This window comes from Paenibacillus etheri, from assembly GCF_001012825.1.
In the GTDB taxonomy this organism is placed as follows: Bacteria; Bacillota; Bacilli; order Paenibacillales; family Paenibacillaceae; genus Paenibacillus_AQ; species Paenibacillus_AQ etheri.
The window spans coordinates 625,098-682,768 of record NZ_LCZJ02000019.1 but is presented as its reverse complement, the minus strand read 5'-3'; the positions used below and the strand labels follow the sequence as shown (position 1 = coordinate 682,768).

The 57,671-nt window shown below is 40.5% G+C and carries 54 protein-coding genes, 1 tRNA gene and 2 pseudogenes (2 of these 57 cut by a window edge); 50 read left to right on the top strand and 7 right to left on the bottom strand.

Annotated elements, in window-relative coordinates; genetic code table 11:
- From UQ64_RS12490 to UQ64_RS12405, 18 genes and pseudogenes are all read left to right on the top strand, one after another.
- Positions 1-106, top strand: the end of a protein-coding gene (locus tag UQ64_RS12490; RefSeq protein ID WP_209445776.1) for an ABC transporter ATP-binding protein. It extends 1,598 nt beyond the left edge of the window; the window shows 106 of its 1,704 coding nt (coding positions 1,599-1,704); its start codon lies off the left edge, out of view; the stop codon is at positions 104-106.
- A 44-nt stretch (positions 107-150) separates the two neighbouring features.
- Complete coding sequence (locus UQ64_RS12485) at positions 151-1,863, top strand: ABC transporter ATP-binding protein (RefSeq protein ID WP_209445775.1); 1,713 nt, start codon at positions 151-153, stop codon at positions 1,861-1,863.
- A gap of 150 nt (positions 1,864-2,013) precedes the next feature.
- On the top strand, positions 2,014-2,415 hold the full coding sequence (locus UQ64_RS12480; protein ID WP_060623768.1) for an NUDIX hydrolase: 402 nt from the start codon (positions 2,014-2,016) through the stop codon (positions 2,413-2,415).
- Between the two features lie 187 nt (positions 2,416-2,602).
- Complete coding sequence (locus tag UQ64_RS12475; RefSeq protein ID WP_060623767.1) at positions 2,603-3,028, top strand: DMT family transporter; 426 nt, start codon at positions 2,603-2,605, stop codon at positions 3,026-3,028.
- Between the two features lie 38 nt (positions 3,029-3,066).
- A complete protein-coding gene (locus UQ64_RS12470; RefSeq protein WP_060623766.1) occupies positions 3,067-3,525 on the top strand; it encodes a DMT family transporter in 459 nt (152 codons plus the stop codon).
- A 191-nt stretch (positions 3,526-3,716) separates the two neighbouring features.
- Positions 3,717-4,211 (top strand): annotated as a pseudogene (locus UQ64_RS32100) (thiamine pyrophosphate-binding protein); the annotation flags it as partial.
- Positions 4,212-4,251: 40 nt separating this feature from the next.
- Positions 4,252-4,851 (top strand): annotated as a pseudogene (locus tag UQ64_RS32095) (thiamine pyrophosphate-dependent enzyme); the annotation flags it as partial.
- A gap of 15 nt (positions 4,852-4,866) precedes the next feature.
- Complete coding sequence (locus UQ64_RS12455) at positions 4,867-5,184, top strand: iron-sulfur cluster biosynthesis family protein (RefSeq protein ID WP_060623763.1); 318 nt, start codon at positions 4,867-4,869, stop codon at positions 5,182-5,184.
- A 163-nt stretch (positions 5,185-5,347) separates the two neighbouring features.
- Positions 5,348-5,695, top strand: coding sequence for a PadR family transcriptional regulator (locus UQ64_RS12450; RefSeq protein ID WP_425339591.1), 348 nt, complete (start codon positions 5,348-5,350; stop codon positions 5,693-5,695).
- Complete coding sequence (locus UQ64_RS12445) at positions 5,676-6,887, top strand: DUF2812 domain-containing protein (RefSeq protein WP_060623761.1); 1,212 nt, start codon at positions 5,676-5,678, stop codon at positions 6,885-6,887. The genes UQ64_RS12450 and UQ64_RS12445 overlap by 20 nt, the downstream gene beginning before the upstream one ends.
- 14 nt (positions 6,888-6,901) lie before the next feature.
- Complete coding sequence (locus UQ64_RS12440) at positions 6,902-7,648, top strand: class I SAM-dependent methyltransferase (RefSeq protein WP_245237937.1); 747 nt, start codon at positions 6,902-6,904, stop codon at positions 7,646-7,648.
- Between the two features lie 95 nt (positions 7,649-7,743).
- Positions 7,744-8,544 carry a GNAT family N-acetyltransferase gene (locus UQ64_RS12435; RefSeq protein WP_060623759.1) on the top strand — a complete coding sequence of 267 codons (801 nt, stop codon included), beginning with the start codon at positions 7,744-7,746 and terminating at the stop codon, positions 8,542-8,544.
- Positions 8,545-8,711: 167 nt separating this feature from the next.
- Positions 8,712-9,395 (top strand): response regulator transcription factor, encoded by a 684-nt coding sequence (locus UQ64_RS12430; protein ID WP_060623758.1) that lies wholly within the window; start codon positions 8,712-8,714, stop codon positions 9,393-9,395.
- 1 nt (position 9,396) lies between these two features.
- Positions 9,397-10,398: a sensor histidine kinase gene (locus tag UQ64_RS12425; protein ID WP_060623757.1), complete on the top strand. Its 1,002-nt coding sequence runs from the start codon at positions 9,397-9,399 to the stop codon at positions 10,396-10,398.
- Positions 10,399-10,493: 95 nt separating this feature from the next.
- Positions 10,494-11,177 carry an ABC transporter ATP-binding protein gene (locus tag UQ64_RS12420; RefSeq protein WP_060623756.1) on the top strand — a complete coding sequence of 228 codons (684 nt, stop codon included), beginning with the start codon at positions 10,494-10,496 and terminating at the stop codon, positions 11,175-11,177.
- Positions 11,174-13,777: an ABC transporter permease gene (locus UQ64_RS12415; RefSeq protein ID WP_060623755.1), complete on the top strand. Its 2,604-nt coding sequence runs from the start codon at positions 11,174-11,176 to the stop codon at positions 13,775-13,777. The genes UQ64_RS12420 and UQ64_RS12415 overlap by 4 nt, the downstream gene beginning before the upstream one ends.
- A gap of 159 nt (positions 13,778-13,936) precedes the next feature.
- Positions 13,937-15,331, top strand: a complete 1,395-nt coding sequence (locus UQ64_RS12410) for a protoporphyrinogen oxidase (RefSeq protein WP_060623754.1) — start codon at positions 13,937-13,939, stop codon at positions 15,329-15,331.
- 189 nt (positions 15,332-15,520) lie between these two features.
- Positions 15,521-15,787 (top strand): CD3324 family protein, encoded by a 267-nt coding sequence (locus tag UQ64_RS12405; RefSeq protein WP_060623753.1) that lies wholly within the window; start codon positions 15,521-15,523, stop codon positions 15,785-15,787.
- A 61-nt stretch (positions 15,788-15,848) separates the two neighbouring features.
- Here the strand turns inward: UQ64_RS12405 and UQ64_RS12400 are convergent, their stop codons facing one another.
- Positions 15,849-16,646, bottom strand: a complete 798-nt coding sequence (locus tag UQ64_RS12400) for a hypothetical protein (protein WP_060623752.1) — start codon at positions 16,644-16,646, stop codon at positions 15,849-15,851.
- Between the two features lie 232 nt (positions 16,647-16,878).
- The gene (locus tag UQ64_RS12395) at positions 16,879-17,682 is read right to left on the bottom strand and encodes a DUF2935 domain-containing protein (RefSeq protein WP_060623751.1); all 804 of its coding nucleotides are present in this window, start codon (positions 17,680-17,682) and stop codon (positions 16,879-16,881) included.
- A gap of 287 nt (positions 17,683-17,969) precedes the next feature.
- On the opposite strand from UQ64_RS12395, the gene UQ64_RS12390 reads away from it, so the two are divergent.
- The 10 genes from UQ64_RS12390 to rsiV all read left to right on the top strand — a co-directional run bounded on the left by UQ64_RS12390 (position 17,970) and on the right by rsiV (position 26,209).
- Complete coding sequence (locus tag UQ64_RS12390; protein WP_245237936.1) at positions 17,970-18,473, top strand: GNAT family N-acetyltransferase; 504 nt, start codon at positions 17,970-17,972, stop codon at positions 18,471-18,473.
- On the top strand, positions 18,470-19,003 hold the full coding sequence (locus tag UQ64_RS12385) for a GNAT family N-acetyltransferase (protein ID WP_060623749.1): 534 nt from the start codon (positions 18,470-18,472) through the stop codon (positions 19,001-19,003). Before UQ64_RS12390 ends, UQ64_RS12385 begins: the two co-directional genes overlap by 4 nt.
- Positions 19,002-19,067 (top strand) — tRNA-Phe (locus UQ64_RS30820). Before UQ64_RS12385 ends, UQ64_RS30820 begins: the two co-directional genes overlap by 2 nt.
- 180 nt (positions 19,068-19,247) lie before the next feature.
- A complete protein-coding gene (locus UQ64_RS12380) occupies positions 19,248-19,799 on the top strand; it encodes a YdhK family protein (protein WP_060623748.1) in 552 nt (183 codons plus the stop codon).
- A gap of 203 nt (positions 19,800-20,002) precedes the next feature.
- Positions 20,003-20,989: a phosphotransferase enzyme family protein gene (locus UQ64_RS12375; RefSeq protein ID WP_060623747.1), complete on the top strand. Its 987-nt coding sequence runs from the start codon at positions 20,003-20,005 to the stop codon at positions 20,987-20,989.
- A gap of 17 nt (positions 20,990-21,006) precedes the next feature.
- Entirely contained in the window at positions 21,007-21,468 is a 462-nt protein-coding gene (locus UQ64_RS12370; RefSeq protein WP_060623746.1) for an NUDIX hydrolase, read from the top strand.
- Positions 21,469-21,540: 72 nt separating this feature from the next.
- Positions 21,541-22,614 (top strand): stalk domain-containing protein, encoded by a 1,074-nt coding sequence (locus UQ64_RS12365; protein ID WP_060623745.1) that lies wholly within the window; start codon positions 21,541-21,543, stop codon positions 22,612-22,614.
- A gap of 215 nt (positions 22,615-22,829) precedes the next feature.
- Positions 22,830-24,722 (top strand): acyltransferase family protein, encoded by a 1,893-nt coding sequence (locus UQ64_RS12360; RefSeq protein ID WP_425339590.1) that lies wholly within the window; start codon positions 22,830-22,832, stop codon positions 24,720-24,722.
- 91 nt (positions 24,723-24,813) lie between these two features.
- On the top strand, positions 24,814-25,320 hold the full coding sequence (locus UQ64_RS12355) for an RNA polymerase sigma factor SigV (RefSeq protein WP_060623744.1): 507 nt from the start codon (positions 24,814-24,816) through the stop codon (positions 25,318-25,320).
- 1 nt (position 25,321) lies between these two features.
- Complete coding sequence (gene rsiV, locus UQ64_RS12350) at positions 25,322-26,209, top strand: anti-sigma-V factor RsiV (RefSeq protein WP_060623743.1); 888 nt, start codon at positions 25,322-25,324, stop codon at positions 26,207-26,209.
- An 83-nt stretch (positions 26,210-26,292) separates the two neighbouring features.
- On the opposite strand, the gene UQ64_RS12345 is transcribed toward rsiV, so the two are convergent.
- The gene (locus UQ64_RS12345; protein WP_060623742.1) at positions 26,293-26,877 is read right to left on the bottom strand and encodes a P-loop nucleotide/nucleoside kinase family protein; all 585 of its coding nucleotides are present in this window, start codon (positions 26,875-26,877) and stop codon (positions 26,293-26,295) included.
- A gap of 231 nt (positions 26,878-27,108) precedes the next feature.
- On the opposite strand from UQ64_RS12345, the gene UQ64_RS12340 reads away from it, so the two are divergent.
- Entirely contained in the window at positions 27,109-28,665 is a 1,557-nt protein-coding gene (locus tag UQ64_RS12340) for an ABC-F family ATP-binding cassette domain-containing protein (RefSeq protein ID WP_060623741.1), read from the top strand.
- Between the two features lie 134 nt (positions 28,666-28,799).
- On the opposite strand, the gene UQ64_RS12335 is transcribed toward UQ64_RS12340, so the two are convergent.
- Positions 28,800-29,666, bottom strand: coding sequence for a helix-turn-helix domain-containing protein (locus UQ64_RS12335; protein WP_060623740.1), 867 nt, complete (start codon positions 29,664-29,666; stop codon positions 28,800-28,802).
- 236 nt (positions 29,667-29,902) lie between these two features.
- A complete protein-coding gene (locus UQ64_RS12330; RefSeq protein ID WP_425339589.1) occupies positions 29,903-31,570 on the bottom strand; it encodes a ribonuclease J in 1,668 nt (555 codons plus the stop codon).
- Positions 31,571-31,694: 124 nt separating this feature from the next.
- Here UQ64_RS12330 and UQ64_RS12325 point away from each other — a divergent pair, with 124 nt between their 5' ends.
- The 7 genes from UQ64_RS12325 (at position 31,695) to UQ64_RS12295 (ending at position 38,892) form a co-directional block, all read left to right on the top strand.
- Positions 31,695-32,174, top strand: a complete 480-nt coding sequence (locus UQ64_RS12325) for a GNAT family N-acetyltransferase (RefSeq protein ID WP_060623739.1) — start codon at positions 31,695-31,697, stop codon at positions 32,172-32,174.
- A gap of 109 nt (positions 32,175-32,283) precedes the next feature.
- The gene (locus tag UQ64_RS12320; protein WP_082651101.1) at positions 32,284-32,817 is read left to right on the top strand and encodes a TetR/AcrR family transcriptional regulator; all 534 of its coding nucleotides are present in this window, start codon (positions 32,284-32,286) and stop codon (positions 32,815-32,817) included.
- A 13-nt stretch (positions 32,818-32,830) separates the two neighbouring features.
- On the top strand, positions 32,831-33,157 hold the full coding sequence (locus tag UQ64_RS12315; RefSeq protein ID WP_060623738.1) for a DMT family transporter: 327 nt from the start codon (positions 32,831-32,833) through the stop codon (positions 33,155-33,157).
- Positions 33,158-33,174: 17 nt separating this feature from the next.
- Positions 33,175-33,522 (top strand): DMT family transporter, encoded by a 348-nt coding sequence (locus UQ64_RS12310; protein WP_060623737.1) that lies wholly within the window; start codon positions 33,175-33,177, stop codon positions 33,520-33,522.
- Between the two features lie 268 nt (positions 33,523-33,790).
- Positions 33,791-37,690 carry a discoidin domain-containing protein gene (locus UQ64_RS12305; RefSeq protein WP_060623736.1) on the top strand — a complete coding sequence of 1,300 codons (3,900 nt, stop codon included), beginning with the start codon at positions 33,791-33,793 and terminating at the stop codon, positions 37,688-37,690.
- Positions 37,691-37,859: 169 nt separating this feature from the next.
- A complete protein-coding gene (locus UQ64_RS12300) occupies positions 37,860-38,201 on the top strand; it encodes a DUF1801 domain-containing protein (RefSeq protein WP_060623735.1) in 342 nt (113 codons plus the stop codon).
- Between the two features lie 175 nt (positions 38,202-38,376).
- The gene (locus UQ64_RS12295) at positions 38,377-38,892 is read left to right on the top strand and encodes a hypothetical protein (protein WP_209445774.1); all 516 of its coding nucleotides are present in this window, start codon (positions 38,377-38,379) and stop codon (positions 38,890-38,892) included.
- Positions 38,893-39,078: 186 nt separating this feature from the next.
- Here the strand turns inward: UQ64_RS12295 and UQ64_RS12290 are convergent, their stop codons facing one another.
- Positions 39,079-40,164, bottom strand: coding sequence for a helix-turn-helix transcriptional regulator (locus UQ64_RS12290; protein ID WP_060623733.1), 1,086 nt, complete (start codon positions 40,162-40,164; stop codon positions 39,079-39,081).
- Between the two features lie 129 nt (positions 40,165-40,293).
- Here UQ64_RS12290 and UQ64_RS12285 point away from each other — a divergent pair, with 129 nt between their 5' ends.
- The 5 genes from UQ64_RS12285 (at position 40,294) to UQ64_RS12265 (ending at position 46,245) form a co-directional block, all read left to right on the top strand.
- Entirely contained in the window at positions 40,294-41,397 is a 1,104-nt protein-coding gene (locus UQ64_RS12285; protein WP_060623732.1) for a saccharopine dehydrogenase family protein, read from the top strand.
- A gap of 167 nt (positions 41,398-41,564) precedes the next feature.
- Complete coding sequence (locus UQ64_RS12280) at positions 41,565-43,949, top strand: polyprenyl synthetase family protein (RefSeq protein WP_060623731.1); 2,385 nt, start codon at positions 41,565-41,567, stop codon at positions 43,947-43,949.
- A gap of 145 nt (positions 43,950-44,094) precedes the next feature.
- Positions 44,095-44,910, top strand: a complete 816-nt coding sequence (locus UQ64_RS12275; protein WP_060623730.1) for a sugar phosphate isomerase/epimerase family protein — start codon at positions 44,095-44,097, stop codon at positions 44,908-44,910.
- Positions 44,911-44,927: 17 nt separating this feature from the next.
- Complete coding sequence (locus UQ64_RS12270) at positions 44,928-46,001, top strand: Gfo/Idh/MocA family protein (RefSeq protein WP_245237935.1); 1,074 nt, start codon at positions 44,928-44,930, stop codon at positions 45,999-46,001.
- Between the two features lie 13 nt (positions 46,002-46,014).
- Entirely contained in the window at positions 46,015-46,245 is a 231-nt protein-coding gene (locus UQ64_RS12265) for an alpha/beta fold hydrolase (protein WP_060623728.1), read from the top strand.
- A 273-nt stretch (positions 46,246-46,518) separates the two neighbouring features.
- Here UQ64_RS12265 and UQ64_RS12260 read toward each other — a convergent pair whose 3' ends face one another.
- Positions 46,519-47,274: a DeoR/GlpR family DNA-binding transcription regulator gene (locus tag UQ64_RS12260; RefSeq protein WP_060623727.1), complete on the bottom strand. Its 756-nt coding sequence runs from the start codon at positions 47,272-47,274 to the stop codon at positions 46,519-46,521.
- Between the two features lie 183 nt (positions 47,275-47,457).
- On the opposite strand from UQ64_RS12260, the gene UQ64_RS12255 reads away from it, so the two are divergent.
- The 9 genes from UQ64_RS12255 to nhaC all read left to right on the top strand — a co-directional run.
- Positions 47,458-47,952: an RNA polymerase sigma factor gene (locus UQ64_RS12255; protein WP_060623726.1), complete on the top strand. Its 495-nt coding sequence runs from the start codon at positions 47,458-47,460 to the stop codon at positions 47,950-47,952.
- 20 nt (positions 47,953-47,972) lie between these two features.
- The gene (locus UQ64_RS12250; protein WP_060623725.1) at positions 47,973-49,448 is read left to right on the top strand and encodes a DUF4179 domain-containing protein; all 1,476 of its coding nucleotides are present in this window, start codon (positions 47,973-47,975) and stop codon (positions 49,446-49,448) included.
- Positions 49,449-49,603: 155 nt separating this feature from the next.
- On the top strand, positions 49,604-50,506 hold the full coding sequence (locus tag UQ64_RS12245; protein ID WP_425339588.1) for a carbohydrate ABC transporter permease: 903 nt from the start codon (positions 49,604-49,606) through the stop codon (positions 50,504-50,506).
- Between the two features lie 58 nt (positions 50,507-50,564).
- The gene (locus tag UQ64_RS12240) at positions 50,565-51,398 is read left to right on the top strand and encodes a carbohydrate ABC transporter permease (protein WP_167348481.1); all 834 of its coding nucleotides are present in this window, start codon (positions 50,565-50,567) and stop codon (positions 51,396-51,398) included.
- Between the two features lie 20 nt (positions 51,399-51,418).
- Positions 51,419-52,579, top strand: coding sequence for an efflux RND transporter periplasmic adaptor subunit (locus tag UQ64_RS12235; protein WP_060623723.1), 1,161 nt, complete (start codon positions 51,419-51,421; stop codon positions 52,577-52,579).
- A 38-nt stretch (positions 52,580-52,617) separates the two neighbouring features.
- A complete protein-coding gene (locus tag UQ64_RS12230) occupies positions 52,618-53,958 on the top strand; it encodes an ABC transporter substrate-binding protein (protein WP_060623722.1) in 1,341 nt (446 codons plus the stop codon).
- A 37-nt stretch (positions 53,959-53,995) separates the two neighbouring features.
- On the top strand, positions 53,996-56,512 hold the full coding sequence (locus tag UQ64_RS12225; RefSeq protein WP_060623721.1) for a hypothetical protein: 2,517 nt from the start codon (positions 53,996-53,998) through the stop codon (positions 56,510-56,512).
- Positions 56,513-56,573: 61 nt separating this feature from the next.
- A complete protein-coding gene (locus UQ64_RS31655) occupies positions 56,574-56,762 on the top strand; it encodes a hypothetical protein (protein ID WP_209445772.1) in 189 nt (62 codons plus the stop codon).
- Positions 56,746-57,671 carry the 5' portion of a Na+/H+ antiporter NhaC gene (gene nhaC, locus UQ64_RS12220; protein ID WP_060623720.1) on the top strand. Its footprint extends 448 nt past the window's final position, so only the first 926 of its 1,374 coding nucleotides appear in the window; it begins with the start codon at positions 56,746-56,748; its stop codon lies beyond the right edge, outside the window. Before UQ64_RS31655 ends, nhaC begins: the two co-directional genes overlap by 17 nt.

Sequence of the window (57,671 nt, the reverse complement as noted above, 5' to 3'; positions counted from 1 at the left end):
ATTTGAGGATGGAGAAATCGTTGAAAGTGGAACGCATGAAGAATTAATGAGGGTGGATGGTAAATACAAAAAGATGTTTAATCGCCAGTCCTCTTTATATGTATGAGGAAGGAGGGATTCGTACTGAAGTCTGACATCTCTAATATTGTAATGATACTAGTGAGAATGGTTAGAAAAAGTCCGGTGATCTCGACAATCACTATCATAGTTCCTATAATCAGTGGACTATTAACTTTTTATTCTTACGCTGTCCAAGTGAATATCATTAACGGTGTGGCTCGCGGTGTTATAACCCTGCTCCCTATTCTATGGTTTGTTGTGATTCATGGCGTACAAGCTTGTTCATTAAGCATAACCAACCTGATGAAGAATCGAATGAATGCGGAACTAACCCTCGCTTTTCAATCCGAACTGATAGATATTGCAAACCGGGTTGATTTTGAGGATTTTGATGATGAAGAGTTTGGAAATAAGCTGCAAAGAGCTAAAAAGGTAGTTGGAGAAGATTTAGAGGGGATTACAGGTTTTTTGGTATCGAGTGTAGGGATTATCTCAGGACTACTAAGCATCATCTGGTTGTCGGCTACAAGTGGGTATCTCTTGGTCACATTCGTGGTAACAATAATGATCGTGACTACCTTATCCATTCGATTATTTACGGAAATTAAAGTGAGAAGAACAGGAAGAGAGCTCACCTTTGATGGAAGAATGGGGGACTATCTTGCTAACACTTTGGAAGACCCTAATGCGATTCGAGAAATGCGAATTTATAACTCCATCTCTTATTTTACAAATCTCTGGGCAATGATTATGAAGAAGCAGCATAATAAAAGATTTAGCGCCAGAAAATTCGAGATCAAAACAGGGATGGTTGTGGCTATGGTTCAGACAAGTGCAATCTTCATTGTTCTTGTTTATCTGTTAAGTCGGATGGGGGAGTCCAATACAGTTACTGTTGGTACAATCTCGGTGTTATTTCTAGCTTTGTTATCGAGTGGCGGTAAAATTATGAGTTTGACCTGGCCATTAAGCAAGCTTTACATCAGCAGTAGCAAATTATATGACTTAAATGAAGTACTTACATATAAGAACAGGGATTTTCGCAAAAATGACATCAATAATTCGACTGATTCTATGCTTCCTATTACCGTTTCAAATGTCTATTTTAAATACGCCAAATCGAACAAGAATGTCTTATCTAACATCAATATGACCATAAAGCCGGGTGAGAAAATAGCCATCGTCGGAGAGAATGGAGCAGGAAAATCAACGTTGATTAAAATATTATTAGGTCAATATAGACCAAGCTCCGGAACGATTTGCTGGAAGGATCATTTAGAACCTCACGGTAAGGTGTCCGTCGTATTTCAGAATGCTGTAAAGTTTGAACTGACACTTAGAGAAAATATCCTATTGGGCGATGCGAATACACCTTCAGACGATGCTAAAATACTCAGGGTTCTAGAACAATGTGAGCTGATAGATTTGCTTCATGAATTAGGCGGATTAGATGTGAATTTGGGTCAATTAGTAGTAGGAAGCAGGCAGCTATCAGGCGGACAGTGGCAAAAGCTGGCGATTGCGCGCGCGTTATACAATGATGCGGAGCTTATAGTATTCGATGAACCTACTTCTGCGATTGATCCGAATGCTGAGATGGAAATCTATACGAAATTATTAGAAATCTGCCAAGATAAAGCAGCTATTTTTATTTCACATCGATTGGGTTGGGCGAAGAATGTTGATACGATCTACGTTATGAATAATGGAGGTATAGCTGAAGTAGGAAACCATCAAGACTTAGTACATCATAAAGGGATTTATTCGAACATGTACGCTTTACAATCATCTTGGTATAAGTAGGTTATTCGCAGCGATATCCTTTAAGGACTATTTGCTTCATCACCTACCTCAATCTAAGCTTCGCATTCAAAAAGCTAAAGCTGACGTGCATAAATGTATGCGTTCAGCTGTATGATATAATTGTTGAAAAAAAGGCATGGGGAGAACAATATGACTACAATCATTGATAAAATCGCCTGGATTCATATCGCGAATGAACAAGTTTTATGTGCGCGTTCAAAAGGGAAAGACATGTATTATTTACCTGGAGGAAAAAGAGAAGCCGGAGAAACAGACGAAGAGACGCTCGTGCGCGAAATAGAGGAAGAGATTTCTGTTCAAATCAAGACAGATTCCATCTCTTATTTTGGGACGTTTGAGGCAGAAGCTCATGGGAAAGCAGAAGGGGTTACAGTCAAAATGACCTGTTATATTGCGGATTATAAAGGGACATTAACGCCAGCATCCGAAATCGAGGAATTATCTTGGTTAAGCTATAAGGATCGGGATCGCGTGTCTGTTGTTACCCAAATTATTTTTGATCAATTGCGTGAGAAGAATTTGCTCTCATAAATCATATACAGTATTTGAAGTCCGTTTTAAGCCAGCAAGTTGGCTTGAGACGGTCTTTTTATTTCTACGAGTAACGCTCGTTCGTTGGACAATAGCAACGTTTCTTCTCATTAAGGACAGATGTCCTTTTTTAAACCCTTAAATTACTATTTAATATGTAAGAGATCGAAGTTGAGGAGAGAGAGAAATGAGAGGAATTATATTTGCGTTTTTAGCGGGGGCTTGTATTACACTACAGGGCGTGTCAAATGCTCGAATTAGTCAGGATATCGGGACTTGGCAAGCCGCGACAATTACTCAGTTAACAGGGTTCATCATGTCCTTCCTAATTCTTTTGTTCGTTAGAGATGGGAAATGGGGCGGATTAAAGCAAGTAAAACCCTTATATTTGATCGGCGGCGCTTTTGCAGCTGTAATTATTTTCAGTGAAGTAACGGCCATTCAGCAAATCGGTGTTACGTTTACAATATCCTCGTTATTGATTGCTCAACTATGTCTGACGTTCTTAATTGATATTAATGGCTGGTTTGGAATGGAAAAGCGAAAGATGAGACTTCCGCAGTTCATTGGTATCGGGTTGATGATTGTTGGCGTAGTGATACTGAAATTCTAACAACCTAATGTATAGTTGATAATTGGAGGAATTAAATTATGGTTATTGGTTTGATATTAGCGCTTATCGCAGGATCACTCGTGAGTCTGCAAAATATATTTAATACAAAAGTTAACGAAAAGGTCGGATCTTGGGCAACGACAACTTTAGTGTTAGGGATGGGATTCCTAGCTTCATTTATCATGAGTCTTATCGTTGAAGGAAACCGAATCTTTACTTTGAGAAGTATGGAGCCTTGGTATTGGATCAGTGGTTTGATCGGGGTTGGAGTAGTAATTTGCCTCGTGCAAGGTACTAAACGGCTGGGCCCAACGTATGCGATCTCGATCGTATTAATCTCTCAGCTTGGGTTCGCACTACTCTGGGATTCACTAGGCTGGTTAGGGTTGGAGAAGGTTCCTTTTACTTGGAAGCAGTTGGTCGGTGTGCTGGTTATTGTGGGGGGGATTCTCGTGTTTAAGCTAGGTGGTGAACGGGAGACGCAGAAGGCTGCTTAGACTAGTTACTTAATGAAATATTTAAGCGTGAGCCTTTAAGGTTCATGCTTTTTTTGTATTGTATAACATTCACTCTGTCTCATGACTGTCATATTAGAAGTGATGGCAGTCACACGAGAAGTGAAGCAAATCAATTTATAATTTGCCAAAGTAATAAATCTGGATCGTAAAAGAAAAGGAGAGATTACCGTATGACAGGAGCTGAATTGTTAGTAGAGTTGTTATTGAAGAAAGGTGTTACTACGGTTTTCGGTTACCCTGGGGGTGCAGTACTGCCTGTATATGATGCGTTGTACGATTGCGGGGGTCTAGAGCATGTCCTAGTTCGACATGAACAAGCTGCTGTACATGCTGCGGATGGTTACGCAAGAGCCACGGGAGGTGTTGGTGTTTCGCTCGTAACCAGTGGTTCTGGCGCTACTAATGCTATAACTGGTATAGCTACAGCATTTATGGACTCCGTTCCATTGATTGTATTAACCGGTCAAGTTTCAACGGACATGATCGGTCTAGACAGCTTTCAGGAAGTTGATATTTATGGCATGACCATGTCCATTACGAAGCATAATTACATAGTAATGAAGAAGAGTGATCTCCCGCGAATCATTGATGAGGCTTTCTACCTGGCAACTACAGGTCGCCCCGGTCCTGTACTAATTGATCTGCCTAAAAACGTCATGATGGACACAACTCCGATAAAATGCGAAATATCCGAGCAACAAATAAGAACTCCCATTCGTGGTTATTCGGTTCATCGATCAGGCTACAGCATCCAATGCTATCATTTCAACGGATGTAGGACAACATCAGATTTGGACAGCGCATCAATATAATTTTAACGAACCACGTACTTTTCTTACCTCTGGAGGATTGGGTACTATGGGTTACGGTTTCCCAGCTGCCATCGGAGCAGCGGTAGCTTTTCCTGAACGGCAGATTGTATGTATTAGTGGGGATGGAAGTTTTCAGATGAATATGCAGGAGATCATGACAGCCGTTGATTTGCAGCTCAATGTAAAAGTGTTCATTCTAAAGAATGGTTATTTAGGAATGGTGCGTCAATGGCAGGAATTATTCTTGAATAAAAGATACTCAGCCGTTCAGATTAGTTCACCGGACTTTGCCGCGCTAGCTAAATCTTTTGGCGCACAAGGTTATCGAGCTAATACAAAAGATGAAGCAACAGCAGTTATCAAACGTGCTCTAAATACCGAAGGCCCTGCTATAATGGAATTTGATATCGTTGAAGAAACTAATGTTTATCCAATAGTTCCACCCGGGGCTAGTAATGATGAATCGATTGAGGGTAGCCCAATTATAAATTAAAGGAGTAGAACATCAATGCATATACAATTAAACTCGCTAACTACTGAAAAGTTAAAAGAAAGTCTCGGGGAACGTCCGGGAGATTTTAAATTGTTCTTCGATACGGAAGGTTGCGGTTGTAATGGCGTGATCGTAATTCAGATCATTAGTGAACCCCATGCTACAGATATTGAAGTGCAGAAAGAGCCCTTTACTTTTTTTGTAGACCGTCAACAGGAGTCTTTATTTGATGAACAGATGAGACTTGAAGCAGATGAGAATTACCCGTCATTCAGATTAAGTAGTGATTCAAGTCTGTTAGGAAATAATATTCGAGTAAAAGATATTCGTTAAGCAGGTCGGAGCAGTTGAATGTAGAGTGTGTAGAATGGCTGATGAAGCGACTCTACACACTTTTTTTATTTTTTCGAGTATTAATATTGAAGACTATGTCACGACGTGATATAGTCACGTTAAGACATATCTAAATTCGACGTATAAATAAAGGGAGCTGGGCATGTTGAACCCCGAGAAAGTGTTGAAGAAATATGTACCCATGACTGAGACCGCGTTCTATATTCTTTTATCTTTAGATGAACCACGTCATGGTTATGGAATAGTGAAGCATGTGGAGAAAATTACGAAAGCGCGCCTTTTGTTAGGTTCAGGTACAGTTTATGGCACGTTAACGAAGATGCAAAAAGATGGGATGATTACTGTTTTTGCTGATGAAGAGAGAAAAACGGTTTACGAAAGAACAGACATAGGGATGCTAATTCTTGCTACAGAGATTAATAGGCTTAAAGAGCTACATGAGAATGCTACAAAATATGGGGGTGATGTAAATGATCATCAAAAGATTTAGACCCTTTTGGAGTTATGATGTTCAGAAAACTGAAGAATGGTTAACTTCTATGGCGCAAAAAGGCTATGAACTTATCCGAATCAACCGTTTAACTAGATATTTTTATTTTCAGCAGGGTGAACCGAAAGCAGTAACCTATCGGATCGTATTCGATAAAGTTCCAAAGCAATCCCTTTCTAAAGGGTTATTGAATTTTGGATGGACGAAGGTATTACAGAGCGGCAAATGGGTTGTGACAATGAATAGGCTGTCTTTAGAACAGATTAGAACTTTTCCTGATCGAGAAGGGATCGTAAAGCATAACAAGAAGATCATGTATATTTTTATGGGGATATTGATTTATTTAATGGTTGCATTACTCAATGTAATTTTAATAAGTACGATAGCAATGAGTGTTTCCAAGTTTGGTCATTTTAATGTCTTCAACGGACCGTATGGTTTTATTCCCGCTACTATATTAGGGCTTAGCATGATCTTATGTATTTTTACCGTATATTCGCTGATCACATTAAGCAAGACGAACCAAAGATTAACAGGAGAATTCATACAACCAAACAAGCAAAATGGTCAAGGGACATCCTTTCTGAAAGACAGGCTAAGTAAGAATGAAGAGAAAAGTCTCAAAAGTTCAGGTCAACTTGATATGAAGTGGAAGCTTGGATGGATGTATGCGCCGGATCGGCTTGAAGAGTGGCTAGAGGGAATGGAAGAAAAAGGATACAATCTGTACAGAGTTGGCAAAACAGGAACTGCCTTTTATTTCAAAAAAGGGAAGCCTCGTAAGGTGTGTTATTGTGCGGACTTACAGAATACTGCAGATAGCAATTACTTCAACATTCACACGGATTCTGGGTGGGTATGTCTGTATCATTCGAGTTCATGGAGTCAGAAATGGGTCTTATGGGGTCAAGAATATGTACCAGGTGAAGCCAAACCGCAAATATACAGCGATAAGTTAAATCAATTGAAACTAGCTAGACGTATAGCCTTAACGTATTCCGCCATGTTCTTGCCTCTTATAATCTTATATACGTATAACTTAGCAATAAATATTAAATTATCGGTTTACTCGAATTTGGATCGATTGCAGACCATAAATTTGATCTTGTTCGCCATCTTAATTCTAATGTTTGGCTCATATGTTAGTCGAACCTGGCTATATTACAACCGACTTCGTAAAGATCATCAATAATATCGTGGAGGTGTATGATGCAACAGAACATTTATGACAACCCTGAGTTTTTTCAAATGTATAAGAACTTAAGGGAATCAAGAATTACATATAATGACTTTATTGAACAACCTGTAATAAGAGGTTTACTTCCAGCTCTACAGGATTTAAATGTTCTCGACCTTGGTTGTGGTTTTGGAGACATGGCGAACTATATGATTGATAACAATGCATCACAGGTAACAGGCGTAGATATATCAGAGAAGATGTTAGCTATGGCAAGAAAACGACCTGAAATCCGTTATGTCCAGGGCTCCATGGAGGAAATCGATTTTAATAGTAAAGAATTTGATTTGGTAGTAAGTTCGTTAGCTTTTCATTATGTTGAGGATTATAAAACACTCATTAGTAGGATTTCAAAATGGATTAAACCGAATGGTTACTTAGTATTTTCAACAGAGCATCCGGTCGTTTTATCGAATAAGAGCCAAAGTGGATGGGTTAAAGATTCCGATCAAAATATTCTCCATTGGCCCATTGATAATTATGGTGAAGAAGGTCTCAGAAATCAGTTTTGGGGAATTGATGGCGTCATAAAATACCATAGAAAACTATCAACATTACTTAATACTTTGATCCAAAATGGACTCGCTATTGAAGAAATTGTTGAACCTGAATCCAACCTTGAGGGTCTTGAGAAGATGCCGAAATTAATAAATGAAAGAAGGAGACCTTCATTCATATTAATTAAGGCTAGGAAAACGTCTATTCATGGACAGTAATCTTCAGTTATGAATGAACTTTACCAACCGATTAAGGACGATTACATTATACTTATGAATACAGCATCTACAAGGAAAATAAGGGGAGTGTTTGTATGCATGAAATACCTCATGAGGATTACTATAAAGTGAAACCACTACTTCAAGGAGAGCATATTCATCCCGAAATTCTCTCTTTGATTGAAGGCAATAATCCAGGTTGGATCTTTGTCGATCAACTTACAGCACCAAAGAGTGCGTTAGTGTGGAGTCAGGGAATTGAAGGGTTTTACCTTATCGGCGATCATACCAATCAAGCCTTTATCCATGCATTGGACAGTTATGTAACTAGTCAGATTGTCCCGAGAATGAAGGAGCTTGGGATGGAACATTTCGAAGTTTCTGGTCAGCATGATGAATGGAATCTGGAGGTGATGTTTCCTTCTAGGAAGCTATACCCTTTTGAACAGATGGTGTTTAAGCTACTTCACAAGCCACCTATAGCGTTGACTAATGGGATTAGAACTATAAATCTTAAAACGCTGGATTGGGAGAACTTAGATCTAAAGAATATAGAATTTGTACATGAAAATATTGATTTATTCTGGTCATCGAAAGAAGACTTTGCCGAAAAAGGCTTTGGATATGCTGCTGTTGAAGGATCTGAAATTATGGGAGTGTGTTATTCTAGTTTTGTGACACAGGATACACACGCAATCGGGATTGAAACCCTTCCTAAATATCAGAAACAAGGAGTGGGGACACATTTAGCAACGCTAGTAGTTGAAGATGTGCTTGCCAATGGCTTTATTCCTTACTGGGATTGTTCACTAGATAATGAAGCTTCGAAAAAATCGGCACTTCGACTAGGGTTTCAGCAGATACATCAATATAAGTGTGGTGCTTTTGCAATATGACCCTTTTAGAGACGTCTATTCCATGGAGTAGACGTTTTTATTATTTACCGTGGAGTTGTAAATACTTTAATATGAATTGTAATTTGGTATAACTCTATAATTATGAGAGAATGATCAACGGAACGAATGGAACGATTGAATACATTATAAGGTTAGGATGATCATCCATGAAAATTTTACTTGTCGAGGACGATAGAACGATAGCATCAGGACTGGAATATTCATTACAGCAGGATCATTTTGAAACTCTTCTTTGTTATGACGCCACTTCAGCCAAAGCGGCGTTATCTGAGCAGTTATCAGAGCTCACCTTATGCATCTTTGACCTCTCACTTCCGGATGGCAGCGGTTATGAATTGTGTAAGATCGTAAAAGCGCAAAGTGATATACCGGTAATCTTTTTAACGGCGATTGATGATGAGGTCAATGTGGTGATGGGACTCGATATGGGGGCAGATGATTACATAACCAAGCCTTTTCGGATTCGTGAGCTACTATCCCGTATTAAATCCGTCTTAAGGAGATATAACAAGCCGGCACAAACCCAATCCATTATTGAACTAGACAATATACGTATTAACACACTGGAAGGAAAGGTTTATAAGAACGGCGATGAAGTGCTACTGACCGCATTAGAATATCGATTATTACTGATCTTTGCTAATCATGTTGGGCAAGTTCTCTCGCGAAATCAATTGCTAGAGCGGATTTGGGATGTGGCTGGAGAATTCGTGAACGATAATACATTGTCAGTTTATATAAAAAGACTAAGGGAAAAGTTAGAAGATAACCCCCAAGAACCTACGCTGATTAAAACAGTGCGTGGGTTGGGTTACAAGGTTGGTGATTAGGATGCTTCGTAATAGAGAATTTAGATGGTTATTGTTTACGATGTGCTTAATCAGTCTTGTGGCTGCAGCGGTGGCGACATTTATATCGTTAGAGGCGGTAGGGCTCATAGCTGGGACTTCAGCTTTGCTTATAGCTTGCAGTGTATTGTTTACCCGCTGGAGATATGGTGAAATTGAAAAGCTCTCAGGGTATCTACGCCAAATCAGTAGTGGGAATTATTCGCTCGATGTTCGTGATAATCAGGAAGGTGAGCTTAGTATCCTGAAGAATGATATCTATAAAGTGACGCTAATGTTATCCGAGCAGAGTTCTTTATTGCAAGAAGATAAAATGAAGCTTACCAATGCGATTTCGGATATCTCTCATCAGCTCAAAACCCCGCTTACCTCCATGACCGTGATGGCAGATTTATTAAGTGACCCAGAGCTGCATGTGGAGAAGAGAATGGAATTCACACGAAAGATTACTGTTCAACTCGAACGAATTGGATGGTTAGTTTCTTCATTATTAAAGTTCTCAAAGATCGATGCTGGGACTATTTTTTTTAAAAAAGATCAGGTTCAGGTGAGCAAGCTAGTTCGAAAATCCTTGGAGCCCATGTTAATTCCAATGGATATTAAAGAACAACGGATCTTGATTGATGGAGAAGATACCACCACATTTGCGGGCGATCTCAATTGGACAACTGAGGCGATCATTAACATTCTAAAAAACTGTGTAGAGCACACACCTGTTGGGGGAGAAATTTCGATTTCTTTTGCAGAAAATGCACTGTTTACGGAAATTATCATTACAGATAACGGCAAAGGAATCCCAAAGGCAGAGATCGCTTATATTTTCAAACGATTCTATAAAGGTAAGAATGCAAGCGAAGATAGTGTAGGGATTGGACTTGCCTTGGCACAAAGTATTATTACTGGACAAAATGGAACAATCGATGTGAAGAGTGAAGTGGGAAAGGGTACACAATTTCAGATTAAATTTTATAAACAAGTGATTTAGCACTTATGGCTTAGTGACTAGAATGTCACTTTAGAGTCACTGGATAGTCATTGTAGACAGATATACTGATCTCATCAACAAATGGAGGTCTAACAATGGACATTTTAAAGATTGAACATCTGTCTAAAACATATGGAAAAGGCGAAACAGCGGTAAAGGCACTGGATGATGTATCTTTTTCGATTAAAAAAGGGGAATTCGTAGCGATTATCGGGCCATCTGGATCCGGGAAATCGACCATTCTGCACTTATTAGGTGGGGTGGATAGACCGACAAGCGGAAAAGTGTTCGTAGATAACACGGATATTTATGAATTGAATGAAACACAGCTGGCGATCTTTAGACGCAGACAAATTGGGCTAATTTATCAATTCTATAATCTTATACCGGTACTTACGGTCGAAGAGAACATCACACTCCCTTTACTGCTTGATCAGCACAAGGTAGATAAGAAACAATTTGCGGATACCGTAAAGGCCTTAAATTTGGAGAATCGCTTAAATCATCTCCCGAATCAGCTCTCAGGCGGGCAACAACAGCGGGTTTCGATTGGCAGAGCGTTAATTAGTAATCCTGCAATCATGCTGGCAGATGAGCCAACCGGTAATCTGGATAGTAAGAACAGTAGTGAAATTATTGATTTATTAAAGATGTTTAATAAAACGTATAATCAAACGCTGATTGTCATTACTCATGATGAACGGATTGCACTGCAAGCGGATCGAGTCATTACCATTGAAGATGGAAGGATCGCCAAAGATGAGGTGATTCGTCCGTGAATATCGTAAATAAATTAACGCTTAGACATTTGAAACAAAATAAACGAAGAACCATGGTTACTATCATTGGAGTTATCATTTCTGTGGCTATGGTGACGGCTGTGGCAACGCTTGGTTATTCTTTTATGGAATTAATGAAGAAGCAGAGTATCTCGACAAATGGAGAATGGCATGTCCAATACAGAAATGTTACTAAAGCTCAGCTTGAAGCGATAGAAGCGGATGATGCAACGAAAGCACTTGTTATCTCAAATGATCGTGGCTATGCTCCTTTAGTGGGGGGACAGAATGAGAACAAGCCCTATTGGTATATCAAGGAATATAATGCAGCTGGTTTTAAACAATTTCCGATTGAACTTCTGGAAGGAAGACTCCCGAAGACTAACTATGAAGTAGTCATTTCTGAGGAAATTGCAAAGAATGCTAAAGTAACCTACAAGATTGGTGAAACGTTAACTCTCGATGTCGGAGAGCGAGTCACTAGGGATGATAAAAATAGTGGTCAACCCTTATCTCAGAACGAACGATTACGGACTGAAGATGATGCCCTGAATGAAGAGATCATTCATAAAAAACCAATGAACTACACGATTGTAGGAGTGATAAAGCGCCCTACTTGGGAACCAACATGGTCCCCGGGTTATACTGCTCTAAGTTATGTGGATGAAAGTTTGATTGGAGCAGCTGAAAAAACTACAGCGACGGTTGTATTAAATAAGGTGGATAGCACCATATACAAGCATGCAGAGGAATTGGCACAAGAAAACAATATCGAGTCGATCTCTTATAATAATAGTCTGCTCCGCTATTATGGTGTGACGAATAACGATGGCTTGCGTAACACACTTCTTTCATTGTCAGTCATCGTTATGACTGTGATTATCATTGGCTCTGTTTCTTTAATCTATAATGCTTTCGCGATTTCTGTCTCGGAACGTGCACGTCATTTAGGAATGCTCTCCAGCGTAGGTGCTACAAAGAGGCAGAAGCAGAATTCGGTGTTTTTTGAAGGAATGATCATCGGTTTAATTAGTATCCCTATTGGGATCATTTGCGGAATTACAGGAATCGGGATCACTTTTATGTTTATCAATTCGATGATTCAAGATGTATTAGGGATAACAGAGAAATTAACGTTGGTTGTTACACCTCTATCCCTTCTAACCGCTTGTGTGGTTTCAATTATGACGATTTTTATATCCACCTATCTTCCAGCCCGAAAAGCTTCAAAGATATCGGCAATTGATGCGATCAGACAAACAACCGATGTTAAGCTCTCTGGTAAAGCGGTGAAAACATCCAAGTTCGTTCGCAAGTTGTTTGGAATTGAAGCAGAGATTGGTTTGAAGAATTTAAAGAGAAATAAACGCAGGTACCAAGCGACTGTATTCTCACTTGTCATTAGTATCGTTTTGTTTTTATCCGTATCTTCGTTCACTACGAATATGAGAAAGTCGGTAGAACTCTCACAGGATGGTTTGAACTATGATATCCAAGTCTATATGGGGACTGAGGACGCTCAAAAAGTAGCTCGGCTGACGAAATCGATATCTGCCTTACCTAATATAACGGAATATAATGTGGTCAGGGAACTAAGTTTGAGTTCATGGATTGATGAAAAAGATATAACAAAAGAATTGCAAGAGACCGTGGAGAAGGATAGCAGTATTTTAAAGAACGGGAAATATCCTTACTACATTCAGATCCATGCACTAAATGAACAGAGCTTGAGAACCTATGCAGAATCGGTCGGTGTAAGTTATGAACAATTAACAGATCTCAATCAGATGTCTGCTATTGTGAATGATACGGTCACCTTTGAGGATGAGAACGCCAAAAAGATTATTGAGACCAAAGCTCTTCATTCAGAAATCGGCCAGAAGCTTGATTTAATTTATACGGATTGGGATACAGAAAAAGAGACGAAATTACCACCAGTAGAAATCGTCGCATTAACTGATAAGCGTCCTATGGGTGTTCATTCAGCATTGGTGGGTGGATTAAACATCATCGTCTCGGAACAAGTCTTCGATCAATTAACAAATGATACGATGCGTAAAGATATTCAAAGCCGACTTAACCTGAACAGCTCAGATCCATTAGCGACACAACAGGCCATCGAGGAAATGAAAGAGCGGAATGTTTATGTTCAAAATGTGTATCAGAATAGACAAAATAGTGAGCAGATGATCATGTTAATGTCTATTTTCACCTATGGTTTTATTGCTTTGATTACATTAATATCGATTGCGAATATTTTCAATACGATTTCAACTAGCATATCACTTCGTAAAAGAGAGTTTGCGATGCTGAAGTCCGTAGGGATGACTCCAAATGGTTTTAATAAAATGATTAATTATGAAAGTATCTTCTATGGGATAAAATCATTACTTTACGGGCTTCCGATAAGCATAGTCCTGATGTACTTGATCTATAGATCCATGATGAGTAGTTTCTCCTATGGATTCGCACTTCCATGGATGAGTATCTTGTATGTCATAGTCGCAGTCTTTATCATCGTTAGCTCTGCTATGCTGTACTCCAGTTCAAAAGTGAAGAAGGAGAATATTATTGATGCTTTAAAACAAGAGAATATATAAAGATTAGCCGCGAATATCGCATCGAAGCAAATCCCCACTTTGTGGGGATATTTTGTGTCATATATGACACGAACGGTATGTTATTACTTATAAATCCCTATGATATAATGTATTCAATTGAATTTAACAGATTATAACTTTAGAGGCAGGTGTCAACACTTGAGAACGGTCGTCGTGATTGGCGGGGGAATTACTGGATTGTCTACCGCTTACTATTTACAGAAATCTATACAGCATAATAAATTGGATCTAAAAATCATTTTGGTTGAAGCCAGCGATAGACTGGGCGGCAAAATCAGAACACTTCAGCAGGAAGACTTCATCATGGAATCAGGTGCTGATTCTATTGTTACTCGCAAAACGAATGTTGCCCCATTGATTGAAGAATTAGGCATTCAGGATGAGGTTGTATATAACGCGACAGGAATCTCATACATCTACACAGAAGGTAAGCTGAAGCAAATTCCTAAAGATGCAGTCTTTGGCATCCCTCTCAGTATTGAATCGCTTGCTACTACAGATTTGATCTCTGCTGAAGGTAAAGTTGAAGCACTTAAAGATTTCTATACTCCGAATAGTCGTTTTACGAAAAATGATTCTGTAGGTGATTTTCTAGAGGCTTTCTTAGGAAAAGAACTTGTCGAGAAGCAAATATCACCTGTCCTTTCAGGCGTTTATTCCGGGAAATTGAGTGAACTTACCATTGCCTCGACCCTTCCTTACTTGATTGATTATAAGAATGAATATGGCAGTATTATTCAGGGATTGTCCGCGAATAAGGCTAAATTCCAGGGGAACGGAGATAAGAAGTTTATGTCTTTTAAGGGTGGCGTATCTGCTCTGATTGATGCCATGGAAGAACAGCTGTCCGATACAGAGATCATCAAAGGGATTCGTGCCGAGCGTATTGCAAAGGATGGAGAACGGTACCGAGTAACACTGGCAGATGGACGAATCTTGGACAGTGATTTTATCGTACTAGGAACAATGCATTCTACTGCACAAGCATTACTCCAAGACGAAGCGCTGAATGAAGATTTCAATCAGTTGTTTAACAGCTCTATGATTAGTGTATATCTAGGGTTTGATATCCCTGACAGTCAGCTGCCAGCGAATGGTACAGGGTTCATAACAGCCAACAGTGATGATGTTATATGTAATGCTTGTACATGGACAAGCCGCAAGTGGGAGCACACGTCTGGACAACAACGTCTGCTTGTCAGACTCTTTTATAAAAGCTCAGGGCCGCATTATGAGTCCTTGATTAAGTTTTCAGAAGAGGAATTATTAAAGGTGGCGTTGAATGATATACAGACCAGTCTTGGAATTACTGGGCAGCCAGTTACCCACGATGTGACCAAATGGCATGATGTTATGCCAAATTACCACATACGTCATCACGAGATTGTAGTATCCTTAGAGAAGAAGATTGCAGTTCATTATCCGAATGTAATCCTTGCTGGATGTTCTTATTATGGTGTGGGTATTCCCGATTGTATTGCAAATGGAGAGAAGACAGCTGAGCGCATTGTGGAACAAGTAATTACACATTAAACAAAGGAGGGCGTACAATAGTGAGAAAATTAGCGATAAGCTCTATGCAAAGTCTAGACTATAAACAACGGCGGTTGTTTGTATAGAGCGAATAAAATTTGATTTACCGCCAGTGCACTGTGCATTGTTGTTTTTAGAATAGACTTTGCTACCTTCAAACTCATAAAAAGTTTAAGGAGCAGAGCGATTATGAAATATGTAAATGCAGATACAATTTTTCCAAAAGAATTATTAGAGGAAATTCAGAAATATATTAATGGTGGTTTGGTTTATATCCCAAAGCCTGAAGAATCACATGTAAAATGGGGCGAAAAGTCAGGGAGCAGAAAGTACTTGAGATCTAGAAACATTGAGATCTGTCTAAGGTTTGCTGTTGGTGCAACCGTTGATCAGCTTTCAGATGAATATTACCTTTCGAGGGATAGTATTAAGAAGATTGTTTACACAAAAAAATAGCTACAAGTCAAAAGCCACGTTAGAGGAAGTTCTGACGTGGCTTTTGGGATTTAATTATAAATCAATCTTGAATACCATACTTTTTCTGATATTTATTGATCCCATCTACAAACTGTCCTTCATACTTCACGCCTTCACCCATCTTTTTATTTGCGGCATTAAAAGCTGTGCTAGAAATTTTTGTTTTGTACAGGCCCTCTTTCATCATTGTTATTGCTTCTAGTTGCGTCTTAAGCGCTTTTAAATAGATTTCATGTAAAGCCTGTAATTCTGGATTTGGTGCTTTAATTTTTTTTGCTTCTACTACTAATTTGGTATAATTAGGAAGGATCACATTATTAAAGGCTGTGTAGCGTTGCTTTCTATTGGTACCTGTGTCTATTCTGTTCTTATCATATGCCTCACTAGCAATTTCGTCATATTTAACAATAGCTGCTATCTGATTAGAATAGGTTGTGAAATCTATTACTTCTTGTGGCGTTTTCATCTTTTCTTCGTAAGCAGCCCTGGATAGGACAGTAATTGGATATCTTTCTTCATTCCAGCCAGGAATGTTGAAGACTACTTCTGCAGAACCTTCTTGAACGCCTGTAATAATATAATCTGAATATCCATCCAATTCAATGGTAAGTATGGATTCATCAGAAACTTCAGGTGTCAATTTTGCATATGTAAGACTGGTCATTTCAGCTAGTAAACGAATTTTTATTTTTGTAGTTCCACCCACGGGAATAACATCACTAGACAAAGTAATACTCGCATCGTTAAACAATTTCTTATCTGCAGCAAAAACATTGGATGGCATTATTAAAGCAAAAATAATAGTACAAAGTATAAAACATTGACTTAACCTTTTCATTTGCAATCCTCCTTATCGTTTGATTTTGTAGTCACTCGAAGTAATCTTGCATTCCATAAAATTCCTGATTCCTCCTGAGTTTTACTATAAATTGTTTCTTCGCAAATACCAACTATTTTTAAAAAGCTTTGGGGTGGATCACCGAAACAAACGAATTCAAATATAAAGACGGATAGGGCGACAACCTGTATTTTTGATACAAGTAGTCGCCCTATCCATTAAATATGAAATGCTATACGATTTGTTTATTCATATTCAAAGAGGCTTCAAATGCATCAATAATATAGAGGAATCTTTCCGCTTCTCGGAATACATGATCCGCAAGAAGTGGATGGATGATGCTTTTTATTCGGCATTCCTCAATAAGATCCCGCGCCGTTTTCTTAAAATCACGGAGGGATTTAACCGAAACTTTATTCTCGTCAAGTTGCTGACTTAGTAGGGGTTTAGTTTGGGATTGAGGACGCATGGAACTAAGATCAATAGCTTGATATAACAATGTATCGAAATCATGGCTGAAATTTCTCGCTTGTTCAACGAGTTGACGCTCAGAGGGGTCCAATAAATGTCCAATGAATTTGGCATGGTCCGCCATTATACGTAGAAAGAAGACATTTTCATTGATAATTGCGTCAGGTAAAGGATCTAACCTACCTAGATTCAATTCTTCCAGTCGATTTCTAAAATAATTGGCTTCCCTACTGACATGATCCACTAATAAAGGGAAATTCGTACCACCTGGAAGTTTGCATCGTAAAATTAATCCTAATATTTTCCTTTTGAAAGCCCAGATATGTGAAGCCGCGCTATGAACTTCCTCGTTAAACTTCCGTATTACTGCTGGATCAGAATCCACAGTAAATCCGAGGGATCTATTCTCTATGGCTTCGAATGTGGCGTAGAAATGGTTCGCTTCATTAATTAGTTGCGTGTCTTCACAACGAAATCCTAATTTAAGAAAAAAAGAGTGTTCTTTCATGATTCGTGACCAGAATCTTATTTCATCTAGAGACCTCGATACAAAAGGATCCGGCATATCAAAGCACACCTCCCATTTTTATACAATTATAATATGCGTGATGTTTGTACTATATCCGTAAGATTTAAGGCGAGAATGAAGAAGTACTCTAACGCTTTTTATGTTGATGGTGACACAGACTATATATTGGAGGATATTCAAGCAGCCTTTGATAAAGCTTTATTTTTGATGAATAATGACTTTATATAAAATTCAATTCAAATTAAATATGGCATATAACTAGAGTGAAGTCGTGATTATACTAAGTACAGAAGTGACGACAATAAAGAAGAAAACGTGGAGGTATGATGGAAATTAAACTTGTTCCAGTAACCGTTGAAGATAAAGAGGTACTGTCTAATCTATATCAGCTTTACTATTATGATTTCAGTTTATTTACCGATCAAGATGTGAACCGGCATGGGGAATTCGAGGTGAATATTGATTATTTTTGGGAAGGGGATCATCGATGGAATCCTTATCTGATTGTGATTTCAGGATATATTGTTGGATTTGTGGTTGTTCTTTTTGAGAACTTGGACACAGACCCAGATCCAACTCATGTGATCTTTGACTTTATGATTTTGCAGAAATACAGAAGAAATGGAATAGGGACGGCTGCCGCTACCAAAACACTAGATTTGTTTAAAGCTAATTGGAAGCTTGCACAAATGGAAAATAATAAACCCGCTATAGCATTTTGGAGAAAAGTGCTTAAGGAGTATACAAAAGATAACTATACAGAACGTTATTTGAGTGATCACCATAAATATATTCAAGAATTCGATAGGAGAGAGCGAACGAAATGAATATCACCATAACATTAACTGACAGCACGACGAAGTTTATGATTAACAATCTCTACCCACTATACTTACACGATCTATCAGAAATATGGGGGAACCTTCCTAATCAATACGGGGTATACGAGGATAATGAAACACAGACGCTGAATGAACAGAATAAAGTCTTCGACATATGGTGGGGGAAGCCGGGGGTTTTATATCCTTATTTAATAAAAGTGGATGGAATTCCTGCTGGCTTTGCATTAGTAGCCACACCACCATATACACCACCAGGTTGTGAATTTTATTTAAACGAATTCTTTATCCTGCGGCCCTTTCGAGGTAAGGGAATCGCTGAACGTGCGGCTAAGGAGGTTTTTAATCTTCATATTGGAAAATGGGAGCTGCAAACCAATCCCACAGCTACAAATAGGAGAGCCCAGCATTTTTGGAGAAAGACATTAAAAGAATATACGGGTAATAGCTTTCAAGAAGAATGTAAGAAGTCTTTTGATGATGAATTAAAGATGATTTTTAATTTTTGTAATGGATAAAGCTAATCAAATCAGCATTGGACTGAAAATCCTAGTGTCGGCGGTTCGACCCCGTCTCGGGCCATCTTAGCATTAATAGCAAGCTTTCATAAAAACAGCCTGTCCGACCTTTATGGTTAGACAGGTTGTTTGTTATTTTATATTAATTTTATTTTACGTTTTCGAAGATACCTGATTCGGTTTGTGATCCTACGAAATGGGTAAATGAATAATCATAGACAAATAAACTTCGGAGGTTTTATATATGAAGAAGCAATTATCTATATTCATAATCGCAGCCGCACTTACTCTAAGCGCATGTGGTGATGATAATAGCTATGGCAATAAAATGTCATCAAACGATAGACAAATGGAACATACCACACACTCTAGTTCAAGTGAAGTACCCGAGAATTTGAAAGTGGCAAAGAATCCAACTTTTAAAGTAGGAGATAAAGCGATCATCCAAACGGACCATATGAAAGGTATGAAGGGGGCCACAGCAACGATTGTAGGTGCTTTTGATACTACAGCCTATATGGTTTCTTATAGACCTACAACAGGTGGAATGCCAGTTACAAACCACAAGTGGATTATTCATGAAGAAATCAAAAAAGCAGCGGACAAACCCTATGAATCAGGCTCAGAAGTCGTAATGGAAGCTGACCATATGAAAGATATGAAAGGTGCAACGGCTCAAATTAACGAAGCTGAACAAACTACGGTATATATGATTGATTACACACCTACTACGGGTGGAGATGAAGTGGAAAATCATAAGTGGGTAACGGAAGACGAGCTTTCAGCTATAAAGTAACCAATAGAAATTTAAGTTCATAAGTAATGAAAAAAGATCAAGGTAGGAACAGTCATGGACTTTGTTAAAGTTCTAGGCTGTTCCTACCTTTTTTGATTGCTTCTTTTATTGGTAGTGAAGTGTTAAAATATCTTTATAAAGCACAACTATACAAAATATACCATTTAAATGGTATTTTCTTAGAAGGTAGGAGCGTGATTGAAATGCCTAACTGGCAGGTGAAATTCGATGAAGAAATGCTTAAACAAGCTGCAGAACAGATTCAAGTCGATTGGACAACGATAAAGTATATTGGTGGCTTTGAAAATGTTGTCTATAGCTTTCCAAAAGATGATCATGAATTTATTTTACGTGTAACTCATCAGTCTCATCAGGAGCAGGAGATGGTTATCTCTGAACTTGACTTTATGGATCATCTTGCAAAGCATGGTGTGAAACTGGCTCGCCCCATTCCCTTTCAGGATGGCAGTTTGGTACAAACGGTAGTCAAAGAAGAGGAAAGATTTATGATCTGTGTAATGGAGAAAGCACCGGGTGGTCATGTTAATGCTTCTGATCCCTATTGGGGAACGGAGCTTTTTGAGCAATGGGGTGAGGTAACAGGAAGAATGCATGCTGTAACTCTGCATTACGAACGTCCGGAGACTGTTCTGGCAAGGCCACATCAGGGTAAGCTAGATTTTGACTATGCTAACTTTGGCACTGTTGAACAGCAGCTTTATGAAAAGTTGCTTCAGATAAATGATCGGATTAACCAGTTGCCGCGGAATCGAGAAGGCTATGGACTATGTCACCGTGATTTGCATTCGGGTAATTTTTTCGTGCATGAGGGGCGGATCACCGTGTTTGACTTTGATGATTGCGGATACGACTATATGGTGCATGATATTGCCATTGCCGTTTATTACTCGACCATCTTTGGAGATTGGCGAAAACCGGAGGTAGAGCAGAGTAGAACTTCTAGTCTTGCGGCAGCCATGCTGAGGTCCTTTATGAAGGGGTATAATCGAGAGTATGCACTCGACAATAAGTGGCTAGAAGAGCTCCCGCTCTTTATTGAGAAGCGTCGACTGGAATTAGTGCTTTTGTTATTTCAAGAATTTTCGGAGTCACAACGTGAGCAGGATAGAGTGTGGCTTGCCCGCAATATTCACGATGCTCTAAATGACATAGCTTGTTTAGAGCTTTAATGACGGAGGTAACCAATATGGCATCCCCAAAACATATTCTTTCTGCAGCTACCGTTGTGTTTAATGATCAGGGAGAGATTTTATTAATAAAAGGTCCACGCCGAGGATGGGAGATGCCTGGCGGACAGGTCGAAGTAGGAGAGTCACTTAAAGAAGCAGCGATCAGGGAAGCCAAAGAAGAATCGGGCATTGATATAGAAATTAATAAGTTCTGCGGCGTTTTTCAAAATGTAGATCGATCTATTTGCACTACATTATTTCTGGGGAAAGCTATCGGTGGTGCGACTGCTACTAGTTCTGAAAGCTTGGAAGTGGGCTTTTTCTCAATAGAACAAGCAAGGGATATGCTCACATGGAAAAACCTAAGACTGCGGCTAGAGTATTGCCTAAATGATGCTATGCAGCCTTTTTACGTAGAGTTACAGGGCACAGAAGTAGAAGGAATTATTTTTAAATTAGAAAATCAGAAAACTTTTTAGAGGTCCCCCTGCGTCCTAGCTAATGAGTGTCATCGGAAGGCACTTATAAATAGAGATGGAGGATGACGAGATATGAATAAAACAACAAAAAATCTATTTAAAATGAGTGCAGTTGGATGTGCGGCTATTATGGGGGTGAGCTTAGCTTCCTTACCGGTTCATGGTATGGCATCCACATCAGTAGCAGCTAGTGTTTCTTCAATGGTGCAATCTACGACCCCAGCGCTTACTGGCATTAAGATCCAAGAAAAAGTTCTTAGCACAACAAGTAAATATTTAATCGCTGATATTAAAGTTCCACAACTAACAGGGATGCTAGACAAGCAATACCAAGATGAGCTGAATGATATTATTTTGTCACATGCTGAAAAGGATTTGGCACAATGGGAGAAAGACGCCGCTGAAATGGGTCAAAAAGCACAAGCAAATCAACAAGAATTCTATCCCTACACGCTTAATATTACTTATGAGCTGAAGTCAGACGGGACAGGTAATCCAGCAGGCATTATCTCTTTGACGGTTATAACTGAAGGCTCTGAAGGCGGAACTAGCATGCCGCGGATGGATACTTATAATGTGAGAAATATAGCTGAGGCACAACTTGTTACTCTTTCTGACCTGCTCGGTGCTAACTACAAAGAAAAGCTTGATTCAGATATTCTTGCGGAAATTAAAAAGGACTCCGACAAATATTTCTTGGAAGAATATAAAGGAACTTCTGTTGAGCAATCATTCTATATCGATAAAGGTGACCTAGTGATCGTATTCCCTAAATACAGTATTGCAGCTGGGTATTTAGGATCACCAGAGTTTCGTTTTAGCTTGAATAATAATTCCACAGACGTGGCAAAGCTTGATTTGAAAAAAGTATCAAGTTTTACCAACAAGCAAGGTGTGCTGATGATATCATTACGTGATATATCCAATCAATTAAACTTTGAATTGAAGTGGAATCAAGCTACCAAAACATCTGAGTTAATAAAGGGAGCGCAATGGACAAGTGTTTCTATTAACAAAGATGCTTATTTTATAGCAAAAATGGCTCCTAAAGCATTAGGTGCTGCACCTGTGCTTCAAGATAACAAGACGTACGTACCTGTCCAATTTGTATCAGATATTCTACAAATTGAAGTGCAGGATATTTAATGAAAAAAACATCTGGCAGATTTCTCTGCCAGATACTTTTTTTATTTAATAACATTTTCAGTTAATTACAGAACTTTTCATACGTTTACAGCGTCTTACTTATGGAACGATAAATCGACGGTAAGGACTGAAACATTATGAAAGACAACACGAAGCTTTTCAGAAATAATATGAGGAGCCAGTCTTCTATACAATCTGTAGGCGGCAGGCGTTATGTGCCAGGAATTGATGGTCTAAGGGCTTTGTCAGTACTCGCTGTAATCGCATATCATTTGAATCTGAATTGGGCTGAGGGTGGACTTCTAGGCGTTGGAATATTTTTTGTAATCTCAGGATATCTCATTACTGACCAAATCATTAGCCAGTGGGAGCGGCACCGAAGACTGAACCTTTTAGACTTTTGGGTTCGTAGGTTGCGGAGGCTGTTGCCTGCGATGGTCGTCATGCTTTTTGTGGTTGCCATATGGCTTTTAATTATAGAACCGTCAAGATTGTTTGGGCTCAAGGGTGACTTTATATCTTCCTTATTTTACTTCAATAACTGGTGGCTGATATTTCACAATGTTTCCTATTTTGAAAGCTTTGGTCCGCCTTCTCCGATCGGGCATTTATGGTCGCTTTCTATTGAAGGGCAGTTTTATATTTTATGGCCAATAGTTCTCATTATCGTGATGAAGATCGCTCGTCGGCGGGGAAAGCTTATTGCATGGATAATGGCTTGCGCTGCAGTCTCAGCTTTGGCGATGGCTTTGATCTACGTACCGGGTACAGACCCGAGTAGAGTGTATTATGGAACGGATACCCGCGTATTTGCACTTCTCATTGGAGCAGCACTTGCAGTTGCTTGGCCAAGTCAGAAACTTAATGATAAGGTCTCTGAACCGGCTCGGCGTGTGCTTGATATTGTTGGCGGATTAGGACTCATTCTATTGTTGGTACTTTTTTATCAGGTTAATGAGTTTGATGATTTGCTATATCGTGGCGGGTTTTTAGTAATTTCTTTGATTGCTGCCGTAGTTATTGCCGTACTCGCTCATCCTGCTAGCCGTCTGGGAGCGATCGTAGGCTGTAAACCTTTGCGTTGGATCGGGGTGCGATCATATAGCTTATACATATGGCATTTTCCAGTTATTATCCTTAGCAGTCCGAATGTGAATACTGAAGAAAGTAGCATTCTACGTATCATCATTCAGGTAGCAGTAAGTTTTCTTCTAGCTGCATTGTCATATAAGTATGTGGAGGAGCCCATTCGGCGAGGTTCATTTAATGAAACTTGGAAGAACATCAGTGTGAAACGACGGGGTGGTCTTCGTCCAGGCTTCTTAATGGCAATTATTGCTGTGATTCTTATCCCTATCGCATGCAAAGGCTATTTGTTAAACGCTGGATCGGATACGCCTGCGATCGAATTGGCAGATATGCAGTATGAACAACAACAGCTGCAACAGCAAGAACAACAACTGCAACAGCAAGAACAACAAGATTTGGGAATAAAGGATGATCCCGCAACAACTGAACCTGAAGCGAAAAAACCTGATCCTAAGGTGGGAGCTATAAATACAGAAGTGGTAAAGCCTGAAACAGAAGTGGAAAAATCTGTTCCTGAAGAAAAGACATCTGTAGTTGAGAAGAATCAATCTGGTGAGGGCGTCACGGCCATTGGAGATTCTGTCATTTTGGACGTAGCACCATACCTCTCAGAGGAATTACCTGGCATTGTCATCGAGGGAAAGATCGGTCGGCAGATGGCGAAAGCTCAGGAGGTAGTGGATCAGCTTAAAGCTCAAGGCCGGCTGGGTAAAAAGGTGATCATTGAGCTGGGGACTAACGGATCTTTTAGTTCAAAGCAATTACGTGATTTACTGGATTCATTAAGTGATGTTGAGCAGATTCTTTTGGTCAATACTCGCGTCCCAAGAAAATGGGAGAATAATGTGAATCACAATATTTCAAAAGTTTCCAGTGAATATAGTAATACGACCGTAGTAGACTGGTACTCTGCTAGTGAAGGAAGAGACGATTATTTCTACCAAGATGGTGTGCATCTTAAACCAGAGGGTTCCAAGTATTACGCCTCACTTCTTGCGAAAGCCTTGGAAAGTTTGTGAAAAATAAGTAAAACTCCAAACTTTTTTGTACTCGCTAAACGTCTTACACCTATTACAACACTAGATAACAAACAGAGAAGGATAATCTACAATGTTGAATAGGAAAACTGAGAAAATATTAACCAATTGTATCATCGAAAACAAAGAGAATGTCTACAGACTCGCCTACAGCTATGTCAAAAACAAAGAGGATGCTCTCGATATTGTTCAGGATTCCATTTATAAAGCGATGGATAATCTTGAATTGTTGAAGAATCCTGATGCCGTGAAAAGCTGGTTTTACCGTATTGTCGTGAATACTTCGTTAGACTTTCTGCGCAGAAACAAAAAGGTCCAGACGATGGAGCCAGAGATGATAGATGTCTATTGTCCTGGTGCGGAGGATGTTTACTCGGATATAGATTTGAAAAGAACCCTTGAAGATCTGCCGACGAAATACCGAAGCGTGATCGTACTGAGATACTTTGAAGACATGAAGATTAGTGAAGTGGCGGAGGTTCTTAACGAGAACACGAATACGATAAAAACAAGACTTTATCAGGCACTTCAGTTATTGCGGGTGAAACTGAAGGATGAAGCCTCAAAGGAGCTTATGTAAGATGGTAGACCATTTAAAAGATTTACATAAGGAATATAGCGAGGTTCCTATTCCAGAACAATTAGATTTAATGGTGAATCGCTCTCTGAAACAATCACTTAAAGAAAGAAGAAAAAAACGGTTGAAATATAAATGGTTTGCCAGTGTGGGTGTTGCTGCTATTGTCTTTTTGATTGCGATTAACACTAGTATAACCGTGGCGAGTGCATTATCCTCCATTCCAGGTGTCGAACGGCTTATTAAAGTACTAACCATTAAAGAATATATTGTGGCGGAAGAAAACTACGATGCCAATATCAAAGTGCCGGCCGTTACGAACATGGAGAACAAAGAGCTGGAACTTGGATTGAATAACAAGTACTTAAGTGAGAACAAAGCACTTTACGATAAGTTCCAAGCGGAGATCGAAGAGTTGAAGAAGCAAGGTGGAGGCCACTTAGGTCTGGACACGGGTTATGAAGTCAAAACGGACAATGATCGTATTTTCTCCATTGGAAGATATGTTGTCGAAACGTCAGGTTCTTCTTCTGAGGAAGTCACTTTTGATACGATAGACAAAATGAACCAAATCCTTATAACGTTACCGATGTTATTTAAGGATGAACAATACATTGAACGGATTAGCCAAAATATTAAAGAGCAGATGATTGCGCAAATGAAAACTGACCCCAATATTGTGTATTGGATCCCGGAGAGCGGCGATGATGAGCTAACGGATATGTTTACTTCCATTTCAAAAGATCAGAGTTTCTATATCAATAATGATGGCAAGCTTGTGATTGTGTTCAATGAATACGATGTAGCCCCTGGTGCTATGGGATCTGTTGAATTTGTGATTCCTACCGAAGTCATAGCTGGAGATCTGGTAAGTCAAATGTATATTCAGTAATAAAAATAAGACCGGCAAGAGATTTCTCTCTTTGCCGGTCTTATTTTTCGTAAACAAATGATCATTGAAGAGCTATTTATTTCCTAGCCGTAGATAAAATGTTCCACCGTAGCCACAGTCTTCGTGATGTCAGGGTTAGAATTGTCGATTACCTTAACATTGGAACTTGGGAGGGGCCACTTCACATTACGGTTTCCAAAAGATTTGCGAAATTCATCCCAATGTTGGAACTTCCATTCATCTAATGGTGATTGTCGATCATGAATTCGTGTCCGATACAATTCTTCATTGGCTAGTTCAACTAAAACAACTTTAACCTCAACATCTTTCAGGGAACGTCCAATTCGAGATAACTCACTGCTGATCCAGTCAGGGTTGGCAGCCTCTTGGGTAAATGGCCCAACTACAAATGCATCCACATTCAGACCGATATTATCTAGCGCGGCGTCCATCGTAATCCGGTAACCCAAATTACGGCATAATCTTTTGTACTCGGCAGAGTCTCTGTCCGCTGGGTCCAATCCGTGTAAGGTCATGATGGCGTCAGCGGCTGGTCGTAAGAGAATATCCATATCAAAGAAGGGAACTTTGCGCCCTGAAGCGATCGCTTTAGCTAATGTCGTTTTGCCTGCCCCAGCCGGCCCCAGAAAAAATACAAGTTTGTTCATCGCTGACTCTCCTTAGAAGCTCAATTCAACGCTATATGCATCTCTGCATACTATCATATAAAAGTTGGTGTGTAATCGCCAGCGCAAAATCTCCATGAGGCAGATAGGAACGGAATAGCTGCGATATTTCGCATTATGGGCCATAATATGATATTTTTTTGCTTCTCCATTGAGTTTTTGTGTAATCCTGCTTATAATATAGCGAGAAAAATAAGAAAAAGGTGTCCATAAATGAGCATATTAAATGTAGAAGGATTAAGTCATGGCTTTGGAGATCGTGCGATCTTCAAGGATGTTTCATTCCGTCTTCTAAAAGGCGAGCATATCGGATTATTCGGCGCTAACGGCGAAGGTAAATCCACTTTTATGAATATTGTTACAGGCAAGCTGCAGCCAGATGAAGGTAAAGTTGAATGGTCTAAACGGGTGCGTGTCGGCTACCTAGATCAGCATGCAGTGTTGACCAAAGGCATGACCATTCAAGATGTACTCAGAGGGGCTTTTCAATACCTCTTTGATCTTGAGCAAGAGATGAACGATATGTACGGCAGAATGGGTGACGTGACGCCTGAAGAGCTGGAAAGGCTGCTTGAAGAAGTTGGTACCATCCAAGATACACTTACAAATCAAGATTTCTACATGATCGATGCAAAGATACAAGAAACCGCGCGCGGTCTAGGAATCACAGATATTGGATTGGATCGTGACGTAGCTGATCTTAGTGGTGGTCAGCGTACCAAAATCTTGCTTGCGAAGCTGTTGCTTGAAAAACCGGATATTTTGCTCCTAGATGAGCCTACGAACTATCTGGATGAGCAGCATATTGAATGGCTGAGACGTTATCTTCAAGAGTATGATAATGCATTTATCCTGATCTCTCATGACATGCCCTTCTTGAACAGCGTTATTAATCTGATCTACCATATGGAGAATCAAAAGCTGACTCGTTATGTGGGTGATTATGAGCAATTCCAACAGGTCTACGAAATGAGAAAACAACAGCTTGAATCTGCATATAATCGTCAGAAACAAGAAATCGCAGAGCTGAAAGACTTCGTTGCGCGTAATAAAGCCAGCGTAGCTACTCGTAACATGGCGATGTCCAGACAGAAGAAGCTCGACAAGATGGAAATCATCGAGATTGCAAAAGAAAAGCCAAAACCACAGTTTAATTTTAAAGAAGGAAAAACTGCGGGTAAGATGATTTTCGAGGCAAAAGAATTGGTTATCGGATATGATGCACCGTTGTCCAGACCGCTTAATTTGTTGATGGAGCGTGGACAAAAGATTGCGCTAGTTGGTGCGAACGGGATCGGTAAGACAACGTTGCTCCGTAGCATCTTAGGCGAAATCCAAGCATTGTCCGGTTCTGTAGAACGTGGATACCATCAAGAGATTGGATACTTTGAGCAAGAAATGAAAGAAGGTAATTACAAGACTTGTATCGAGGAGATCTGGGATACATTCCCTTCCCTTTCACAATTCGAAGTACGTGCTGCCCTTGCCAAATGCGGACTGACGACGAAACATATCGAAAGTAAGATTGCTGTTCTTAGTGGTGGAGAAAAGGCTAAAGTGCGTCTTTGCAAGCTCATTAACAGTGAGACTAACATTCTCGTACTGGATGAGCCGACGAACCACTTGGATATCGATGCCAAAGATGAACTGAAACGTGCACTGAAAGCATACAAAGGAAGCATTCTTATGATTTCTCACGAACCAGATTTTTATCAGGACATCGTGACCGATATCTGGAATTGCGAAGATTGGACGACAAAAGTATTCTAAGTATACTAGTTCAAATAACGAATCTTATAAACAGGATCAGGATACCTTACTTCGATTCTCCGAAGGGTATCCTGTTTTTTTATATAATAGATGCAATAGATCATTTCTCAAGACTTTGCTCCGGTAAACAAACTTTAGGCTTCAAACTTCAGATTCTGCGGTTCCGTCGGAATTTCATCTTTCCGTGCGCGGGAATCGGTGACGGGAACGTCCATGCCCACTTCTTCAAAGGTGCAGTCATCTAGCCAAATCTTACCGGATCCCGATAGGAGAATGCCAATGTTGATACAATCCGCCTCTGTAGGGATATCCAACACACAAGCGTAAAAATTCCAGGAAGCCGTTCCTTTAATACTTCTGTACTGCATGTTGTCAAAGCCCAGCATATTCTGGAGCTTGTCATCAATACGCATCCATAAGCCGCACCAGTCGCTGACTTCCTCGGTCCGGATAAAGCCGGCAAACCGCATCCGTCTCCCAAGATATTTTTTTGCGTCAAACTGCTGCATTAGAGTACCGAATTCATTCCCTTCGAGTGGTTCAGTTGCTGCGCATTCCAATGATACTGAGTTCCTTCCCTTATGGTAAATCTGCATATCTAATGATGCCTTATATTTGCTGGGGGATGTTCCGGTGATGAACCAACCATTAATATCGGACATGGTAAATTCCTCTCTTTCCTGAATCAATAGTTTCATCTGAGATCTGTATTGGGCTGGGGGGAGAGCATAAAGTCCTTTAAAAGCTCGTGTAAAAGCCTCCTGGCTATCAAAACCATAAAGCATTGCAATATCTAGAATGCGTTCTTCGGAATAGAGCAGTAGTTGGGCAGCAGAACTCAATCTACGGGAACGGATGTATTCAGCTACGCTTTTGCCGACATATTTCTGAAAGAGTCGGTGGAAATGAAATTTGGAGAATCCAGCCTCTTTCGCAATTTTGTCCAGATTCAGTTCTTCTTCCAAATGTTTCTCAATAAATTCAATACTATTGTGAATCATCTTGTAATACAGTCTAAACACCTCCTTGTTCTGGTATTAATATACCTCACCCATTTAAAGGGATTTTGATAATTCTTGCTTAGTTCTACTTCTGTATGTGAAAATTGCACTTGAATCTAATTCTATCAGCAGGATATATAAAAGAAGAGTAATAAAAATTATAAAACAAAAAAAGGCGGATTCTCACTCATAATTGAGTGTGAATTCGCCTACATCTATTCAGGTGTATTACTACATTAAACCTCAATGATGATTGGAAGAATCATCGGACGTCGTTTCGTTTTTTCGTACAGGAATCTACTCAGAGTCTCCTTGATGGTCTGCTTGATGATATTCCATTGGCCAAGGTCAGGCTCACTCATCTTTTGAAGAGTGGAAGTTACAAGCTGGTTGATTTCATCCATTAAAGTTTCTGAATTACGGACATAGATGAATCCTCTGGATATAGTATCCGGTTCATTTAATAGACGTCCATCTGCTTGGCTTAGTGTAATCACTGTAATAAGAATGCCGTCTGCCGACAGCTGGCGACGATCGCGAAGCACGACATTCCCAATATCGCCAATCCCAAGGCCATCCACTAGGATCTGTCCAGCAGTCACTTTGCCCGATTGGCGGACAACACCTGACGAAGACTCGACGATGTCCCCATTTTTTAAAATAAAGATATTATTGGGATTAACACCAACCGCCTCCGCCAACAAGCTGTGATGATGAAGCATCCGGTATTCACCATGAATCGGTATGAAATATTCAGGTTTCATCAAGGTTAACATTAACTTAAGCTCTTCTTGGCTTGCATGCCCAGACACATGAAGCTCGCTGCGTGACCCATAGATGACTTTAGCACCAAGTACATATAAATTATCGACAATTCTAGATACATTACGTTCATTCCCGGGGATGGGATTAGCTGCAATCAGAACGGTGTCTCCAGCCTGGATTTCCATCTGCCTATGACTTGCATTAGCCAGACGCGATAACGCAGCCATGGGCTCACCTTGACTGCCTGTACATAATACAGTTACTTGCTCTGGGGGGAGTTTAGAAGCTTCTGTAGGCTCGATCAGCATGTTATCCGGAATGGTCAAGTATCCTAGTTCTTGGGCTACCCGAACAACATTCACCATACTTCTGCCTAATAAGGTTAATCTACGATTGGTTAAATGAGCAGCTTCAATGATCTGTTGTAGTCGATGTACATTTGAAGCAAAAGTAGAGATGAAAATTCTGCGGTCAGCTTTCATGAATGCTTCTTCTATATGAGCACCAACGAGTTTCTCAGAGGGGGTGAAGCCTGGTCGTTCTGCATTAGTACTCTCTGAGAGCAGGAACTTTACACCGTTCTTCCCGATATCGGCCATTTTATGTATATCGGGATACTGCTTATTAACAGGAGTCATGTCAAATTTGAAATCCCCAGTATGAACAACGGTCCCTTCAGGGGTATCGAATACAACACCAAGGCAATCCGGTATGCTATGATTCGTATTAAAGAAGGTTGTAGTAATCGCTCCTAGCTTTAAAGTAGACTCAGAATCAATGACATGAAGCTTAGTCTGACGTAATATCCCGTGTTCCCTCAGTTTATTTTCAATTAGGCCTAAGGTTAACCGGGTTGCATAGATCGGAAGATTTAGTTGTTTGAGCAGATACGGAATTCCTCCAATATGATCCTCATGTCCATGTGTAACTACTAATGCTCGAACCTTATCAAGATTGCTTAATAAATACGTAACATCAGGAATAATGAGGTCAATTCCCAATAGACTTTCGTCCGGGAATTTAGAGCCGCAATCAATGACAATAATATCATCAGCATATTGCAGGAAATACATATTCTTACCAATTTCATTCACACCGCCTAACGCTGCAATCCAAAGTTGCTTAGCTGCCACTTTCACTGTAGTCCCTCCTTAATAAATTTACCTATATTATGTATGAAACCCCTTATAATTATCCTTAAATTGAAGTGGTACAATAGAATGACAATAAATTGATAACCGAAAGTTAGGGGAACGATTAATCATGAACATCAGAAGAATACAAATGAAGGATAATTATGCAATTGAAGAGATCATTAGGAACTGCCTAATTGAGTTTGGCGGGAATAGAGCAGGGCTTGCCTGGGAAGATGACAGCCTGCATCATTTATATGAATATTACAATCATAGTGAGAATAGGGCCTATTGGATTGTAGAAGAGGAAGGAACAGTGTTAGGAGGATGCGGAATTGCACCTTTCGGGAGCGAAGAGAATATATGCGAATTACAAAAGATGTATTTAACCCCTGCTATCAGAGGCACTGGGGTAGCGACCGAACTAATGAATATTGCGTTGGACTTTGCCAAACTTCATTACAACAATTGCTATCTGGAGACATTGCAGAACATGCATGGAGCTAACCGTTTTTATGCAAAATGCGGGTTTGATCGTTTAAATGCGCCACTTGCGGGTTCGGAACATTTTGCTTGTGATGTTTGGTATATAAAAGACTTAACTCAATAGATTTAAAATGTGAGCCTGGATTACCGGGCTTTTTTTAAATATGAAGATAGATTTCTTATTTGACAACAAAACCGTCCAGACGGTATAGTAAATAACAGGGGTGATCAACGTGAACAGTAATTCTAAACGTAAAACTATTATAATAGCTGCATCCATGGTTGTTAAAAATAATGGAGTAGAGAAGCTTACGCTTGAAGCTGTTGCTAAAGAAGCCGGGGTCAGTAAGGGCGGGCTGCTGCACCATTTTCCAAATAAAGAAGCTTTAATCATAGGAATGGTGGAAGAGTTGACGAACGATTTTTTTACCAATGTTCAAGATAGGGCAATGCGCGAAACGCTTGAAAAAGGAAAGTGGAGTCGGGCTTTTGCTGAAGCTATAGATGAGGATCTTAAGGAAGGCAAAGAGATCGGCACCGCACTAACGGCTGCTCTTTTTACCAATCCAGATATTCTTAGTAAATTTCAAAATCAATATGCAATGTGGCAAAAAAACATAGAGAACGACGGCATTGATCCTGTACGTTCTACTATCGTTAGGTTGGCAGCTGATGGGTTATGGTATTCCGAGATGTTCGGACTAGGTGTGTTAGAAGTTGAATTACGCAAGAAAGTCATTCAAGAATTGATAAATATGACGAAGTAAGGAGTGGCGATCTTTGAATTCATATGTATTATTGGCAACAGCGATCATCTGTGAGGTATTTGGCAGTTCAATGCTAAAAGTATCTAACGGGTTTAAAAGGATATTCCCTTCTATTGGTGTGATCCTTGGAATGGGCTTTGCATTTTATAGTCTTTCTCTAGCGCTTAAAACAATTCCATTAGGTACGGCTTATGCGATTTGGTCAGGGGTTGGTACCGCATTGACAGCTATAATTGGTGTAGTCATTTATAAAGAGAACTTTAATCGTAAGAAATTCCTTGGTCTGCTACTCATCATTGGTGGTGTAATTATTATGAAGCTTTCTGGTGGGGCTCATTAGAATTTGGAGGCTGTAGCATGAAAAGAAATGCAGGATATATAGCTCTAAGTATTGCGATTGCTAGCGAAGTCGTAGGTACTACTATGCTGAAAATGTCAGAAGGATTCACGCAATTATTCCCTTCTATAGGGGTTATTATTGGTTTTGTAATTGCTTTTTATAGTTTATCCATAAGTCTTAGAGAATTACCGTTAAGCTTAGCTTATGCGATTTGGTCGGGTGTAGGTACAGTTCTAACAGCGTTCGTGGGTATTATTGTGTGGGGAGATCCATTTGGTATTCTTACATTTGCCGGAATAGTATTAATAGTAGGAGGGGTAGTATTATTAAACGCACCTTCTGTAGATAAAGAGAGCGCTCGTTAATCGGGCTCTTTTTTGTTTAAACCGATGTCAAAGATTCCGTAAATTGCATAGTTTTGTGATAATGGTATCACTTATCTTTTCCGTAGAATTACATCTTCTAGCTCTAGGCGCTATTTCTCTATAATGAGAGTGTCTGAAAGTGAAGGGAGGGTGTGGTTCTTTTTAATGTGCTCTGGATGATCTCTATTGAAAACGCTACCATTTGAGCACTCTGATAGGTTCGTGTATTTTTGAGAATCTAACATATTTGAGGAGGATTAAAATTAAAATGCGTAACAAGTATGTTGTATGGTCGCTAGTAGTATCCATGCTGGTTTCAAGTTTGTTCTTGGCTGCGGGTCCGTTTAATTTTGCTTCTGCCTCCGGAGGACCAAACCTGACACTCGGTAAAAATGTAACAGCGAGCGGTCAATCTCAAACTTATAGTCCTGACAATGTTAAAGACAGTAATCAAGGTACGTATTGGGAAAGTACGAATAATGAATTCCCGCAATGGATTCAAGTTGATTTAGGTGCAAATACGAATATTGATCAAATTGTTCTTAAGCTCCCTGCTGGTTGGGAGACGCGGTCGCAAACACTGGCTGTTCAAGGTAGCACAAACGGATCCACGTTCACTACCATTGTAGGGTCTACGAATTATGTATTTGACCCATCAGTGGCAGGTAACAGCGTTACAATCGACTTTGCCTCAACAAGTACGCGTTATGTTCGTCTGAATGTAACGAGCAACACAGGGTGGCCGGCAGCACAGCTATCTGAATTCGAGATTTACGGCGCCAGTGGTCCTAACCCTACTCCAACCCCAACCTCATCTGGCACTTACGAAGCTGAATCTGCCTCGCTGTCTGGAGGAGCTAAAGTGAACAGGGATCATGCCGGATATTCCGGTACCGGCTTCGTGGATGGATACTTGACACAAGGTGCAACAACGACATTCACGGTTATCGTGCCAGCAGCAGGCAGTCGTGAGGTGACGTTGAAGTATGCTAATGCAAGTGGCAGCGCAAAGACAGTAAGTATCTATGTCAATGGTACCAAAATTGGCCAGACCTCACTTCCTAACTTGGCAAATTGGGATTCATGGAGCGCTAAGGTTGAAGTCCTTAATCTGAATGCGGGAAACAACACGATCGCATACAAATATGATGCTGGTGATTCTGGCAACGTTAATCTTGATCAAATTACTGTAGCGTCGACAACGACTACACCAACTTCAACACCAATACCGACAGTCACACCAACGCCAACGCAAACACCAACGCCAACGCAAACACCAACGCAAACACCAACAGCAACGCCTACACCAACACCGACGGTCACACCAACAGCAACGCCAACACCTGCTCCTGGGAGCAATATTGCTTTCGGTAAGACGATTACCGCTTCTTCCAGTACACAAACGTTCGTAGCAACAAATGCTAACGATAACGACACAAGCACGTACTGGGAAGGTGGCAGCAATCCAAGTTCGCTGACGCTCGACTTAGGTGCGAACCACAACATTACTTCAATCGTATTGAAGCTGAACCCAGCCACTGCTTGGAGCACTCGCACTCAAACGATTCAGGTGCTCGGTCATAATCAAGACACGACTACCTTCGGAAATTTGGTAGCGGCTCAATCGTATACGTTTAATCCAACCTCGGGCAATACAGTAACCATACCTGTTACGGCAACGGTTAAACGTCTGCAGTTGAATATTACTTCGAACTCTGGTGCGACAGCAGGGCAAATCGCGGAATTCCAAGTATTCGGTACACCTGGAGCCAATCCTGATCTAATGATAACAGGCATGTCCTGGACACCTACTACTCCGGTCGAGACAAGTGCAATAACATTAAATACAGTTGTTAAGAACAACGGAAATGCTAGCTCTGCAGCAACAACGGTCAACTTCTATTTAAACAATGAGCTTGTTGGAACTGCTCCAGTAGGTTTACTAACTGCAGGCGCTTCGACAACAGCCTCAATGAAATTAAATGCTGGAGCCAAAACCGCTGCGACGTATGCTCTTAGCGCTAAAGTAGATGAGAGTAATGTGATTTTAGAGCAAAATGAAGGGAATAACAGCTATACGAACGGGGCATCGCTCGTTATCGCTCCTGTATCCAGCTCTGACTTAGTTGGCGTGGCTTCATGGACACCAAGTAATCCAGTTGCCAATAGTACAGTAGCTTTTAACGTAAATCTCAAGAATCAAGGAACCATTGCTTCTGCTAGCGGTTCTCATGGCGTTTCTGTAGCTCTTAAGAACTCAGCGGGGTCCACGATTCAGACATTTAATGGATCCTATACCGGGACCATAACTGCTGGAGCTTCCATTAACGTCACGATTCCCGGGACATGGACAGCAGTCAACGGAAATTACACTGTAACCACTACCGTTGAAGTGGATGCGAATGAAGTCACAGCTAAGCAATCAAACAATGTAAGCACGACTAACCTGGTGGTATATGCTTTACGTGGTGCAAGCATGCCTTACAGTCGGTACGATACCGAAGATGCTACTCTCGGCGGTGGAGCTACAATGAAGTCTGTACCTACGTTTGATCAAGCACTAATTGCTTCAGAAGCATCTGGTCAGCGTTATGTAGCCCTTCCTTCGAATGGATCAAACGTAGGATGGACGGTCAGACATGGGCAAGGCGGCGCAGGTGTAACTATGAGATTTACTATGCCTGACTCTTCGGATGGTATGGGACTGAATGGTTCACTTGACGTGTATGTGAATGGGGTAAAAGTCAAAACGGTATCGTTAACATCCTACTATAGCTGGCAGTATTTCTCGGGCGATATGCCTGGTGATGCTCCTAGTGCTGGGCGTCCACTCTTCCGATTTGATGAAGTACACTGGAAATTGGACACTCCTCTGCAGCATGGAGACACCATCCGTATTCAGAAGAACAATGGAGATAGCCTGGAATATGGCGTTGATTTCCTTGAAATCGAACCTGTTCCTACTGCAGTCGCTCGTCCGGCGAACTCCGTATCTGTAACAGACTATGGTGCTGTAGCAAACGACGGTCAGGATGACCTTGCAGCTTTTAAAGCGACGGTAAATGCAGCAGTTGCAGGCGGTAAGAGCATGTATATTCCTGCCGGAACGTTTAATCTTAGCAGCATGTGGGAAATTGGTTCTGCTAGCAATATGATCAACAACTTTACGGTTACAGGTGCTGGGATCTGGCATACAAACATCCAGTTTACTAATCCTAATGCGGCAGGTGGCGGTATTTCACTCCGTATTAGCGGCAAGCTAGATTTTAGTAATGTTTACATGAATTCGAATTTGCGATCCCGTTATGGACAAAATGCAATTTACAAAGGGTTTATGGACAACTTTGGTACTAATTCAATTATCCATGATGTCTGGGTTGAACATTTTGAATGTGGCATGTGGGTAGGCGACTATGCTCATACACCTGCTATTTATGCCAGTGGCCTTGTTGTTGAAAACAGCCGGATTCGGAACAATCTTGCCGATGGCATCAACTACTCCCAAGGAACAAGCAATTCGATTGTTCGAAATACCAACGTACGAAATAACGGTGACGATGGTCTTGCAGTATGGACTAGTAACACCAATGGTGCTCCAGCGGGTGTAAATAATACATTCTCGTATAACACTATTGAGAATAACTGGCGTGCAGCAGCCATAGCATTCTTTGGAGGCGGCGGTCATAAGGCTGATCACAACTACATCATCGACACTGTAGGCGGTTCTGGTATTCGTATGAACACCGTTTTCCCTGGTTACCATTTCCAGAATAATGCGGGCATTGTTTTCTCAGATACTACGATTGTCACAAGTGGTACCAGTAAAGACCTATATGGCGGAGAACGTGGAGCCATCGATTTGGAAGCTTCGAATGATGCCATCAAGAACGTCACCTTTACCAACATTGATATCATCAATACACAACGCGATGCAATCCAGTTCGGTTATGGTGGTGGATTTGAGAATATCGTGTTCAATAACATCAATATTAATGGCACTGGACTTGATGGTATTACCACTTCACGGTTCTCTGGGCCACATCAGGGTTCGGCAATCTATACCTATACAGGCAATGGTTCAGCAACGTTTAACAACCTGACGACAACGAATATTGCTAACCCCAACCTGAATTATATTCAGAGCGGATTTAATCTGACGATCCATTAAGCGAAAGCGTGAGGGGGAGTTCTTTGGAACTCTTCCCTTTTTTATTTGGTTAGTAGTAAAAATTTTAAAGATCAGAGAAGGATTTTGGCTTGAAGAACAAGAAATAAATGGTAGTGGAAATCTTGCAGCAGAACTTTAAACCTTTACGTACATCAAGGAGAGATGAAGAATGAATCTAGAAGTCATCGATTTTATTGAAGCATTAAAAGAACCATGGCAGGTGGAGTTATCTACTAAGCTTCGTGAGGTTGTTCACCAAGCGATCCCGGATGTGCAAGAGCGTATTCAATATAAGAAGCCTCATTTTTTGAAAAATGGTAAATACGCAGCAGCTATCTCTACATCGAAAGACGCGGTAAGCTTTGTTATTTTTAATACGATTGAGCTTGAGTTTCCAGAAGGGATGTTCGAGGGTCCTCCGGAGAGAAAAACACTGAAACTACGTAAAGGGGATACAGTAGATACGGCTCAATTACTGGCTTGGGTCAGCCAAGCCTCAGCTTCACTTTAATTAATAGATTCATGATGAAGGACGGTATCTCAAAGTCATTTGACTCCATGGGATATCGTCTTTTTTGGACAGATTTGGCTCCATCCATACATAATCGTTCAATAAATTGTAAAAAATACATCAAGAGCTAGTAACGAAGGGAATGAAACCCAAGATGAAATTAAAGCAAACTTGTTTGTTACTGATTACGGTCCTTGCACTTAGTGCATGCTCAAGACCAGTAGCAGATAAATCCCAGCTGCCACCTCCAACGGTTGTACCAAGCGGAGCTGCGGAAAGTTATAGCCTTGACTCTCTAGCCACTTTGATTGGAAAAGAGGATGCTCAGGTTGTCCAATCTCTCGGCGAAGGCGCACCCAATCGAAGTGAAGGTACGAATTCCACCCTTTTATCCCGCGAATATAACGAGAAGATTGTGAATCACCAGGCAATTCTTCAGGTCTACTATGATGACTCCGGAAGAGTGATTGGAGAGACGATGCATTTTGAAGAAGCTACCAAGGAAAAATTAACACAAGAGATAACGCAACAGCTTGGAGAGGAACCTACCACTAATGGTGAAGATAACACAGCAGATATGGAAAAAGAAGGCGAAGGTATAACCTTTCGTAAGGTATGGCAGACGGATAATGCCAAAATTTCTCTAATTGAATCCAATGGGACGCTTTCTATATCCATAGATACGAAGTGATTTTTCCATTTGAATAGTACCCACTCCGGTTCGTTCATCATAACGGATAGAGAGGGTACTATTCGACCGCATACTTGTCTTGGATCGAGGAGTTATTGCAGAGTCGGGTACTCATGAGCAGTTAATGGCTACTAGAGGTTTATATCATATGTTGGTTAGTCAGCCATTGGAATAAAGATGAACAGCTTATGGGTCTATAATATTGTAGCGTGAATGCAAATACCAAATAAGTTCTCTACGGCTGCTGACACCTGATTTGCTAAAAATGGACTTTAAATGATCCTGGACGGTGTATGCAGAAATATGTAGAGCAGAAGCCAATTCTTTAGTGGATAATCCTCGAATTACACCATGTAATAGCTGCTGTTCACGTTCCGTCAAATTATACGCTTCAGCAATGATGGGTAGCATATCAGCAGGACGCGCGGGTTCGAATGAAATGGCAACCTGGGTCTGGCCGTCGGAAGAGCGAAGACGGCTTGCTCGAACGACTAAATAAGGCCCCTCAGTCATACGAATGCATGCCTTCGCTATCCCCACAGATTCGGAGGGGCTGTTTAACGCTTGCGTGCTTACAGCACGGATTGGACGTGGCAGGACCTGAGCATCGATCCTTTCCAAGGATCGAAGTTTGTCTAACCAGCGATCAGCTGTAGGATTGGAAGAGAGAAGAGTCAAGTGATCAGATAGTACTGCAATCCCGGAACCATAATGATCCTCAAGCCAAGCCTCATCTCTCTCTGGTAGCTCAAGACTGAAAGCCCGCATTCTTGCTGCAATCAGAGTGATGATTGAGGTGATCCAATCACATTCCTCTTGTAAGAATTCCGATTGATCTGCATTCCTGTACAGCGTCAAATATCCCCAACAAGATTCTCCAAGAATAAGGACTGCACGTAGTTCATCCCCAAAACCTGCTGGATACAAAACCTTTCGATAACGGGCACTCCGCTCGGGTTGCTGCCCGGTTGCTTCATATATTGTAGCGACGAGGAGTTTGCTATTAACCATTTGCTCATAGGTGTTAACATCATCCTCACCGTATTCGATCTGGAACAAGTGGGGATGAATGGACTCTACATTGTCTTCAGTAACCGCTCCAGTAGAAAGCAATGTCTGTGGATCAACATGAGTACAGCAGGCTGCATCAAAGGGAACAGCTTCACGTAAGAGTGACAGCAAGGAAGTACGGTAGTTGTGGGATGAATCAGTAACCATACCTAGCTTAATGATTTGTTTCTTTATTAGAATGAATTGTTTATGGGTATTCATTGAGTAGCCCTCTAGTCCTTAATGGATTATATCGAACCCCCACATTTGTGGGATAGTGAACCGAAGCGAAATCCGTATAATTGAGAATGATTCTTAAACAACTCTATTATATAGGATGCGGTGATAAAAATGCAGGGAAAAGAAGATATTGTTATCGTTGGTGGTTATGGACATGTAGGGCGTACCATATGTGAAATATTAGAGAAGAAGTATCCAGGTGAAGTATTTGCTGCAGGGAGAAGTCTTGAAAAAGCAGAGCGGTTCAGTCAATCTACCCACGGCAGGATCAAGCCGTTACAGTTAGATATCAATAAGCCGTTACCTCCACAATTACTAGATCAAGTGAAGCTAGTCATCATGTGTTTGGATCAAACGAATACGGATTTTGTAAAAGCCTGCTTTCATAGCGGTACGCATTATGTGGATGTATCAGCGAGTGGTCCGTTTTTATCTCAAATTGAGGCGTTCAACGAAGAGGCTGCACGACATGGATCTTGTGCCGTTCTTAGTGTAGGGCTTGCACCCGGTATAACCAATCTAATGGCTCTTGAAGCGGAGAGCCTGATAGAACAGACGGAGGAAATCGAAATCGCGATTATGCTCGGACTTGGTGATTCCCATGGTAAGGCAGCGATCGAATGGACAGTGAATAGTTTAGGAGAACAGTTTGAAGTTAAGCAGAAGAATCGTCAGATAGAGGTGGAGAGCTTCACCGATAGAAAGTCTTATCACTTTGGTGACGATTTAGGGAGTCGCCATGCCTATCGTTTCCCATTCTCAGATCAACAGACGCTTGCCCGAACGCTCAAGGCATCGTCCATCTCCACACGATTTTGTCTGGATTCAGTCTTCGTTACTAAAATGCTGGCTATAGCCAAAAAAACAGGGGCCGTTCGTTTGTTAAAGACAAGCTGGGTGAACAGGTGGATGGTTCGTACTATGGAGCGGCTACATATTGGGAGCGACCAGTTCGCTATCAAGGTTGAGGCTCGTGGAAGAAATCGAGAGGGGAAGCCAATGCATGCTGATTTAATATTGCAAGGAAAGAATCAATCCATCATCACTGCAAAAGTGACAGCAGCAGTGTCAAAGCTCCTCTATGATTCTCCATTTCCAGGTGGCGTATATCATATTGAGCAGATAACAGATCTTGCATATATCCAAAAGGAGTTAGGATCGACCCTGTCCCTGGAGATCCAAGTAAAGGAGCATAATGCAAATTTATCAAAATAGAATAATTTGTGTATAGTAATTTTAAAAGAAGCTTGATTAGTCAGGCTTCTTTTTCGTAACCCAAAAGAGTTTTGACCGTATTAACTGATGAACATTTCATTCAGGAAGAAATTCTGTTCTTTCCTAATGGGTCATGTTAACAAAAAGAGAAGTTGAGGTCATCACCTATGAATGAAGAATTTACAGATTACGCCGATACAGGATATTCGACCGCTGAACAGAAGGCGGCTCAGTATTTTGCATCTCTTCGTGAACAGTTCAAAGAAAAAACTTATGTATCTACCTTAACTGAAGACTTTCGGTTGTGGAAGAAGAACCACATTCATCGTCGTTCATGGTTGTCCTTTTTATCAAGTGGGAAAAGGAAAGCTGATTCTCAGGATTATCATAGATATCTAGGATGGCTGAATCAAACCGGTAAATTGGATGATTATTTGGATCGAAGTGTTTCCTATCTCTATATGAGAGATCTGGGGCAAGCTTTGGATTCACCTAAGACACAGATTAGAATTAAACGTATGGTTGCCGACATTAGAAACCGAATGATTCATCCAGGCTCCACAAGTGCGGAGGATCAGTCAGATTTTATGAGTTTCACGGGGATTTATCGTTGGGCTCAGAAGGAAGGCGTTGAAACGGCCACGATTTGGGTGATCGACAAACTTAAGCAGGTATCAGCACATCTTCCGAAGGAAATGAATCCCGAGCAAGCGCAGCGTAAATTAATCAAGATCATTATTGGGGTGATTCTCCATGTGATGGAAGAGATGGACGATGACATACCACCTGTGGAGCGATCCAAGAGAATTGGTGAAGCCATTAGACTTGGTTATTCGTATGGCCTAACTTATCCGTTTATTGATGATCTCCTTGATTCCAGTGTCTTAACCGATCAAGAGAAAGAACAGTATTCTCATATGATACGCACCGCGATCCTTAATAGAGTTGTACCGGAATTGGGTGAATGGTCCGGAGAGAACATGCCGTTCATTCGATTTGTACATTCGGAGCTCAAGGAGGCTTTTGAGTATATTAGGGGGTATCAGCGGGAAGACATGCAGGATGCATTTTTCGAGCAATCCTTTGTGTTTTTTCATTCCCAGGAGTTAGATCGAATCAAGGATCTTTCTAACCCTGAGTACAGCAATGAGGAGCTTTTTATACCCATCATTTTAAAATCTTCTTCTTCCCGTTTAATTGTCAGATCTGTAATTAGTGCTCCAACAGATGACGGATTTGATCAACGTACTTTCTTCTATGGGCTATACAATCAGCTGGCTGATGATTTTGCGGATATGTTTGACGATATGAAAGAAGGCGCGGTAACTCCTTATACCTATTATTTAAAATACCGTGGTCAACGTACAGACCTGATCAATCCTTTTGAATTATACTGGACAGTCATCTCCCATTTAATACACACCGTATATCGCTCTGATCCTAAAACCCGTGAGGTAATCTTAGATCGAGCCATCAATGGCCTCAAGCGCTGTAAAGAACGTGTAGGGTTTGAAAAGTATAAAGAGATCATGGAGATCTTTGCTTCTGGTCAACCAGAATTTAATCGGCTTGTACAGCAGATGGTGCAGAAAGCAGACGATGTGGATTTTTTCGATAAATTACTTCGGGATCAGTTGCTTTTGAATCTAAAAAATAGCAAGAAGGAAAAAGCGGAATTTCGAGATACGATCCAAAAGATCCGCGATCAAATCAACAAACAATTGCTGATAGCCAAGCCAGTGGATACGCCAGCTATGAAAGAGATGCTTATTGATGCAGCTAATTATAGTCTGGAAGGAGACGGCAAGCGAATAAGGCCTATATTGACTTGGGTCATGGGTGTTAACGAATATGGTCTAGATGCATCAGCAATTGTGCCGCTTCTCAGATCTTTGGAATATATGCACACCGCTTCTCTAATCTTCGATGATCTTCCGTCCCAGGATAATGCCTCAACCCGAAGAGGTCGTGCAACCCTACACGAAGTGTATAATAGCTCCACAGCGGAGTTAACGGGTCTATTTTTGATTCAGAAGTCGATCGAGGAACAGGCGTCACTTCATTCTTTTGATGCAAAAGCAGTGCTAGCCTTGATGCAGTATTCAGCCCAAAAAGCAGAAGATACATGTATGGGTCAGGCGATGGATTTGAATTCCAAGGGAAAAGCATTGACGCTGGAGCAATTAAATATGATTTGTTTTTACAAGACCGGAATTGCATTTGAAGCTTCACTAGTGATGCCAGCCATTCTCGCTCAGATTAAGGAGTCAGAAATTCTGTCTTTGAAAAAATTTGCCTACCATGCGGGGATTGCCTTTCAGATTAAAGATGATTTGCTCGATTTGGAAGGGGATCATCATTTATTAGGGAAGCCGATAGGGCAGGATGTGGAGAATAACAATTCAACGTTTGTAGCTATCCTTGGTGCAGACGGCGCAAGAAAAGAAATGTGGGAACACTACTGTCTCGCCATGGAAGCGTTGAAGGAGATCCCTCGTAATATTGCTTTTCTGAAACATTTATTGAACTACATGATTAATCGAAATCGGTAATTGATTATAAAGTGTTGGCGTTAATGCCAGCACTTTTTTATATGTTTTTTATTGATTATTACTTCTTATTGTAATTGAATATAATTGTTTATAATCGAAATCACGTGTATGATGAAGTTGAAAATAGATAAGGGAGGTGTTACTTGTGAAGCTAGGAATTTTCTCTAAAGTATACTCGAACTATGAACTGGAGATTGCCTTACACAAAATCAATGCCCAAGGTATGAGTACCGTTCAATTTAATTTTGCTAACGTGGGATTGGCGAGCTTACCTAAAGAAATTAATCAGGAGATTATCCTTCAAATCAAAGAAGCAATAATAAACAGTGGAGTTAGCATTGCTGTGATTTCAGGAACGTTTAATACGCTAGAGCTAAATGAGGAGAAGAAAGTTGAGAATCAGCAGTGTTTTAAAAATGTAGTTGAGGCTGTAGCTGCATTAGCTGTTCCGTATGTTTCGATTTCTACGGGGAGTTTGAACCAAGAAGATTTCTGGAGTTCTCATCCTGACAATCATACAGTGAGGGCATGGTCACTATTGCTTGAAAGTCTTGCGTGGATGCTGAATATTGCAAAAGACAACCAAGTAACGCTAGTATTTGAACCTGAACAAGCCAATGTGGTGAGTACGGCAGAAGATGCTTTGAAACTATTACAAGATCTGGACACACCCTATCTTAAGGTTTTGTATGATGCAGCAAATCTAGTAACCCCACAGGATCATAAGGATCTTTTAGGTAAGATTTCAAAAACGCTAGCTGCGCTGAAGGAGCACATTGCCATTGCGCATTGCAAGGATGCATTTGTAACCGAACAGAAGATCACTTTTGCACCAGTGGGTAAAGGAAACTTACCCATAAAGGAATATCTGAATGAATTAAGTAAGGTTTATGATGGTCCCGTTATTATGCATGGGTTAGCTGAGGAGGATGTAGCTCATGCTTTGAATTACCTTAACTAGAATAGGAGGACATGAATTTGAAAAAGGAAAACAAATTGTTGAACATTGGTGTGTTAGGCTGCGGTCAGATTTCACAAGCGGCGCATTTTGACGCTATAAGGCGTTCACGTAATGCTCATCTTTACGCAATATGCGATGTGGACGAATACTTACTCCAAAGAATGAATGCTATCTATGAACCCGACAAGGTATATACGGATTATGATCAAATGCTGTCGGACCCGAGCGTAGATGCTATTGTTATCGGAATTGCGGATCAATTTCATGTGGAGGCTGCTAAACAAGCCGTGCGGGCAGGTAAACATGTATTGGTAGAAAAGCCTCTAGGCGTAACTATCGAAGAAGTGGAAGAATTAAAAGAGCTTGTAGATCGTACCGATCTCAAAGTGCAAGTGGGAAATATGAAGAGATTTGACCCCGGTATAGCAGCAGCTAAAGAGTTTGTGGATCATGAAATGGGTGAGATAATTGGCTTGAAAGCTTGGTATTGTGATTCCACTTATCGATATACCGTCACCGAGAATGTTCAGCCAGTGATTATATCCGGTAAAAATGTGAAAAGACCTATTGGAGATCCAAAAGCGAACAAGGAACGTTATTATATTTTAGGTCATGGAAGCCATTTGTTCGATACCGCAAGATATCTTGGTGGGAATATTGTAAGTGTGAAAGCATGGAATACACAAAAGTTCGGTGCCTATTGCTGGTTTATTACTGCGGAGTTTGAAAGCGGCTTTGTAGCCCAATTGGATTTGACCATTGCGGTTCGGATGGATTGGCATGAAGGGTTCCAAATTTATGGTGAATTCGGATCTGTGGTAGGGAAGACTTACAACCCTTGGACTTTAAAATCAAGCGATGTTGAAATCTTCAAAGCTAGTGATAACAGCTACCACAGACCACTTGGAGCCGATGGTCATTTTTATAGATTGCAGATTGAAGGTTTCACAGATTCTATTCTGCTTAATAAGCCAGGTGTAGGTGCAACAATTGAGGATGGAATTGCTACGATGAGAGCAATGCTCGCTGTGGAAGAATCGGTTAAGACCGGAAATACAATTTATCTGAGTGACGTTTCTGGTCCTTTGTAAAGGGGGAAATCCAATGCCTTACTTTACTTACGATCACATTCGATTTTATTATGAAGATGACGGAGGGGATGGAGAGCCTTTTATATTTCTATATGGTCTAGGCGGAGACGTCAATCAAACTTTCGGTTTAATGAAGGAATCAAATCACATCCGAAGGATTTCTCTAGATTTTCGAGGTCATGGAAAGACTGTGGCGTTCGGCCATGCGGATGATTTTTCTTTTAAACAATTCGCCGAAGTATGAGGTACTGCAAGATACAGATCCTCTGACTGCCCAAAATAGATACGAAAATTCAGAGGTCTATAAATCCATAAATTCATTATCTACTTATGCGGGTGAATCCCTATTAGGACAGTTTGAATATCCTTATGTAAAAGAAACCTCGATGAAATTTGTAAAGCTGCCAATGGATTGTCCTAATCATGATTCGTACGACGCGATCAAGAACTTTCTTAACGAAAGATGAGCACAATCTTCAATGGTGTTCATCTTTTTTTGTACATAATAAGAAATGAACTATACCGTAACCACGTTAACGCCGAGTTTGTTATATGTATCAACAATTTTATTGTCTACTGTACCTTCAGTGATTAAATAGTCTAATGCGGATACGTTTGCTACAAAAAAGGTTGATATTTTCTCCAGCTTTTCTTTCGTAGCTATGGCGATAACCATGGAAGATTGTTCAAAGAGCTGATTCTTAATAATAGATTCTTCATAAGAAGGGACGGTTATACCTGCCTTTGAATCCAGTGTGGATACGCCAAGAAAGGTTTGATCCAAATGGATTTGCTGTATCGCTCTAAGCGTTGCGGCTCCGAATAACACTTGGTTCTTTTTATCCAGGTCACCACCTAACAAGGTTATACTAGCTTTGGACAACCGGCATAGCGATAACGCAATGGAGGGGGAATTGGTAATAATTCTTCCATCAAAATGCTCAGGGATGTTCTCAGCTACTTTTAAATTTGTGGACCCGCCATCAATAAAGATAACCTTTGAATTCTCAATAAGCGTGCAAGCTCGTTTAGCTAAGTCAGCTTTGGTCTGGCTATTAAATTCTACACGTGAGTTGAAATCTTTCATGTCACTAATAAGACTATGGGCTCCGCCATGAATTCGTTTGAGAAGTCCCAGCTTCGACAGGCTTTGTAAGTCTTTTCGTATGGTATCTTCTGTCACATTTAATTCCTGTGTTAATTCTTGGACAACAACGCGGCCTTCGGTTTCTACTTTTTTTAGGATATACGCCTGTCTGTCAGCTTTTAGCACCGATCCACCTCTTTTCACAAAATGCTCTAATGGTTGTACTTAACGTTACTATTTTACTACATATGAATGAATTTGAAAAAAATCAATCGTTTTTACGTTCATCTCCGTCTTACTTATATGTACATGAGGTCGATGCATCTTCCTAATATATGAAAGAGGGGGTGGTGGAAGGTGGAAAACACAATGGATGAAATCAGAATGGTAGATTTTGCGCAAATGGATGAAGAAGCTTTTTTTAGTCGTTTGTATGTGGAGCATCGAAAAATGTACGCTATAGCCTACAGTTATCTTCGAACAGAGGCAGATACGCTGGAAGTAATCCAAGAAGCGTCATGCAGGGCATGGATGAAACGCAAAAAATTAAAGGACGAACAGTCCTTCACACCTTGGCTGATCCGAATAACGATCAACTGCTGCATGGATGAGCTACGGCGCAAAAAACGTGTGGTTGTAGCGGAAAAGATGGTGGAGGAAGCGGCACAGGAAATGAAGAGTAATGACCGAATTGACCTGGAACGTGCGATGAATCGGATAAAACCTAAATACCGGCATGTCGTAACGCTTAAATACTACCATGACATGACCACTATCGAAATTGCTAAAGTGCTAAAAAGACCAGAAGGTACCATTAAGACTTGGCTGCGTGAGGGACTCAAACAGCTTCGGAGCTATCTATAGCAATATTGGAGGTGAACGGAATGACAGAAAAAGAAGACCGTATTCTACGTAAGAACGTCGATGATGTGCAACAGAATGTCGAAACAATACAGGAGATGAAAATCTACAACGCTATGAAAAAGGGGATTGTGGAGGGGAAGAAGCGAGAAAAGCGACGTATCTATACTACAGGGATGGGTGTGGTTGCAGCTGCAGCGGTTGCGGTACTGGTTACATATTCAACAATCGGATTACCGAATAAGGGAGTGGCACAACCTTCAGTTCAATCGGCCAGCATTAAAAATACGGACAATTTCAAAGCTTATCGCTCGTTCTCAAGGTTGGAGCCTGCACTTGCCAGTGCACTTGAGCAGAATCTCGTTGTGCCAGTTGGACAGAGCGCTGAAAATAAGGGTTACCGTGTAGATGTGACTGGGGCAGTTACGGATGGACGAAAAGTGTATATCCTATATACTGTTCAGAATAATACGGACGAAGTAGTTATACATGCGGATTTTGCTCTTCAATATGAAGGGATAAAGGATTCGTCTCTCCACAAAGGCGCATCACTAAGTATGCTCGCTAGCGAGAGCCGAATTCAACCCGGGCAGTCTATGGATTTTATATACTCCAATAATCTTTCACCAACAGTTAAATATCCAAAGAAAGTAAACTATAATATTATTCTTACCGAAACTTCAGATAAGGCTCTCCTATCCAGTAGCAATAAGTATCGGACTAGCCTAGATGTTGCTTTCGAGCTTGATCCTGATATGCTCAAAGCAAAGGAACGTATACTGGATACAGACGGAACGCTGACCGTAGACGGACAAAAGATTAAAGTAACTGGGGTCCAATATACTCCGCTTAGCACCTATGTAGATCTGGAGTATGATCAAAACAATGATAAACGGATTTTTCAATTGATCAACCCAGTACTGATTAGTAAAAAAGGGGACACAACTGAAAAGTTATATTACCCCGATATTATAAATTCTGACAATTCCGAAGTCTACTCGGACAACTCCAAGTTCACGTTAGTGTTCAAGAATAGTAAGGGTATCCAGCCAGATACGGTCTCGTTGAAAACATTCGGAATTTCGGCTGTCGAGAAGGATCAGATGAAAATTGTCGTTGATCTTAATAAACAGCAAATTATTGAAGCGCCGGGAAGTGATATTGAACTCGTCGCGCCTACACCAGCGGATTATGCAGATGAGGGAGAAATCCTGTTGCGGCATACCATTGCCAATGCTCAATATTTGAAATACTCCACTAGACTTGCTGAGACTTTTACCGATGCGAAAGGTAAAGTGTATAAAAGAGCAATTAAAACAACCTCGGCAGGAAACTTCGGCGGGTATATGACATCAAAGGATGGAACAGCCGTGGACGAAATGCGTTATACCTTTGGAGCAGAAGCGAAGAACTATCCTCAGCCATTGACTATAACGCTAGAGAAATATATAAATCCTATTTCGGATACGCAGGCCGTAGAGTTGTACTCGAAGAATTAGGAATCAATGAATCATTCAATAAAAGTTTAAATTTATTAGCCGTTGATATTCCTATCAACGGCTTTTTGTGATCTCACGACTTCATTTTTTGAAATTTAAGAAATACTTAATATATACCGCACTTCTTTTTAAATAGTTTTTCTTATTCTATGTACATGAAGGAGGTTACTGTAAGGATGATAAATCCAACGATCAGGAAATGGCTTCGAAAGGATGGCTCAGCGGCAATGATGTTCCTGGCACCAAGCGGTATCGGATTCGCGATGTTTTACCTTATACCGTTTGTTATGGGAGTATTCTATTCTTTTATGGACAGCACGATAGATGGCCATTTTGTAGGGTTTGATAATTACCGGGAGCTGTTAGAGAGCGGTTCCTTCCGTAAAGCAGCATCCAATACATTTTATTTTAGCGCGATAAGTGTTCCACTTATGCTTGTACTCTCGTTAGGATTAGCGATGTTATTGAATAAAAATACATATTTTCGGAATTGGCTGAGGACTGGATACGTATTGCCGCTTGTCGTACCTGTCGCTTCTATCATTTTGATCTGGCAGATGCTCTTCGATTGGAATGGCTCGCTTAACGCCTGGCTGAACAACTTCGGTATCGATCGTGTGGATTGGATGAAGACGGATGCAGCTAGAAATGTAATCATTGTTGTTTATTTATGGAAGAACATCGGTTATAACGTGATTTTATTCTTGGCGGGATTGCAGCAAATTCCAAAGGATTATTATGAAACAGCTCAAATTGAAGGTGCTGGACGATTACGGCAGTTTCGCAGTATTACGCTTGTCTATCTAACCTCTTCGATGTTTTTTGTGGTCATCATGTCGATCATTAATTCATTCAAAGTGTTTCGAGAAACGTATTTGATCGCAGGTGATTATCCGCACGACAGTATTTACATGCTACAGCATTTTATGAATAATATGTTCATGTCGCTCGATGTTCAGAAGCTGACTGCCGCGGCGACCTTGATGTTTATTTGTATTTTATTGATCGTGTTGGGATTGTTTGCATTTGAGCGGAGGCATCGACAATTCATGGAATAGGGGTGAAAAGGTTGTGTCCGTTGTCAAAGTGTTGCGAAAAGGTGCATTAACATTCGTTATGGCTGTTATTGCAGTCTTGTTATTATTCCCAATTATGATCACATTTACAAATTCGCTTATGACAGAGAAAGAAATTGAAATCAATTATGGACCTATCGGGCAGATGAATGAGGTAATTGAAGGGAGAGAAACTCCTTTTGTGAATTTAAAATTGCTGCCGGATCAAGTGTCCTTAGAGCAGTATGCTAAGGTTCTCCTAGACAACCCTAAATATCTGACGATGTTTTGGAACTCAGTATTCATGGTTGTACCCATCATTGCAGGACAAACATTGGTAGCAGCACTCGCTGCCTATGCTTTCTCGAAGCTGAAATTCCGGGGACGAGATCCTTTGTTTCTTATTTATGTCCTAACGATGCTTATGCCTTTCCAAGTGACGCTAGTACCGAACTATATTATGGCGGATAAGCTAGGAATATTAAATAGTTCATATGCAATTATATTGCCTGGAATTTTCGCAGCTTTTGGTGTGTTTATGCTCAGACAGTTCATGCTAGATATACCGTATGCGTATATCGAAGCAAGCAAAATGGATGGTGCTGGACATTTTCTGATTTTCTACAAGATTATTATTCCGATGATTAAACCTGGTCTGGCAGCACTCGTCATATTATTGTTCGTTGATTATTGGAATATGGTGGAGCAGCCGCTTATTTTTCTAGATGATCCGTTTAAGCAGCCATTGTCAGTCTTTTTATCGAGGATCAATGAAGGCGAGAGAGGAATTGCTTTTGCTGCATCCATACTTTATATGGCTCCGATGGTGATGCTATTTCTGTATGCGGAATCCTATTTTATTGAAGGCATTCAATTGTCTGGTATCAAAGGTTGATTGGAGGAGAAAGACGGGATATGGAGTTAGGTATAAAGCTGACTGATCGTAGACGCAAACGAAATATTCAAGTCGTCTTCATGGTTTTTATGGGGTTGTTATTGTTTTTTACATTATTCAGTAACACGATACAGTCTTTGACGTTGCCGAAAGTGAGAACCGAAAAACCAACAAAGGGTAATCTTTTATTTACGATTGAAGGTGGTGGGATATTGCAACCACTAGCTGAAGTTAAACTTTCGAATACTTCCGGACTAAAGGTCGAACAAATTCTTGTGAAAGAAGGACAACGTATAAAAAAGGGACAAAAGCTTATTATCTATGAGAGCAAAACTGCTGAGCAAGAATTGAAAGATGAAATAACAAATTTAGAAAAACAGAAAATTGATCAACAGAATAGGCAAGATCAGTACATCCAATCCGCGCTGGAAGAGGATGAATTCAAAATCAGAAATGCAAGACGTGATATCGAAAAAGGTAAGTTAGATATCTTAGCCCAGGAAAATAAGATTAGCGGGCTGAAAAATCGTCTAACAAGCGAAAAACAACTACTCTCTCCGTTCGATGGTCTGATTTCAAAACTAAATGCCGTCGAAGGGTTAACTTCAATGGGAGAACCGGATGTAATTGTATCCAACAGTAGTCGGGGTTACAGATTGGATATTATTGTGGATTCCGCGCATTTGTCTAGTTTGGGAATTTCTGCTGGAGAAAAGATAGAGGTCGAGGTTGATATGAATCATGGACAAGAAGCCCGTACCCTAAGCGGCTCCATCGAAGAAGTTGCGAATTCAGAGTCACGTACTGATAGCTCTTCTAGTAATGAGTCGGGGAAAGCACAAACCATTGCTCAAAAGGCCCTGAGAATCAAAATCGTTGATCCAGAACTTAAAGGGGGTGAACAGGCGCGGATCAAATTCGAGAAACAATCCATCCAAGAGGGTTTACTTCTATCGAATGAAGCTATTCATGAGGATCGCGAAGGTTTGTTTGTCTATAAAGTTGACGAGCAGCGGGGGGCATTAGGCAATGTCTTTGTCGCTCAAAAAGTTCGTATTCACTCCAGTGAAAAAAACGAGAAAGAAACAATGATTCAATCGGATATTCTCTATGAGGAGGATTCAATTATTCTGGAAAGTAGTGAACCTCTTGAAGACGGGAACCGAGTTCGACTGCAATAAGAATTCATATAAACGAGAAAATAGTAGGAGGAAACCAAATGTTTAAAAGGTCTATTTTTGTACTATTAATGGGTGCTTTAATAATGACAACGGCATGTAATTCCGGAGGTAATGAGAAAGTGGAAAGTAAGGGGAAAACGACAACTGAAGAGGGGAAGACAATCTTGACTCTATCTCTGGCAGAATCGAGTGCATTCTATCAGGCGCTAGAGAAAAAGTTTGAAGCGAAATACCCGGATATCGACCTGCAAATTAAGGCATATAAAGAAGTGGGAAATGAGTGGGGGGAGAATGGTTATGTAGAATATAAAAAAGCAACGAATACAGCCCTACTTTCTGGAAAAGGTGCAGATATTTTTGATGTAAGCGCCTTTTCAATCAATGATTATGTGAGTAAAAAGATGCTTGTGAACATGAATGATATATTTGAACAAGATAAAACGGTAAATAAGAGCGATTTAGAAATGAATGTTTTGGACGCAATGAAGGTGAACGACGGTCTATACTTCATTCCTACCGGGTTCGCTTTTAGAGCGTTCATAGGTGATGGAAATATGATTAAGAACTCAAATGTGAAGATTGACGATAAGAAGTGGAATTGGAAAGAGTTTGGAGAGCTATCGAAGGAAATTATACAACAGGCTGGGAAGGACGGTAAAAACAAACTTTATGCCCTAACGGAGTACCCGCCGGAAATGACACTCCAAGAAATGGCTATTGATAATTATAATTTGTTTGTTGATAGTGAAGCGAAACAAGCGAAGTTCGACTCGCCTGATTTTGTGGAGCTGTTGGAACAAGTCAAGAAAATGTATAAAGAACAAGTTATGACTTCGGAGCCAGCGGAGATAGGTAATCAGCTTTTTAACTCCATCGTTATATGGTCACCAACAGACTTTATCGATGGTCCATATTCTTACTTTGAAAATCCGGTGTACCTTCAAAAGCCACATGCAGGTCAGACTGGTGGTATGAGAATCATTCCTTCATCATCGCTCGCCATACAAGCCAATACTCCGGTGAAAGAAGAAGCTTATAAGTTTATGACCTTCTTGTTATCTGAAGAAGCACAGTCCTTGCAAGATAAAGAAGGATTCTCTCTGCTCCAATCAGTGAACGATAAGAATTTAAACGATGTTCAGGAAAAGGTGAAAAGTGGAGCATATAAGCTTCCAACCGGAAAAGCGGCTAAGGTTTCTGATGAAGAATTTACTAAGTTTAAAGAAATCATTCATACGGTAGATCAATATGCGGAACTGGATACTAAAGTGCTTTCTATTATTGGAGAGGAGTCCTCATCATTCTTCAGTGGACAAAAATCTGCGGAAGATGTTGCAAAGCTGATCCAGAATCGAGTAGCAACCGTTCTAAACGAATAGATGTATTGAACAGGATTTTGTATATGGAGGGAGACTCATGCACAAATCACTAAAAACATATGCTGTAGTTCTGCTCAGTGCACTGATGTTAAGCCAATCTCTTGCAAACAGCATATACGCAGTATCGGCAATTGCTTCAACTGCAGCGGTATTCACTCTTGATAAACTTGGGTCGATCGCTTTAAAGAACAATGTCAACGTGAAGCTAATAGATATGGATATTTTAGAGCAACCGAGCGGTAATATACTTATATACACACTTAGTTACAGCAATAGTAGTACCAATAGTGTAGCTCACGTAGATTATTTCTCAAGGGTTACTACAACTGGGGGGACAGTCATACAAGGTAAACCTGTCACGAGAGATGTTACTAAAAAAAATATTCCTCCACAGAGTAGTCAAATTGTAACTTACTACGTGAATATTGGAGAGTCTACAAAATTAAACGGCACCAAAGTGACCCTATTTATGTGGGATTTCAGTAGCCAGGATTATCAGAAAAAGCTGGGGGTATTCTCCATTCCGGCAAGTTATTCAGTTGTCGTTCCTCAAGGCCAGAGCAAGAAGCTCACGCTGGATAATCTGCAAGTTGATATCAAAGCGGAAAGTATGCAAAGGCTTAAAAGGAATGGAAAAGTCTATATGAGAGTTGGCGTTAGTTACACGAATTTGGGTAAAAAAGTGCTAAGCAATTCTACTTATATTGCGTACCTGAGATCAGCTGGTGGTTCGGTGTTCGAACTTAAGCAGGAGGATGCTAGCAGCAGTTTCAATGTACAGTCCCAAGAAAAGAAGACGATTTATTATTTAACTGAAGTTCCTTCCTATATGAAGACTGAACAAATGATCTTGCAATTTGCACAAGAAGATGAAGCTTTGAAAATAATGCTACCTGTTAAATCTTTTAAGCTTCCTTCAGTAACAACTTCTGACTTCGCTGTGGCTAATTATGCTGTGAAAAAGATTTCTATCAAGAATAACACGGTTGAAACGCAATTGAAGAGTGCTTCCGTATATTCGGAAAATGACTTTGCGAAATGGAATCTTCAATTCCGCCTAAAGAATCTTGGGAATAAACCTGTCACGCTACCTGCATATGAGCTTACGGTTAAAGCTGCTGAAGGATTAAGTATTCCGGTAGATTCAAAAGCACTTACGAATGTAATATTGAAACCACTTGAAGAAAAGATCGTCAGTCTCAGTGCGGATGTGCCATTAACACTTAATCAAGGTACGTTAAAGCTGGAGTGGACGGAACCCGCTGTTGATGACAAGGTTGTTTTTCCAACTGCGTTGTATAACATTCCGTATGCTCTAGAACATAATAATCTGATGGGACAAGAGTATATGGTCGAGAACAGGTACGGGAAGTTCATGGTGAAGCTTGGATCCTATCAGCGGTTACCTTGGGATGATGGTGATCAAATCGTAACTAATATCAGCATCCGCAACACAGGCTTAACCTCAGTACAGCTACCTTCTTTAAAAGCTATAGTCAAAGCAGGAATGAGTGATCTGAGCAGTACAGCCCAGATCGTGACCACAAATTCGCAAACGTCACTAGCTCCTAATGAAACAAAAGAGATATTTGTGATAGCGAAAGTGCCATATTCTTATAGCTTCAATCAGCTGAAAATTGTGCTACAAGATACCTCTGGAGATGAAGTCACGAAGTTTCTCTCCATGTATTCAAACTCGCTAAATAATGTGATCCATACGATTGCTGCAGGTGAATCTCATCATATGAATTCGTTAGGCAAAAAAGCAGAAGTCCGTGAGCGTCGGACAACCGCATATAATTCTAACAAATCTAATTTGATCTATACGGAACTGGAAATGATTAGCGAAGAACCACGCCAGTCGAAACAGGCACAGCTGGTAGCTTATTACAAAACACCTGATAACCAATTTTTCAACGCGATGGTTAGCCAATCGACAACGCCAACAAGCCCAAATGGTAAAAAATTGGTTACCATCTGGAGTAAGCTTCCCCAAGGTGTGGATACCTCTCAGCTTGTGCTATATATTGGAGAAGGGGTTGCTGACGGTAAGCTTACAGATCTAGAGGGGACATCAACTGGATTTATCAATAGTGTTAAATTAGCACTTACCCCTAAAGCAGTAATCTCACAGAATAATCTAATAAGTGTTGATCTATTCCCTTACAACCTTTCGGTTGCAAATGCAGTGGGTTACATTACTGAAGAGAGGGACACATTAGATATAGCTGTAAATTATAGCTTATCCGAACAAGAAGATTTTGAAGCAGGTGCCTATGAGCATAAGTTAGTCTTAGAGCTTATTGACCCTTACGGACAATCTATGGAGAAGACTTTGGTAATGGGGACTGATTTGCCAATGGGTAAAAATAAGTCATACACAACTTCATTTAATAGTAACCTTTACAATAAATTAAGGGGAGGAAGCTTCCGTATAAATTTATATGATGAATTCCAAGGTCATAGGGTGTTGCTAGGGAGTCAATCCTACCCGATAACTTACAAAGCATCTGAATCGAGAAAACCTAATGGTAGTGGAAGCACAGGCAATTAAAATAGGGTAAAGAATCAAGTCAAAAGTGTTGGCATAATTGCCAGCACTTTTTTATATATTTATGAACTTTTTATGGAAAATCCTTCAATGTATGTTCTTTACATTGACTGTTCTCATTCTTTTCGTTAAGATTACCTCTGCGCTTCAATGCCAAAAAGCCAAAAAGCTTAAAAGTGTGGAAGCGTTCGATCATTATTTTTATACCCAATACAATGTTAAGGAGCATTATCGTTATGGAACGACAGCTTAGTTTCTCAAAAAGCATGATCATCATCATTTTTATTCTAGCACTCCTATTTGTCTCCATCTTTCTATTGAAAGCGGAGCCGCATCTACCGCTTCTCGTAACTACAATAGGCACGGCCGTCTTACTAGGGATGTTTGGTTTCTCTTGGAAGAAGATCGAATCAGCCATTATTCAAGGCATACAAACGGCCATCATGCCGATTCTTATCCTCATGCTGATCGGAATTCTGATCGCTGTGTGGATGATGAGCGGTACGGTACCGTCACTTTTATACTATGGAATGGATTATATTAATCCGAATTATTTTGCAGTGAGTGCATTATATGTCACGATCATCGTCTCGATGTTTACTGGAAGCTCATTCACGACAGTAAGCACGATCGGCGTTGCTTTAATGGGAATTGCAGTAACTACGGGTATTTCCACAACCCTGGCTGCTGGAGCGATTATCAGTGGGGCATGTTTTGGTGATAAAATGTCGCCACTTTCCGATACAACGAATTTTGCACCTGCAGTGGCTGGGATATCCTTGTTTACACATATTCGTAACATGGCATACACTACGGTGCCGGCGCTTCTTATCACCACTCTCTTTTTTCTGTTCGCACCAAAAGGGAATTCGATCGACTTATCTTCGATTAAGGACATCAAGCTTGCGTTGCAAGATGGATTCCATATTCATTGGTTAACGCTGTTATCTCCGCTAGCTGTTATTGCTTGTTCGATTAAACGGATTCCGATCCTGCCTACGTTAGTTGTTGGTATTGTCAGTGGTCTACTGGTGACGGCTTTGATTCAGCAGCAGTCTGAAATCGATGTCTGGTTTAGTGTAATGCAGAGCGGATATAACAGTAATATCGCGAATGAAATGGTTGCTTCTATCGTCAATCGCGGAGGAATGCAATCGATGAT

Excerpts from the sequence above, each read along its gene's own strand:
- UQ64_RS12485 (WP_209445775.1), top strand. The coding sequence starts at position 151 with ATGATACTAGTGAGAATGGTTAGAAAAAGTCCGGTGATCTCGACAATC.
- UQ64_RS12480 (WP_060623768.1), top strand. The coding sequence starts at position 2,014 with ATGACTACAATCATTGATAAAATCGCCTGGATTCATATCGCGAATGAA.
- UQ64_RS12475 (WP_060623767.1), top strand. The coding sequence starts at position 2,603 with ATGAGAGGAATTATATTTGCGTTTTTAGCGGGGGCTTGTATTACACTA.
- UQ64_RS12470 (WP_060623766.1), top strand. The coding sequence starts at position 3,067 with ATGGTTATTGGTTTGATATTAGCGCTTATCGCAGGATCACTCGTGAGT.
- UQ64_RS12455 (WP_060623763.1), top strand. The coding sequence starts at position 4,867 with ATGCATATACAATTAAACTCGCTAACTACTGAAAAGTTAAAAGAAAGT.
- UQ64_RS12450 (WP_425339591.1), top strand. The coding sequence starts at position 5,348 with ATGTTGAACCCCGAGAAAGTGTTGAAGAAATATGTACCCATGACTGAG.
- UQ64_RS12445 (WP_060623761.1), top strand. The coding sequence starts at position 5,676 with ATGATCATCAAAAGATTTAGACCCTTTTGGAGTTATGATGTTCAGAAA.
- UQ64_RS12440 (WP_245237937.1), top strand. The coding sequence starts at position 6,902 with ATGATGCAACAGAACATTTATGACAACCCTGAGTTTTTTCAAATGTAT.
- UQ64_RS12435 (WP_060623759.1), top strand. The coding sequence starts at position 7,744 with ATGCATGAAATACCTCATGAGGATTACTATAAAGTGAAACCACTACTT.
- UQ64_RS12430 (WP_060623758.1), top strand. The coding sequence starts at position 8,712 with ATGAAAATTTTACTTGTCGAGGACGATAGAACGATAGCATCAGGACTG.
- UQ64_RS12425 (WP_060623757.1), top strand. The coding sequence starts at position 9,397 with ATGCTTCGTAATAGAGAATTTAGATGGTTATTGTTTACGATGTGCTTA.
- UQ64_RS12420 (WP_060623756.1), top strand. The coding sequence starts at position 10,494 with ATGGACATTTTAAAGATTGAACATCTGTCTAAAACATATGGAAAAGGC.
- UQ64_RS12405 (WP_060623753.1), top strand. The coding sequence starts at position 15,521 with ATGAAATATGTAAATGCAGATACAATTTTTCCAAAAGAATTATTAGAG.
- UQ64_RS12400 (WP_060623752.1), bottom strand. The coding sequence starts at position 16,646 with ATGAAAAGGTTAAGTCAATGTTTTATACTTTGTACTATTATTTTTGCT.
- UQ64_RS12395 (WP_060623751.1), bottom strand. The coding sequence starts at position 17,682 with ATGCCGGATCCTTTTGTATCGAGGTCTCTAGATGAAATAAGATTCTGG.
- UQ64_RS12390 (WP_245237936.1), top strand. The coding sequence starts at position 17,970 with ATGATGGAAATTAAACTTGTTCCAGTAACCGTTGAAGATAAAGAGGTA.
- UQ64_RS12385 (WP_060623749.1), top strand. The coding sequence starts at position 18,470 with ATGAATATCACCATAACATTAACTGACAGCACGACGAAGTTTATGATT.
- UQ64_RS12380 (WP_060623748.1), top strand. The coding sequence starts at position 19,248 with ATGAAGAAGCAATTATCTATATTCATAATCGCAGCCGCACTTACTCTA.
- UQ64_RS12375 (WP_060623747.1), top strand. The coding sequence starts at position 20,003 with ATGCCTAACTGGCAGGTGAAATTCGATGAAGAAATGCTTAAACAAGCT.
- UQ64_RS12370 (WP_060623746.1), top strand. The coding sequence starts at position 21,007 with ATGGCATCCCCAAAACATATTCTTTCTGCAGCTACCGTTGTGTTTAAT.
- UQ64_RS12365 (WP_060623745.1), top strand. The coding sequence starts at position 21,541 with ATGAATAAAACAACAAAAAATCTATTTAAAATGAGTGCAGTTGGATGT.
- UQ64_RS12355 (WP_060623744.1), top strand. The coding sequence starts at position 24,814 with ATGTTGAATAGGAAAACTGAGAAAATATTAACCAATTGTATCATCGAA.
- rsiV (WP_060623743.1), top strand. The coding sequence starts at position 25,322 with ATGGTAGACCATTTAAAAGATTTACATAAGGAATATAGCGAGGTTCCT.
- UQ64_RS12345 (WP_060623742.1), bottom strand. The coding sequence starts at position 26,877 with ATGAACAAACTTGTATTTTTTCTGGGGCCGGCTGGGGCAGGCAAAACG.
- UQ64_RS12340 (WP_060623741.1), top strand. The coding sequence starts at position 27,109 with ATGAGCATATTAAATGTAGAAGGATTAAGTCATGGCTTTGGAGATCGT.
- UQ64_RS12335 (WP_060623740.1), bottom strand. The coding sequence starts at position 29,666 with ATGATTCACAATAGTATTGAATTTATTGAGAAACATTTGGAAGAAGAA.
- UQ64_RS12325 (WP_060623739.1), top strand. The coding sequence starts at position 31,695 with ATGAACATCAGAAGAATACAAATGAAGGATAATTATGCAATTGAAGAG.
- UQ64_RS12310 (WP_060623737.1), top strand. The coding sequence starts at position 33,175 with ATGAAAAGAAATGCAGGATATATAGCTCTAAGTATTGCGATTGCTAGC.
- UQ64_RS12305 (WP_060623736.1), top strand. The coding sequence starts at position 33,791 with ATGCGTAACAAGTATGTTGTATGGTCGCTAGTAGTATCCATGCTGGTT.
- UQ64_RS12300 (WP_060623735.1), top strand. The coding sequence starts at position 37,860 with ATGAATCTAGAAGTCATCGATTTTATTGAAGCATTAAAAGAACCATGG.
- UQ64_RS12290 (WP_060623733.1), bottom strand. The coding sequence starts at position 40,164 with ATGAATACCCATAAACAATTCATTCTAATAAAGAAACAAATCATTAAG.
- UQ64_RS12285 (WP_060623732.1), top strand. The coding sequence starts at position 40,294 with ATGCAGGGAAAAGAAGATATTGTTATCGTTGGTGGTTATGGACATGTA.
- UQ64_RS12280 (WP_060623731.1), top strand. The coding sequence starts at position 41,565 with ATGAATGAAGAATTTACAGATTACGCCGATACAGGATATTCGACCGCT.
- UQ64_RS12265 (WP_060623728.1), top strand. The coding sequence starts at position 46,015 with ATGCCTTACTTTACTTACGATCACATTCGATTTTATTATGAAGATGAC.
- UQ64_RS12255 (WP_060623726.1), top strand. The coding sequence starts at position 47,458 with ATGGATGAAATCAGAATGGTAGATTTTGCGCAAATGGATGAAGAAGCT.
- UQ64_RS12250 (WP_060623725.1), top strand. The coding sequence starts at position 47,973 with ATGACAGAAAAAGAAGACCGTATTCTACGTAAGAACGTCGATGATGTG.
- UQ64_RS12245 (WP_425339588.1), top strand. The coding sequence starts at position 49,604 with ATGAAGGAGGTTACTGTAAGGATGATAAATCCAACGATCAGGAAATGG.
- UQ64_RS12240 (WP_167348481.1), top strand. The coding sequence starts at position 50,565 with ATGGCTGTTATTGCAGTCTTGTTATTATTCCCAATTATGATCACATTT.
- UQ64_RS12235 (WP_060623723.1), top strand. The coding sequence starts at position 51,419 with ATGGAGTTAGGTATAAAGCTGACTGATCGTAGACGCAAACGAAATATT.
- UQ64_RS12230 (WP_060623722.1), top strand. The coding sequence starts at position 52,618 with ATGTTTAAAAGGTCTATTTTTGTACTATTAATGGGTGCTTTAATAATG.
- UQ64_RS12225 (WP_060623721.1), top strand. The coding sequence starts at position 53,996 with ATGCACAAATCACTAAAAACATATGCTGTAGTTCTGCTCAGTGCACTG.
- UQ64_RS31655 (WP_209445772.1), top strand. The coding sequence starts at position 56,574 with ATGAACTTTTTATGGAAAATCCTTCAATGTATGTTCTTTACATTGACT.